Below are 53,361 nucleotides of genomic sequence, written 5' to 3'. Positions count from 1 at the left end.
GGCCTTGCTCAGCCCTTGCAAGGTTTGCAGCAGCACGACGCGCGTCTGGCCCAGCACCATGCCCTTCCACTCGTCGTTGTCGCAGTAGAACGCGTCGCGCAGGCGGCGGCGGATCTCGCGCTTCTGCGATTCGGGTGCCTCGGGGTGGCGGCGCAGCCAGGTGTCGGCGCGCAGGCGGTCGAGCACTTCCAGGTCGGGCAGCGTGCCGAACTCCAGGCCCATGGGCGCGACGCGCGCGTTCGGGCATTCGTCGTAGGCGGTCGAGATCACCGGGCCCGACACGTCGGCCGAGGCCGAGTCGCCCGCGAAGGGCGCGAACACGTCGGCGCCCCACCAGGCATGGGCCAGCGCGAGGTCTTCGGGCGTGTTGCGGCCCGGGTAGATCTTTTCACCGTGGCCGTAGGGGCCCAGGCCCGTGTGCACGTCGATCCAGCCCAGGTGCGTGGCCGAGGCCGCATAGCCGCGCAGGATCGCGCGGATGGTGCGGTTGCTCCACGACGGCGCGGTGCCGCCGTAGAACAGGCCGTCGGGCGAGGTGTACTGGCCGCGCGTGACGGCCGCGCGGAAGGCGGTCATGCCGTGCGTGGCGATGTAGGCGGCCACCGCCGCGTCGTCGGCGGGCGTCGGCGGCCAGCTGGCGGGCAGCACCAGCGGCTCCACGTCGGCGTACTCGGCGTTCACCGGCAGCGGCGCGCTGAAGTCGATGTGGTTGCGGTTCAGGTCGATGTTGTCTTCGTTGGTGCGGTGCAGGTGCGAGAAGCCGTGCGGGTTCACCGCATGCACCAGCAGCAGCGCGACGCCCGCGCGCTCCAGGCGCGCGAGCAGGTCGGCGTCGTTCAGCGTGGCCACCTGCGCGCCCGAGCCGCAGAAGCCCTCGGGGCCGTGCGTGCCCGAGGTGACGAGCAGCACCTTTCTGGCGTCGGCCGCGCCGATCAGCGCGACGTCGGTGGCGAGTTCTTCGCCGAGCGCGCCGCGGTGCGTGGGGTGCACGAACGACTCGAGGGTCGCGCCGCGCGCGGCGGCGGCCTCGAGGAACTTGGCGCGGGCTTCGACGTACGTGCCCGAGAAATGGCGGGTGGCGGCGGTGGCAGGCTGAGACATGGCGGGAAGATTCCTGTGCATGAAGGCGGGAAGGAGGAAGACGGTATCAGGCCGGCGCGTGGGCGTGGGCCGCATCGATGTCGCGGCCCGTGTGGTCGCGCAGCCAGAGCAGGCCCAGCAGCGACACCAGCGTCATCCCCACCAGGTACCAGGCCGGCGCCAGCTTGCTGCCGGTGGCGTTGACCAGCCAGGTACTGACGAAGGGCGCGAAGCCGCCGAAGAGCGCCACGCCGACGCTGTAGACCAGCGACATGCCGCTCGCGCGCACGCGCTTGGGAAACATCTCCGGCAGCATCGTGATGCCCGGCACCGTCTGCACCACCAGGCCGATGCTCAGCACGCCGAGCACGGTGAACAGCACCACGGGCGTGGGCGAGGCGTTGAGCCACAGAAAACCCGGGTAGATCAGGATCGCCATCACGATGCGGCTCCACAGGATGAGCGTCTTGCGGCCCACGATGTCCGACCACTTGCCCACGAAGGGCGCGAGCGCGAACGACAGCAGGCCCGTGAGCGCCGCGCCGAACAGCGCCACCGAGGGCGTGAGGCCGAGCTCGCGCACCGCGTAGGTCGGCATGTAGAAGGTGACCACGTAGGCCGCCGTGGTGCCGCCCACCAGCGCGAGGATGGCGGCCAGCACCGTCCTGCCGTGCTGCGTGCAGACGATCTTCAGGCTGCTCTCGCGCGGCGCCTTGGCGTCTTCCGGCGAGATGTGCAGCGATTCTTCGAGGTGGCGACGGATGTACATGCCCACCGGCGCGATCAGCATGCCGAGCACGAACGGCACGCGCCAGCCCCAGCTCTGCATGGCTTCGGCGGACAGCGAGACGGTCAGCACGCCGACCACCACGGCACCCATCAGCACGCCCAGGCCCTGACTCGCGAACTGCCAGCTCGCCATGTAGCCGCGGTTCGCGGGCGTGGCGTGCTCCACCAGCAGCGTGGTGGATGCGCCCACCTCGCCGCCGGCCGAGAAGCCCTGGATCAGGCGCGCCAGCACGATCACGATCGGCGCCGCGACGCCGATGCTCGCGTAGGTCGGCGTGAACGCGATCAGCGCGCAGCCCAGCGCCATCAAAAAGATCGTGAGCGTCATCGCCTTCTTGCGGCCCGCGCGGTCGGCGTACGCGCCGATCACGATGCCGCCCAGCGGCCGCATGATGAAACCGACGCCGAAGCTCGCCACCGTCAGCAGCAGCTGGCCGTAGGAACTGAAGGTGGGGAAGAACAGCTTGCCGATCACCAGCGCGAGAAAGCCGTAGACGGTGAAGTCGAAGAATTCCAGTCCGTTGCCGATGGTGGTGGCCACGATGGTCTGGCGCCGGCGGGCCGGCGACGAGGGCGAGGTGGACGAGGGCTGGGAAGCGGGGGTGTTCATGTGTCTCCTGTGTGTATCGGGGGCGCAGGCCGCGTGGGCCCGAACCGCGGCGGATGCTAGAGACTCGCCGCTGTCATGAAAAGACAATAATTGGGCGTTAACGATAACTTTTGGTTGTCACTCCAAAGATGAAACCCAATCAGTTGCATGCCTTCGTGGCCGTGGTCGAGCAGCTCAGCATCCGCGCTGCCGCGCGCGTGCTCGGCATTTCGCAGCCGGCCGTGACCAAGATCGTGCGCGAGCTGGAGCGCGAGGTCGGCGCGCCGTTGGTGGAGCGCAGTGTGAAAGGCGTGCGGCTCACCCAGTTCGGCCTGGCCTTCGCGCCGCGCGCGCGGCTGCTGCTGGCCGACATGGAACGCGCCCGCGACGAGATCGCGCAGATCCGCGACGGTGCCACCGGCTCCGTCTCGCTGGCCGTGAGCGCCTCGTTCGCGCTCACCGTGCTGCCCGCCGCCTTCAAGGACTTCCACACGCGCCTGCCGGCGGTCGATGTGCAGTTCAGCGAGGCCGTGCTGCCGTGGATGCTCGCGCGGCTGCGCGACGGGTATCTCGACTTCGCGGTGGCGCACATCGTGCCCGGCACACTCGATCCGCAGTTCGAGGCGCTGGAGCTGTTCCCGGTGCAGCTGGTGGTCGGCCTGCGCGAGCGCCATCCGCTGCGCAATGCGCGCTCGCTGAACGACCTTTATGCCGCCGAATGGGTCCTGCCGGGCGACGACCACGGCGGAACCAACGCCGTGGCGCCGCTGTTCACCCCGCTCGGGCTGTCGCCGCCCACGCGCGTGCTGCAGGGCCACTCGGTCACCGTAGCGCTGGCGCTGGTGGGGCACATGGATCTGATCGGCCTCTTCGTCGAGCCGCTCGCAGGGCTCAGCTTCAAGCGCCACGGCATCCGGCGCGTCGACGTGCACGAGACGCTGCCGGTGCTGAACGTGTGCGTGGTGCGCCGGCGCGGGCAACCGTCGACGCCGGCGGCGCAGCACTTCATCGAGTGCATTCAGCGGGCGTCGGTGGCGGCGATGAAGGGGTAGCGGAGGCGGGGCGGCTCAAAGCCCGAACAGCAGCACCACAAGGGCAACGGTCGCGCCGAGGACCACGTAGCCAATGCCGGTCAGCAGCAGCGCGAAGCCGACGAGATAGATCACGCGCCGTCCCCAGTTCGGCGCGCTCGGTACGCAGCGCCAGTAGACCAGCGCGGCTGCGAGGATCAGCATGCCCTCGATTGCATGGGCGATGACGCGCGTGGCCCCGGCAGAGTGAAAGACCGACCGGTCCAGCCACATGCCGATAACTCCCGCAAGCGGGATCAAGGCGGCCCAGGCGAGCACGCCGAGCGCGAGCCGCCCCGCCGCCTTCATCGGATGGCCTCGCCCTTGAAGAAGTGAAGAGGCATCGGGCTTTCCCAGCCGGGCGCCTGATAGCCGGACACCCCGAGATCGGGGACCGAGCCCATCACGCTGCGCAGCAGTGCGGCGAGGTACGAACTGCTGTTGTATTCGCCGGGGTTCATTCGGTCGCCTCGCAAGCGTGCGGGGAAGCTGTAGGGGGACACGTAGCTCGAAAAATCCGTGGCGCGCCTCATCAGCGTGCGCGCGAACGCCTCGGGGCTCATGCCACCGGGCGGCGCAAGCGGAATCTTGACGACGACATCGGTGGGCAGCGTGTTGGCATAGATGTTGGTTCGGATCCGCAACACGTTGTGCAATCCCGCTTCGCCCATCGTCGGTTGACCATCGATCACCGTGAGGCCCGAATAGGCGTCATCGATGACCAGCGAGATGTGCAGGCTGGGATAAGGGGTCCCCACAAGCCCGGCAGGACCGGCCGCCACCCGGCCGTACAGCGTGAACGTCGGTGTCGAGTGCTGCGCACGCCCCACCGAGTTTTCATTGGTGTTCATGAATTCCTCCCTGATTGGCGTTTCGAAATGGAACGCTCTGGAGGCGATGCTAGGGGCGCGAGCGCCAAAACACTGTTGTCAAATGAGGCGCCCGCTCATCCGGGATCTCTGCCGCTTCCGCGCACCGGAAGCGCCACCGGGCCAAGTCGCCATGGCCCCAACTCAACGCGAGAACAACACCAGCGCCACGAAAAGCAGTTTGACGCCGAAGGCCACGAGGGCGCTGGCGACCACCATCAGCACCACGAAGGCGACGAAGTAGGCCACGCGTCGGCCCCAGTGCGGCACGCTCGGCACGGCATACCAGTAGAGCAGCGCGGCCGCGCCGAGGTTGATGGCCTGGACCGCATACATGGTGACGCGCGAGGCTTCGGGCGAGTCAAGGACCGACGGGCCCAGCCACATGCACAGAAGTCCCAGCAGCGGGACCACGGTGACCCAGGCGAGCACGCCGAGCGCCAGGCGTCCGGCCGTCTTCATCGCAGGGCCTCCCGCCTGGTCGATGTTTCACTGGCAGTCATGAATTCCTCCTTGATGGCGTTTCGACATCGAACGCTCTGGCGTCCGATCCTATCGGCAGGGTCTGGCAACTGTTGTCAAATGAGAACTCCTCTCATTCATAATCCCTCCCGCTTCCGCACGCCGGAAGTGTCACCAGGCCGCCGGGAGGCGCGCCGCCAGAACATCCAAGGGATCTGAATGAAGAGAGTTTGTGTGAGCCTTGCGCTCGCCGCCGTGCAGGCAGCGCAGGCGCAATCCGTGCCTGCGTCCGCTGCTCCCGAATCGCGGGCAAGCGAGCTGAGCACCGTCAACGTCGAGGCCTCGCGCGCCAACGGCTTCCTGGCCGAGACGGTCGAGGCGGGCACGTTCCGGGGCGCGTCCGTGATGGACGTGCCGGCCACGGTCAACACCGTGACGCGCGAGGTGATCGAGCTGCAGGGCGCGGCGGGCGTGTACGACGTGCTGCGCAACACGGCCGGCGTGACGCGCCAGCAGAACGGTGGCGACACCTTCGACCAGCTTGTCATCCGCGGCATTGCCGTGGAGAACCGCACCAACTACCGGCTCAACGGCGCGCTCGCAATCCCCAACGTGTCGGAAATTCCGATGGAGAACAAGGAGCGCGTCGAGGTGCTCAAGGGCGCGTCGGCGCTGTACTACGGCTTCACCACGCCGGCGGGGGTGATCAACTTCGTCACCAAGCGTGCAGGCCGCACGCCCGTCACCTCGCTCGGGATGAGCGTCGACAACCAGGGCGGGCTGCAGGGCCAGGTCGACATCGGCCGCCAGTTCGGCGAGAACGACCAGTTCGGCGTGCGCCTGAACGCGGCGGGCGGCCAGTTGGGCTCGACCATCGATGGCGTGGACGGCAAGCGCAGCTTCGTCTCGGCCGCGCTCGACTGGCGCGTGAACCGGCGGCTCACGCTGAAGGCCGACATCGAGCACTACCGCAAGCGCATCACCGAGCAGGCCGGCATCGCGCGGCTTGCGGCCGTGAACGGCGTCATCGCGCTGCCGGCGCTGCCCGATCCGCACAAGTTGCTGGCGCCGCCCTGGGCCGTGTTCGAAGCCGAGGTCACCAACACGCAGCTGCGTGCCGACTACGCCTTGAGCGACCACTGGGCGCTCAGCGTGGAGGCCGGCCATTCCGAGGCCGAGCGCGACCGGCGCCTGGCGCAGTTCGGCACCTACAACGTGCGCACCGGCCTGGGCCGTCTCACGGGCAATGTGCAGCATCTCGAGCAGCGTTCGGACCTGCTGCGCGCCGAGCTGTTCGGCACCTTCGCCACCGGCGCGCTGCAGCACGAGCTGACCCTCGGCGCGGCGCGCAGCGACAAGACGCAGGCGCCCGTGTTCCAGCGCAACTACGGCGGTGCGACCACGCTGCAGAACCTGTACAACCCCGTGCCCATCGGCGCGCTGGCGCTGAGCGCGATGCCGTCGCGGCCCACCTCGGGCGCGCAGGACAGCGAGGAGCTGGGCCTGTACGCGCTCGACCGCATCACCTTCTCGCCGCAGTGGCAGCTGGTGGCCGGCCTGCGCCACACGCGCTACCAGAGCTGGCAGGGCGCGAGCGCCACGCTGCCGGCCCTGGACTACAGCGTGCGCAAGACCACGCCGCTGGCGGCGCTGAGCTACAAGTTCACGCCCGACCTCATGGCCTACGTGTCGTACTCGCAGGGCGTGGAAGAGGGCGAGGTGGCGCCGGCCGGCACCGCCAACCAGAACACCCGCATGCCGCCGGGCGTGAGCCGGCAGAGGGAAATCGGCCTGCGCTGGCTGACCGGCGGCGGCACGCTGCTGTCGGGCGCGCTGTTCGACATCGAACGGCCTGGCGCCTACACCGACAGCGCCAACACCTTCGTGGCCAGCGGGCGCCAGCGTTATCGCGGTCTCGAGGTGTCGGCGCAGGGGCGGCTCACGCCCGCGCTGGCGTGGCAGCTCTCGGGCCAGTGGCTCGATGCCGAATTCCGCCGCATCAACGCGCAGTACGACGGCAAGCGGCCCGAGAACACGGCGCGCACCACGGCGAGCGCCTTCCTGTCGTACGACATCGCGGCGGTGCCGGGGCTGTCGGTCAACGGCGGCGCGTACTTCACGGGGCGCCGTCCCGTCGACGACCTGAACCAGGGCTTCATCGGCGGCACCACCGTCTTCGGCCTGGGCGCGCGCTACGTGGCGCAGCTCATGGGCAGGCGCACCACCTTCCAGCTGAACGTCGACAACGTGGGCGACAAGCGCTACTGGTCGGCGGCCGGCACCCGGCTGGCGGTGGGCACGCCGCGTACGATCAAGGCCCTGGTCAAGATCGATCTTTGAACCCGCGCGCCCCGCCTTGGCGGGGCTTCCTGTTTCCCGTTTTCTTCTGTTTTTCATGGCTTTGCTGCGTCGCGTCTGGTTCCAGATCCATTGGTTCATCGGCATCACGGCGGGCAGCGTGCTGGTCGTCATCGGCCTGAGCGGGGCGACGCTGTCGTTCCGCGCCGAGATCACCGACCTGCTGAACCCGATCCCCGCGGCCTCGGCCGCGCCCGCACTGGCACCGCCTGCGCTCGTTGCGCGCGTGCAGGCCGAGATGCCCGGGCGGCGCATCGCGACCGTCGCCGTGTCGACCGAGCCCGGGCGCCCCGCGCGCATCGGGTTCGCACCGCCGCCCGGTGAGCGGCGCGGCGAGACGCGCTTCGCCGATCCCGCCACCGGCGCGCTGCTGCCCGATCCGGTGGGCGAGCACTTCTTCGAGTTCGTCGAGGAGCTGCACCGCTGGCTGCTGCTGCCGCGCGACGACGGCAAGCCCATCACCGGCTCGCTGTCCGGCCTGTTGCTGCTGCTGGCGCTGTCGGGCCTGTACCTGCGCTGGCCACGCCGGCCCTTCGCGTGGCGCCAGTGGCTGCGCATCGACTTCGCGCTGCGCGGCCGTGCCTTCCTGTGGAACCTGCATGCGGTGGTCGGCACCGTCGCGCTGCTGGCCTACGTGGTGTCGACCACCACCGGCATGTACTGGGCCTTCGACGGCTTGCGCAAGGCGGTCGACGGCGCGGTCGGCGAGGGCCGCGTGGTGCGCGCCGAACGCGCGCCGGCCGATGCCCCGGTGACGCTCGACCTGGCGCGCGTCTGGCAGGCCTTCGTCGACACCACGGGCGGCGACTGGACCCAGGTGACGCTGCGGCTGCCCGCGCGCAACGGCACACAGGTGGAGGCCGTCTACCTGCGCATGCATGCCGAGCACGAGCGCGCGCGCAACCGCCTGTACCTGCAGGCCGCGACCGGCGAGACGCTGCGCCACGAACGCTATGCCGACAAGCCGCCCCTGGGCCGCTTCGTGAACAGCATCTACCCGCTGCACATGGGCACCTACTGGGGCCTGCCGGGGCGCATCGTGATGATGCTCACGAGCCTGGGGCTCGCGCTGTTCGCGATCAGCGGCTGGATGATGTACCTCGGCCGCCGCCGCACCGCGAAGGCCGTGCGCGCCGAGCGCGCGCGGCTCGATGCGGCCGCCGTGCCCGCCACGGCGGGCGATGCGGGCCAGGTGCTGGTCGCCTTCGCGAGCCAGACCGGCCATGCCGAGCGCCTCGCGCTGCAGACGGCCGGCGCGCTGCAGGCCGCCGGTGTCGCGGCGGTGGTGCGGCCTGTGTCGTCACTGAGCGCCGATGCGCTGCTGCATTTCCGGCAGGTGCTGTGGGTGGCGAGCAGCTTCGGCGAGGGCGAGCCGCCCGACAGCGCGCGTGCCTTTGCCCGTGCATTCGCGCGGCAAGGCGGCCCGGGTCTGCGCCATCTGCGCTACGGCCTGCTCGCGCTGGGCGACCGCCACTACGCGACCTTCTGCGGCTTCGGCCGCAAGCTCGACCACGACCTGCACAACCAGGGCGCGCAGCCGCTATTCCCCATGATCGAGGTGGACGGCGAAGACCCGGCAGCGCTCGCGCGTTGGCACGATGCGCTGCGCGACACCTTCGGGGTGCGCGATGCCGCGTGGCCTGTGTCGACCGCGCCGGCTTTCGAAGCCTGGCGGCTCGACGGCCGGCACCTGCTCAATGCGGGCAGCCAGGGCGATCCGCTGTTCGAGATCGAGCTGCGGCGCGTCGATGGCGGCACGATGAACTGGACGCCCGGCGCACTGGTCGAGATCGTGCCGCGCCAGATGCACGACGACGGCGCCCCGGCGCCCGCGCCGCGCAGCTACTCGGTCGCGTCGATTCCGTCCGATGGCGCCATCCAGCTGCTGGTGCGGCAGGCGCGGCATGACAACGGGCTGGGCGTGGCCTCGGGCTGGCTCACGGTCGGCGCGCCGATGGGCGCGGAACTCGCGCTGCGCCTCGTCGCCAACCCGGGCTTCGCGCTGCCCGACGATGCGCGGCCTTGCATCTTCATCGGCAACGGCTCGGGCTTTGCGGGCCTGCGCGCGCTGCTGCGCGAGCGTGCGCGCCGCGGGCATGGCCGCAACTGGCTGGTGTTCGGCGAGCGGCAGGCGGCGCACGACGGCTTCGGCGCGGACGAGGTCGCGGCATGGCAGGCCGGCGGTCTCGTGGCGCGCGCCGACTTCGTCTACTCGCGCGATCAGGCGCAGCGCGTGTACGTACAGGACCGCCTGCGCGGTGCCGCCGAAGTGCTCAAGCAGTGGGTGGACGAAGAGGGCGCGATCGTCTTCGTCTGCGGCAGCCTCGAAGGCATGGCGCCGGGCGTGGATGCGGCGCTCACCGAGGTGCTGGGCGAGAGCGGCATGGACGCGCTCATCGCTGAGGGCCGCTACCGCCGCGACGTCTACTGATCAAACGGGCGGAAAGCTCACGCCCGGTTCGCCCGCCTGCCAGGGTACGTACTTGTGCATGACGCGCGTGAACAGATCTGACCCGGTCCAGCCTGCCAGCCAGGCCTGCAGGCGCGGCCAGGGCTGCGTGTCGAACCAGGCCATATCGACCATCGCGAACTGCCGAACGAAGGGCATGAGCGCCGCATCGGCCAGCGTGGCATGCGCGCCGGCCAGTTGCACTGACATCGCGAGCCGGTCTTCAAGCCCTTGCAGGAAACGCGCGCCCTCGTCGCGCGCCGAGCCTTCCGACGCGGGATAACGCGCCGGGTACTTGTAGCGATCGAGCAGCGGCTTGAAATCGTTATCGCAGGCGGCGATCAGTTCGAGCGTGCCGCGCTCCGGCGCCAGCCAGCGCAGCGGGTCGTGGCGGCGCAGCGCCCACAGCATCACGTCCAGGCTCTGCTCCAGCACCGTCGCGCCGCCGTCGAGCACCAGCACGGGCACCGTGCCCTTGGGCGAGGCCGCGAGCATCTCGGCGGGCTTGCGCTTGAGCTCGACCTCGCGCAGTTCGCAGTGCTGTTCGCTCGCCACCAGCGCGAGCCGGGCCCGCATCGCATAGGGGCAGCGGCGAAACGAATAGAGCACGGGGAGGGCGGAATCGGGCATGCGAACGACAGGTGGACAAGCGGAGCCGGCCGATTGTCGGCCCGTGCCCGCCGGGTCGCGCGGCGGCGGGTTTTTCCTCACAATCGACCGCCATGGGCGAACGTCTTTTCCTCCGGCTTCATGACGACCCGCTGCACGGGCCGGAGTCGGGCGTGCCCGACGGCACGCTGCAGGTGCTGCCGATCGCACCGGCGCTGCGGTCGCATGTCTCGCATCTGCTGGCGTACCGCGAGACCTTCGCGCCCGGCCACGAGGTGCGCGAGCGCGTGCTGCCCGACGGCGCGATCCGGCTGGTCTTCAACTTCGGTGACGCGCCCTCGGCCGACGACGCGCCGGGGCAGGCGGTCGAAGCCATCGGCGCCTTCGCCGCGCCCGCCGTGGTGCGGATGCGCGACACGGTGGAAGGCCTGTCGGTGGCGCTGCGTCCCGGTGCGGCGGCGGCGCTGCTGGGCGTGCCGGCCGGCGAGATCGCGGGCCGTGCGGTGCACCTGGACGAACTCTGGGGCGGCGAGGGCACGACGCTGCTCGCGCGCATGGCCGAAGCGCACGGCGATGTTGCACGCGCCGATCTGTTGCAGCAGGCCCTGATGAAGCGCCTGCAGAAAGCCGGCGACGGCACGCCGCCGGCCGCCGCGATGCACGCTGCACGGCTCATCGCCGCTGCCGACGGGCGCCAGGCGCTGCGCGAGGTGGCGCAGGCGGTCGGCGTGGGCGAGCGCCGGCTGCAGCAGCTCTTTCATGCGCACGTCGGGCTGTCGCCGCGCGCCTGGGGCCGGCTCGCGCGGCTGCATGCCTGCCTGCGCGCATTGCGCCTGCACAGCGCGCCGGCCTGGGCCGACATGGCGCTGGACCACGGGTTCTACGACCAGTCGCACCTTGTCAACGAGTTCCGCGCCCTGTGCGGCGTGACGCCCACCGAGTTCCTCGGGCGCCGGGTTTCGGTTTCTTCCAAGACGGCGCGCTGAGGCCGGCCTATCGTGGCGGCCTGTCCTGCCCAAGGACCCTCACCGAACGAAGGAGCAACGACACATGACAGCAGCCCCCTCCACCCCTGACGCCGCGCACCGTCCGCTGGCGGGCCGCGTGGCCGTGGTGACCGGCGCCAGCCGCGGCGCGGGCCGCGGCATCGCGCAGGAACTGGGCGCGGCCGGCGCCACCGTGTACGTGACCGGGCGCAGCACCCGCGCGCGGCCGGCCGACAGCTACGGCCAGCTGCTCGCCTTGTCCGAGCTGGCCGCCTTGCCCGGCACCATCGACGACACCGCCGACGAGGTCACGCAACTCGGCGGGCGCGGCATTGCCGTGGCCTGCGACCACACGAAGGAAGACGAGGTGGCGGCGCTGTTCGCGCGCGTCGAGCGCGAGCAGGGCCGGCTCGACCTGCTCGTGAACAACGCCTGGGGCGGCCACGAGAGCTTCACCGGTGTCTTCGAGGCGCCGTTCTGGGAACATCCGCTCGCCAACTGGGATTCGATGTTCGATCGCGGCGTGCGCAACCACCTCGTGGCCAGCCGCTGCGCCGCGCCGGGCATGGTGCGCCGCAAGCAGGGCCTGATCGTCACCACCACCTTCTGGGACCGTGGCCACTACCTGCGCGGCAACCTGTTCTACGACCTCGCCAAGGCCTCGATGACGCGGCTGGCCTTCGGCATCGCGCAGGAACTGCAGCCGCACGGCGTGGCCTCGGTGGCGGTGTCGCCGGGCTGGATGCGCACCGAGTTCGTGCTCGCGGGCCACAAGACCGACGAAGCGCACTGGCAGGAGCGCCCCGCGCTGGCGCGCACCGAATCGCCGCGTTACCTGGGTCGCGCCGTGGCCGCGCTGGCAGCCGATGCGCAGGTGCTCGACAAGACCGGCCAGGTGCTGCGCGTGGCCGACCTGGCGCGTGCCTACGGCTTCACCGACATCGACGGGCGGCAGGTCGAGGCGTTCGAGCTGTAGGGCGCGTCAGCGCAGGTCGCGCACGTCGATGCGAAAGCGCAGCTCGGGCGCGCCGCCGAGCCCGGGCTCGGTGATGAACTCCTCGACCAGCACGCCGCCGTTGGCGCGGATCACGCGCTGCGAGGCGAGGTTGTCGGGGCTGGTCGTGATCTCGACGTGGTCCAGGCCGATGCCGCGCGCATCGGGCAGCAGCGCGCGCAGCGCGGCGGTGGCATAGCCCCGGCCGCTTTTCCACGGCACCACGCCGTAGCCGATGTGGCCGAGGCAGTACGAAGGCAGGGCGTTGGTGCCCGGCTGCCAGCGCAGCTGGATGCTGCCGCAGAACTCGCCGTCCCACAGCCAGCGCCGGTAGCCCGGCAGCCGCGGCACGGTGCCGCCGGTGGGCAGCGCGATGGGCGGGCCCTTGGCCTCGCGGTCGACGAGGCTGGCAAGAAAGCCGTCGGGGTCGGTGCGGATCAGCGCCAGCTCTTCGCGGCCGGCTTCGGCCCGCAGGTTGTTGGGCGACCAGCCGCGCTCCAGGGCCGCGATGTAGCCGGGCAAATGTTCAGGCGACGGCCAGACGAGTTGCAGTGCGGAAAGGGACATGGGAAATGGTCCTTGTCTTTTGATCAGTACGAGCGCAGGGCGATGCCCCAGCGCCCCTCGGCCTGCACGACGATCCAGAGGTTGGCGTGCGTGCTGAGCACCGCGCCGGCCGCATCGCGCCGCGTGTAGTGCACGACGAAGTGCACCTTGTCCTGGCTCACGAGCACCGGCTCCTTCTTCTCGTACTGTGTGGAGGCCCAGCCGCCGGCCTTGAGCGTCTCGAAGAAATCCACCGGGTGCCGGCCGGGCGTGGGCCAATCGAGCCGCTGCGCGCCCGAGAGCATCGTGTGCGGAAAGTGCAGCTCGGCGTCCATGCCGCGCGTGTCCGAGGCGTTGAACGCGGCGGTGAAGCGGTCGAGGCAGGCCGATGCGGCGGCGACGACGGCCGCGTGCGGTGCGTCGGAGGGCGGCGGGGCGACGAAGGCAGAGAAATCGGTCATGCGCTGGATGGTAGGCGAGCGCGCGCCCGTCGGTCACGCTCACAAGAAATGCAACTGAGTTGCGTCAATCCATATAATGCAATTCTGTTGCAACTACGGAGCCTGCCCTCATGGCCGATCGCCTTCCCGTCACCGTGCTGTCCGGCTTCCTGGGCGCCGGCAAGACCACGCTGCTCAACCACATCCTGCACAACCGCGAGGGCCGCCGCGTGGCGGTAATCGTCAACGACATGAGCGAGGTCAACATCGACGCCGCACTGGTGCGCGAAGGCGGCGCCGCGCTGTCGCGCACCGACGAGAAGCTGGTCGAGATGAGCAACGGCTGCATCTGCTGCACGCTGCGCGAAGACCTGCTGATCGAGGTGAAGCGGCTCGCCAAGGAAGGGCGCTTCGACCAGCTCGTGATCGAGTCGACCGGCATCTCCGAGCCGCTGCCCGTGGCCGAGACCTTCACCTTCGCGGGCGAGGACGGCCAGAGCCTGGCCGACGTGGCGCGCCTGGACACCATGGTCACGGTGGTCGATGCCTTCAACTTCCTTCGCGACTACGGCTCGCCCGACAGCCTGGGCCAGCGCGGCCAGTCGCTGGGCGACGAAGACACGCGCACGGTGGTCGACCTGCTGATCGAGCAGATCGAGTTCTGCGACGTGCTCGTGGTCAACAAGACCGACCTCGTGACGGCGCAGGAGCGCGAGCGGCTGATGGCCATCTTGCGCAGCCTCAACCCGCGTGCGCGCATCGAGGAATCGGAATTCGGCCGCGTCGCGCTCGACCGCGTGCTCGACACGGGCCTGTTCGATTTCGAGCAGGCCGAGCAGGCCCCCGGCTGGCTGGCCGAGCTGCGCGGCGAGCACGTGCCCGAGAGCGAGGCCTACGGCATCCGCAGCTTCGTCTACCGCTCGCGCCTGCCGTTCCATCCGCAGCGCTTCTGGGACCTGGTGCAGAGCGAGTGGGAGGGCGTGGTGCGCTCCAAGGGCTTCTTCTGGCTCGCGAGCCGGCCGACCCGCGCGGGCGCGTGGTCACAGGCCGGCGGTGCCTGCCGCTACGGCGTGGCGGGCCTGTGGTGGGCGGCCGTGCCGCGCGAACACTGGCCGACCGACCCCGACGGGCTCGAACTCATCCGCAAGAACTGGGACGACGCCACCGGCGACGCGCGCCAGGAGCTGGTACTGATCGGCATCGGCATGGACGAAGCTGCGCTGCGCGCACGGCTCGATGCCTGCCTGCTGACGCCCAACGAGATGCGCTTCGGCCCCTCGTGGTGGCAGAACCTGCCCGATCCGTTTCCGTCGTGGAACGCGTAGGGCGCGGGAGATTCAGTCGCCGGCGCTGCCGGGCTGCATCGCCTGCTGTACCAGCCGCGCCATGGCCGACGCGTTCTCGCTGCCGACGGCGGCCAGGCCCTGCACGGTGCCTTGACGGTCCTGCAGGGCTTCGTCCTGGCTGGCCTTGAGCTTGCCTTCGAGGCGGTCGATGGGGATCTCGATGCCCACCACGGCGCGCGCGAGCTTGCGGATGAAGGCCTCGGGCGCGTCCGTGGTCTGCCAGGGCACGGGCTGGCCGGCCTCGTTCGCCGCGGTCAGCCGCGCGAGCAGGTCGAGCAGCCAGGCTTCGTCGTCGATGGCGCGCGCGATGCCGTGCGCATGAGCCACGGCGTAGTTCCAGGTCGGCACCACCTGGCCGTGCTCGGCCTTGCCGGGGTACCAGCCGGGCGTGATGTAGGCCTGCGGCCCCTGGAACATCACGACCGATGGGGCCGCGGCATCGAGCTGGCGCCACACGGGATTGGCGCGCGACACGTGGCCGAGCAGCGTGCCGAACGGGCCGCGCGTCCGGTCGAGCAGAAAGGGCAGGTGGTTGGCGACCAGCCCGTCGGCGCCCGGCACGACCCAGGCGCCCAGCGGATGCGCGTCGATCAGCGCGTGGCTCGCGCCGAGGTCGGGCTGGCGGTGGTGCCGGGAGACGTACACGCGCGGCCTGGTCGGCTCGGCGAGCTACCGCGCGCAGTCGCCGCACATGCCGTGCAGCGTGAGCGCCGTGTGCCGCGTGTCGATGCCCTGCTTGCGCAGCGCCTTGCCGAGCCGGCCCATCACCTTGGGCAGTTCGGGGTCGGAGGGCAGGGCCAGCACCTTGTGGCACTGGTCGCATTCGAAGGTGTTGCCCGAGGCGGTGTCGACGTGCCGCGCGAAACGATTGACCCGGTCGGCGCCCACGCGGCGGTCGCACAGGCCGGCCTCGACCAGCCGGTCGAGCACGCGGTAGAGCGTGACGCGATCGGGCGGCTCGCCCGTGGCGGCGGTGTAGGCGGCGGCCACTTCCTCGTGGGTCAGCGGCTGCGAGCCGTGTTCGAGCAGCTCGAGCACGGTCTGGGCGGCGCGCGTCACGCGCAGCCCGCTGCCGCGCAGCAGCGCCTCGCTGTCGAAGGCGGGGCCGGGCGACGAGGTCTTCGGGGACGGGTTCGGGGTGGTCTTCATGCGAAACGCCATTGTGTTGCATCCGGCGCTCCCTTGTGCCGTCAGGGGCGCCAGGGCGGCCCGAGGGCCCGGATGTTGCGAGGTGCAAGTCAGCCAACCGGCCGTTTCGCCGCGGCCCGGGTCGCCCGAATGCGCTAAGGTCCGGGCATTCGCATTCCTGAATACCTTCGTTGACCATGTCCCGTCCCCCCATCGAAATCGAAACCGCCCCGAACCCCACCGCCTCGGTGATCCTGATGCACGGCCTGGGTGCCGACGGCAACGACTTCGTGCCGATCGCCGGCGAACTCGACCTGTCGGCCGTGGGCCCGGTGCGCTTCGTGTTCCCCAATGCGCCCGTCATTCCCGTGACCATCAACGGCGGCTACGAGATGCCCGCCTGGTACGACATCGCGGTGGCCGATCTGGTGGCGCGCGAGGACGAGGCCGGCCTGCGCCGCTCGCAGGCCAGCATCGAGGCCCTCATCGCCAACGAAAAGGCACGCGGCATTCCCGCCCACCGCATCGTCGTGGCCGGCTTCTCGCAAGGCTGCGCGATGGCGCTGATGACGGGGCTGCGCCACGGCGAGCGGCTGGCGGGCATCGTCGGCCTTTCGGGCTACCTGCCGATCGCCGCGACCACGGCGGCCGAGCGCCACGGCGCCAACCACGACACGCCCGTGTTCCTCGCGCACGGCCGGCAGGACCCGGTGGTGCCGCTGGCGCGCGCCGAACAGTCGCGCGACGCGCTGGTGGCGCTGGGCCACCCCGTCGAATGGCATGAATACCAGATGGCGCACTCGGTCTGCATGGAAGAGATCGCCGACCTCAACCACTTCCTGCTGCGCGTGTTCGGCTGAAGGCCCGCCACGCCGGGCCGCGCGCGCATCCATCCTGATCCTGTCACCCCGCAAGAACGCACAGAAGGAGACCCCCATGATCCTGGTCATCGGACACGCGCTGGCAAAGGCCGACACCCTGCAGGCGATGCTGGCCATCAGCGTGGAACACGTGCTGCGCTCGCGCGCCGAGCCCGGCTGCATCTCGCATGACGTCACGACCGACGTGCAAGACCCGCTGCAGCTCACCTTCGTGGAGCGATGGAGCGACATGGCGGCGCTGCAGGCGCACTTTCGCGTCGATGCGTCGCGCGCTTTCGGCAAGGCGCTCGCGGCCATGGCCGACGGGGTGCCGTCGATCCATGTCTACCAGTCGGAAGAGATCGACCTGTCGGCGGGCCGCGCCAAGGCCTGAATTTCGAACCCCGCTGCGCGCCGAAAGGCCGGTGGTATTTGAGAGGGTAGCTATGAAAAAAGTAGCAAAAAACAGCATAGCCGGATGCGGGATTCCCTGCTTCAGCAGTGCCTGTCCGCCCGTGCTACCTTCCAGCCCCACAGAAGATTGATGGGTCATAAGAACATGAGCAACAGATTGCAGGAGAGGCTGGGTGCACTCCCGGCCGCGCGATTGAAGGGAATGCGTCGCGGCATCGAGAAGGAAAGCCTGCGCGCATTGCCCGACGGCAAGCTGGCCCTCACGCCGCATCCGCTGGCGCTGGGCTCGGCGCTCACGCATCCGCACATCACGACCGACTTCAGCGAATCGCAGCTCGAACTCATCACGGGCGTGCACGCGGGCGTGGAGTCGGCGCTCGAAGAGCTCACGCGGGTGCACCAGTTCACCTACCGCGTGCTCGACCAGCTCGGCGACGAGCGCCTGTGGGTGTCGAGCATGCCCTGCGGCCTGCCGACCGACGAGACCATTCCGATCGGCCGCTACGGCTCGTCGAACGTGGGCCGCGCCAAGAGCGTGTACCGCATGGGCCTGAGCCACCGCTATGGCCGCCGCATGCAGACCATCTCGGGCATCCACTACAACTGGTCGCTGCCGGAGGTGTCGAGCGAAGAGTACTTCGCGCTCATCCGCAACTTCCGCCGCCAGGCCTTTTTGCTGCTGTACCTGTTCGGCGCCTCGCCGGCCCTGTGTTCGAGCTTTGTCGCGGGCCGCCCGCACGAGCTGCAGCCGCTGGGCGACGGCAGCATGTACATGCCGCACGGCACCTCGCTGCGCATGGGCCGCCTGGGCTACCAGAGCGAGGCGCAGGCCTCGCTGGCCGTGAGCTACAACAGCCTGGAGGGCTACGGCGCCTCGCTGCAGGACGCGCTCACGCGCCCGTGGCCGGCCTACGAGGCCATCGGCATCCGCAACCTGGGCGGCGACTACAACCAGCTGGGCACCAGCCTGCTGCAGATCGAGAACGAGTTCTACGGCACCATCCGCCCCAAGCGTGTCATCCACTCCGGCGAGCGCCCGCTGCATGCGCTGCGCGAGCGCGGCGTGGAGTACGTCGAGGTGCGCCTGATGGACCTCGACCCCTTCGAGACCGTCGGCATCAACGCGCAGACCATGCGCTTCATCGACGTGTTCCTGCTGCACTGCCTGCTGAACGACAGCCCCGACGACACGCCGCAAGAAATCGCCGACCTGGCGCAGAACCAGCACCTCACGGCCGCGCGCGGCCGCGAGCCGGGGCTGAAGCTGCGCCGTGACGGGCGCGAGGTCGCGCTCACCGACTGGGGCCTGGAGCTGGTCGAGCAGTGCCTGCCGATTGCCGCCGCGCTCGATGCGGCGCAGGGCGGCACGCAGCACGTCGACGCCGTGCGCGCCGCCAAGGCCGGCCTCGAGAACCCCGACAGCCTGCCCTCGGCCCGCGTGCTCGCGGCCATCGAGCAGCAGCACGGCAACTCCTTCGTCGGCTTCGTGCGCGCCCAGTCGGAGCAGACCCGCGCCGCGCTGCTGGCGCTGCCGTTCTCGGCCGCGCAGCAGGCCGGGTTCGAGCAGATGACGGCCGAGTCGATCCAGGCGCAAAAGCGCATCGAGGCGGCCGACACCATGCCCTTCGAGATCTACCGCGAGCAGTACGTCTCGCCGGCGCGCCTGGGCATGGCCCCCGGCCGCCTGCCGGTCGCAGCCTGAGAAGGTCACCCCGGCGGCGCCGGCCGGCGCATGCCGACAGCGCCGCTGGCCGATGGCCTACAGCCATTGACCTGTCCGGCTCACCGTGGCGCGGCGGCCAGCCCCGAAGATGGCGTCATGCGCTGCCCAGTTCCGGACCCGAGACACCCACCATGACGCTCCATGCCTACCTGGTCGAGGACAGTCCGGTGATCCGCGAGAACCTGGTCGACTTTCTCGAGGACGTGATCGATGCGCACGTGATCGCCTCGGCCAGCACCGCCGACGAAGCGCTCGACTGGCTGCGCGACCACAAGAGCGACTGGGACCTGGCCATCGTCGACCTGTTCCTGCAGCGCGGCAACGGCCTGGCCGTGCTGAACGCCTGCCGCCAGCGCTCGCCGCACCAGAAGGTGGTGGTGCTCAGCAACTACGCCACCGCCGACATGCGCCTGCGCTCGCAGCAGCTGGGTGCCGACGCCTTCTTCGACAAATCGGCCGAACTCGACCAGCTGGTGGCGTACTGCGCCACGGTCCGGCCGTCGCATGGGTGACTCCCGCCGGGGGCGCCCGGCGGCGAACGGGGCGGGGAACTGAGGTAAAACGTTGGGTTGTTGTCAATTGGCAACCCTCACCAACACCGACCCACACCGTTCAGACAGCGAGCAGAGACCTCATGAGCAACAGCACCTCCATCGACTTCCAGGGCCGCGTGGCCATCGTGACCGGCGCCGGCGGCGGCCTGGGCCGCCAGCATGCGCTGGCCTTGGCGGCGCGCGGCGCCAAGGTGGTGGTCAACGACCTGGGCGGCGCGCGCGACGGCTCGGGCGGCTCGGTCAGCGCCGCGCAGGCGGTGGTCGACGAGATCAAGGCGGCCGGCGGCGAAGCCATTGCCAACGGGGCCTCGGTGACCGACTTCGAGGCCGTGCAGGCCATGGTCAAGCAGGCGGTCGACGCCTGGGGCCGCGTCGACATCCTGGTCAACAACGCCGGCATCCTGCGCGACAAGAGCTTCGCCAAGATGGAACTGGACGACTTCAAGCTCGTGGTCGACGTGCACCTGATGGGCGCCGTGAATTGCACCAAGGCCGTCTGGGCGCTCATGAACGAGCAGAAGTACGGCCGCATCGTGATGACCACCTCGTCGTCGGGCCTGTACGGCAACTTCGGCCAGAGCAACTACGGCGCCGCCAAGCTGGCGCTCGTGGGCCTCATGCAGACGCTGAGCATCGAAGGCGCCAAGAACGACATCCGCGTGAACTGCCTGGCGCCCACCGCCGCCACGCGCATGACGGAAGACCTGTTCCCCAAGGACATGCTCGAGGCCTTCCGCCCCGAGGCCGTGGTGCCCGCGATGCTGGTGCTGGCCGCGCAGGACGCGCCCAACCGCACGATCCTCTGCGCCGGCGCCGGCACCTTCGAGGCCGCCCACATCACGCTGACGCAGGGCGCCTGGCTGGGCATTGCCGCCGACACGCCCGAGCAACTGGCCGCGCGCCTGTCGGAAGTGACCGCGCGCGAGGGCGAGGCCGTGCCGCAAAGCGGCACCGCCCAGGGCGCGAACGAAGTCGCCAAGGGCCAGGCGAACGCCGGCCGACGCTGAGCCTTCGTCACTCGGTGCAGGGCGCTTGACTTCGAGCGCACTCGAGCATTTCCAATGAATTCACCGGATGTCCGGTGTCTTCATTCATCCAAGGAAATCACGCCATGCACACGATCGACAACAAGGCCCTGGTCCAGCGCATCCATGCAGAACTGGACAAGGGCAACGGCCAGGCCTTCATCGACAGCCTGGCCGACGACGCCAGCTGGACGCTGGAAGGCAGCACGCCCTGGTCGCGCACCTACCAGGGCAAGCAGGCGATCCGCGAAGAGCTGATCAAGCCGCTGTTCGGACAGTTCGCCGGGCCCTATGTGAGCAAGACCGAATGCATCATTGCGGAAGGCGACCGCGTGGTGGTGCTGTTCAGCGGCGACGTGCCCACCAAGGCCGGCAAGCGCTACAACAACCGCTATTGCTACGTCTACCGACTCGAAGGAGGCCAGGTGAAGGCATTGACCGAGTACTTCGACACCGCGCTGGTCGAGCGGGCGCTCGATGCGCCGACCGCCCATGCCGGTTGACGCCAGCACTGCCACGCCGTCGTTCCACATCGGCGAACTGGCCGCGCGCACGGGCCGCACAGTGCATGCCATCCGCTGGTACGAATCGCAGGGCCTCGTGCCCGGCGTGGCGCGCGATGCGGGTGGGCGGCGCGTGTACGGCGAGCTGCATGTGGGCTGGCTCGACCTGATGGACCGGCTGCGCCGCACCGGCATGTCGATCGCCGAGATGCGCGACTACACGGCGCTCGCATTGCAGGGCAAGGCCACGCTGCGCCAGCGGCGCGACCTGCTCGAGGCGCACCGCGCGCGCGTGCACCAGACCATTGCCGACTGGCAGCAGGCGCTGTCGCTGGTCGATCGCAAGATCGATTTCTACGACGCCTGGATGGCCGACGGGCGGCGCCCGCCGCTCATTCCGGTGGAAATGCCGCAGTGCCTGCCAGCGCCGAAGCGCAAGCCGGCGCGCTGAGCTTCGACTCGACTACTCGGCGACGAAGCCCTCGCCGTCGCGGCGGATCGAGTCGCGGGCGCGGTGGTTGTTGAGGCGGCCCAGCGTGTTGTCGAGCAGGCGCTTGAGCTTGTCGGCCGCGCCGCGGAAGGCCTCGTCGAGGCTGGTGGCATGCTGTGTCACCGCGAGCGGCTGGTGGTGCGCCAGGCGCGCTTCCATCACGCAGCACTTGTCGCCGCCGCCGGCCTTGTCGTGGTTCTCGTCGCTCAGGTGCACCTCGACGCGCGTCACGTCTTCGACGAAACGGCTCAGGTGCTGCTTGATCTCGGTGTCTGCCCAGCGCTCCAGCGTGTCCTTGTTGGTGATGCCATTGCTCGTGTTGACCTGGATCTGCATTGCGTATGTCCCTGCTGGATGGTGAACGAGCCTTCACTGTGCACCCGAAAGAGTGCCCCTGTGCGTAGGTGTGTTGCCCCTCTTTTCCGGGGGCATGGCAGCGTGCTCAGCTCTGGATGTAACTGGTCAGCTGCGTGATGGTCTGCTCGTGCTCGGAAATGATGTCGTCCATCAGATCTTGAATCGAGATCATGCCCACCACCTTGTCGCCGTCGACCACGGGCAGGTGGCGGAACTTGCGCTGGCTCATGAGCGCCATGCAGGCGCGGGTGCGGGTCTGCGGGGTGACGGTCATCACGTCGGGCGTCATGATCTCGGAGACTTTCATCTCTTTCGAATTCTTGCCCTGCAGCGCCACCTTGCGGGTGTAGTCGCGCTCGGACAAAAAGCCCACGAGCTTCTCGCCGTCCATCACCATGAGCGCGCCCACTTCGAAATGCGCCAGCGTGGCCAGCGCGTCGAACACGCTGGTGTCGGGCGAGGTGCGCCAGGCGGCGGAATCGTGGCGCTTGAGCAGTTCGGAGACGGGTTTCATCGCAGGCACTCCATTCAGGGGTTTCGATCCGGCCGACGCACGTGGCGGCGCCGTGCTTCGGACAAATCATAGGGGCGGAATCGCCCTTCGCGATGCAAAACCCTCCCGGGTGTTGCGCGTGTCATGCCGCGCACACGAACCCGGGGATGATCAAGGGTGCTCAGGGCGCGGCGGCGAGCACGCGGCTCAGCGCCACGGCATTGCCCGCGACGTCCTTCACGAGGCCTTGCGCATCGAAGTTCACCTGGAATTCCGACCAGCTGTCGCGCCAGTAGCGCCACACCGGCGCGTCCAGGCTCGGGTTCTCGCTGGCCACCGGGTAGCCCAGCGCCATCAGCACCTGTTCGCGCGTCATGCCGGGCATCACCTTGCCCGCGAGGATGGCGGCGCCCACCGCGGGCGGGAAGCTTGCGATCTTGCGCTTGGGGTCTTCGGTGACCACGTAGCGCTTGGCGAAGTCGATCAGCGTGATGTTGCGGCTGTAGTCGTTCTTGATGCGCTGGGGCTTGCCCGCGAGGTCGAGGTTGAAGAAGCGGAAGTCGTAGGCCGTGATGCGCGCCGGCGTGCCCACAGGGACGACGCTCGTGCCCTGTTCGTCGTAGTTGATGTCGCTGATCGAGTCGCCGTAGGTGCGCATGTTGCAGCACAGGAAACCGTCGGTCAGCGGACCGGGCGGGGGCGACGGGCGCTGGGCGTGCACCGCGGTGGCGGACAGGATGGTGGTGGCCGCGAGCAGGGCGGCGGCGGCAAGGCGCTGGACCATGAAAAGGATCTCCCTCGGTGTGACTTTTTGAAACGGCTGCAGGCGCAGCGCGCGGATTCTAGGGGTGATCTGGCGGCCAACAAGCCAGTGAATACGCCAGTTGGTGCTATCAAAAGCGCAGCATCGAGGAATCGGTCCGTTTCCCGGTTCACAATGCGCACCCGGCCTGCGAGGCCGGCCCCCTTCCAGACAGCGCGAAAGAAAGAGCATCCATCGATGGCGATCCAGTGGTTCCCCGGTCACATGTATTCGACCCAGAAGGCCATCACCGAACGGGTGAAGGACATCGACGTGGTGATCGAACTGCTCGACGCGCGTCTGCCCGGCTCCAGCGCCAACCCGATGCTGGCCGAGCTCACGGCCGGGCGGCCCACGCTCAAGGTGCTCAACAAGCAGGACCTGGCCGACCCCGTGCGCACCGAGGCCTGGCTGGCGCACTACAACGCGCTGCCCGACACCCGCGCCATCGCGCTCGATGCCAGCCTGACCATGCCCGCGCAGCGCATCGTGCGCGCCTGCCACGAGCTGTCGCCCAACCGCGGCGGCATGGCCAAGCCGATGCGCGTGCTGATCTGCGGCATTCCCAACGTGGGCAAGTCGACCCTCATCAACACGCTCACCGGCGGGCGCAAGGCCAAGACCGGCGACGAGGCCGGCATCACCAAGCTGGAGCAGCGCATCACGCTGGCCGACGACTTCTACCTGTGGGACACGCCCGGCATGCTGTGGCCGCGCATCATCGTGCCCAAGAGCGGCTACAACCTCGCCGCCAGCGGCGCGGTCGGGCGCAATGCTTTCGATGAAGAAGAAGTGGCGCTGGAGCTGCTCGACTACCTCAAGGCGAACTACGCCGAGGGCATCGTCGCGCGCTTCAAGCTCGTCGAGCTCGACGCCGCCACCCTGGCCGGCATGAAGGACGAAGACGTCCTCGACACCATCGGCCGCAAGCGCGGCGCGCTGCTGGGCAAGGGCAAGGTCAACCTGCAGAAGGCCGCCGAGATCGTGATGCACGAGTTCCGCGCCGGCAACCTGGGGCGCATCACGCTCGAGACGCCCGAGGAGTTCGCGCAGTGGCTGGCCGCCGGCCAGCGTGCCGACGCCGAGCGCGCCGCGAAGAAGGCGGCGCGCGGCAAGAAGGGCAAGGCCAAGCCCGAGGCGCCCGAGGCAGACAGCGGCCCAACGGCCGACGCGTGAAGGTCTTGCGCGCGGCTTGCTGAAGGCCGCGCGGGCCGCCCCTATCATCGAGACATGCAACGTCTCACGCGCCAGCGCAACGCCGTTTTCTCCGCCTTCAGCGACGCCGGCCGCGTGCTGACCGCCCCCGAAATCCTCGAACACGCACGGGCCATCGTGCCCGAGATCAGCCTGTCGACGGTGTACCGCCAGGTCTCGCTGCTGCTGGCCGACGGCGAGATCGCCAAGGTCGAGCTGCCGGGCGAACCGGCGCGCTACGAAGTGGCCTGCAAGGCCGACCCGCACGACCACCATTCGCACGGCGCCAGCGAAGGTGGCGATGCAGGGCACCACCACCATCACTACTTCCATTGCTCGCAGTGCGGCCAGGTGTTCCTGCTGCACGCCTGCCCGGGGCCGATGCACGACCTGGCCCCCAAGGGCTTCCAGGTGACGCACCACGAGGTCACGCTGCATGGCCTGTGCGCGGCCTGCGTCGACGCCGGCGCGAAAGCACCGAAGGCGCATCCGCCGCATTGACGAGGGCGGGGCTCCGGATGCCGGGGAAAGGCCAACAAAGTTATTGAGAATGAATTCGCAATAACGTATATTCGCGTGTCCGAACGAACTCCCCGGCCACGCACATGCAAGTCCTGTCCTCGCTCAAGGAAGCCAAGAAGCGTCACCGCGATTGCCAGGTGGTGACGCGGCGCGGCCGCACCTACGTCATCTGCAAGTCCAACCCGCGCTTCAAGGCGCGGCAGGGCGGCGCGAAAAACAAGAACAAGCGCTGACGCGCGGCGGCACCGCTGCCGCCTTCATTCCCCCTCGATGACCGCATCGGCGTGCCCACGCCGGGGCGTGCCTGCGCGCGTCTTTCCTTTCCTTCTTCCTTCCATCGGAATCCCTCCGCCATGCTCCGAGCTACCGGCCTCACCAAACGCTACGGCGCGCACACCGCGCTCGACCGCCTCGACCTCGACATCCGCGGCGGCGACATCTACTGCCTGCTGGGTGCCAACGGCGCGGGCAAGACGACGACCATCAACCTGTTCCTGAACTTCATCGCGCCGACCGACGGCACGGTGCAGATCAACGGCACCGACGTCACGCGCCACCCGGTCGCGACCAAGCAGGACGTGGCGTACATCCCCGAGCAGGTCACGCTGTACGGCACGCTCTCGGGCCTGGAAAACCTGCGCTTTTTCGCCGGCCTGGCGCTGGGCCACGAGCTGCCGCGCGAACGCCTGCTCGCGCTGATGACCGAGGTGGGGCTCGACCACGCGGCCGCCGACAAGCGCGTCAGCATGTATTCGAAGGGCATGCGCCAGAAGGTGTGGATCGCGGTGGCGCTGGCCAAAGAGGCCAAGGCGCTGCTGCTTGACGAGCCCACCTCGGGGCTCGACCCGCATGCCGCGGCCGAGTTCTCCGACCTGCTGCGCCGCGCGGCCGATCGCGGCGTGGCCGTGCTCACCACCACGCACGACCTGTTCCATGCGCAGCAGACCGCCACGCGCGTCGGGATCATGAAGCGCGGGCGGCTGGTCGAGAGTCTCGACGGCGCGCAGATCGGCCAGACCGACCTGCAGTCCCTCTACCTGCAACACATGAGGGGCTGACCCGATGACGATGCGCTGGATCGCCCGACGCGAATTCACCGAACGCCTGCGCGACGGCCGCCTGTACTGGGCCGGCGGGCTCGTGGCCGTGCTGCTCTTCACCGCGCTGGCTGTCGGCTGGGCGCACCAGCGCGGCGCGCATGCCGAGCAGGTCGCCGCGCAGGCCATGGACTACCGCGACTGGCTGCACCAGGACAAGCGCCACCCGCACGACGCCGCGCACCAGGGCATGCACGCCTTCAAGCCCGAGCCGCCGCTGTCGATGGTCGATGCGGGCATCAACCCCTACATCGGCAGCACCGTGTGGCTGCAGGCGCACCGCCAGAGCGAGGTCAAGTTCAACGCCGCGCAGGACGCCACCGGCCTGCAGCGCTTCGGCAACCTGTCGGTGGGCTGGATCCTGCAGGTGCTCGGCCCGCTGCTGGTGATCGTGCTGGGCTTCAACGCCTTCGCGGGCGAGCGCGAGCAGGGCATCCTGCGCCAGACGCTGAGCCTGGGCGTGGCGCCGCTGCGGCTGCTGGCCGGCAAGGCGCTCGCGCTGTCGGCGCTGCTCGCCGTGCTGCTGGTGCCGGCGGCACTGGTTGCGGCCGTGGCCGTGGCGGTGGGCGCGGAGCCGGGCGGGCGCATCGATGCGCTGCTGCGGCTGGGCGCGTGGTCGCTGGGCTACGCGGTCTACCTCGGCATCTTCGTGTGCCTGGTGCTGGGCGTGTCGGCGCTGTCGTCCACCTCGCGCATGGCGATCACCGTGCTGCTCGCGCTGTGGATCGGGCAGGCCGTGATGGCGCCGCGCGTGCTGTCCGAACTCTCGCGCACGTGGTTCCCGAGCCCGACGCGGCTCGAGTTCAACCAGGCGCTGGGCGCGGAACTCAAGGCCGTGTCGAACCAGGTCTGGCAGCAGAACTTCGGCACCACCGAGCGCTGGGGGCGCGACGTGCCGCTGAGCAAGTGGGGCATTGCGCTGCGCCTGGACGACCAGGCCTCGTACCCCGTGTACGACCGCCACTACGGCCGCCTGTGGGACACCTGGGAACAGCAGCAGAAAGTGCAGGAGTGGAGCGGCCTGCTGCTGCCGCTGCTCGCGGTGCGCAGCTTCTCGATGGGCATGGCGGGCACCGACTTCTCGCACCACCGCCGCTTCACCACGGCGGCCGAGCTGCACCGCCGCCACATCCAGGACCTGATGAGCAAGGACCTCGTGGCGCATGCCGATCCGCTCGGCGACCGCCACTTCTCCTACCAGGCCACGCCCGAGCTCTGGGCCACCGTGCCGCCCTTCGACTACCACCCGCCCGGGGCGGGGTGGGCGCTGCGGCACCAGGCACGCAGCTTCGCCGTGCTGTGCGTCGGCCTGCTGCTCGCGGCGGCGTTCGCGGCCTTCGCCACCTTGCGCCAGCGCGCGCTCTGAGAGGGGATGCCACCCATGTCGTCCCTCCATCCTCCCCAAGGCCGCCGCCTGCTGGCCGTGATGCGCCAGGAAGTCCGTTTGATGCTTGCCGAGCGCGGCCTGTGGGTCGTCGGCGCGCTGTTCCTTTTGCTCGTGGCCTATGCATTGGGCAACGGCCTGCTGCAGACCGCCAAGCGCGACCGCGCGCAGGCGGCCGTGGCGCAGGCCGACCGCGACACCCGCACCGCGCAGCGCACCTTGCTCGAAGGCATCTTCGCCGGCACCGCGCAGCCCACGCCCTTCGAGAACCCGGCCGATCCCTCGCGCATGGCCAGCGGCTACGGCGGCCAGCACGTGCTGCTGCCGACCGCGCCGCTGGGCCCGGTCGCGCTGGGGCAGAGCGACCTGTTCCCGAGCCAGTACCAGGTCACGAACCAGAGCCGCGTGGTGTTCATGAACCCCAGCGACATCGAGAACCCGTGGCACCTGCTGAGCGGGCATTTCGACCTGGCCTTCGTCATCGTCTACCTGCTGCCGCTGCTCATCTTCGCGCTCAGCTACAACCTGCTGTCGGCCGAGCGCGAGAACGGCACCTTGCGCCTGCTGCTGTCGCAACCGCTGCGCTTGCGCACGCTGCTCGCGGGCAAGCTCACGGTGCGCGCCGCAGTGCTGCTGGGGCCGGCCGTGCTGCTGCCGGTGGCGGTGCTGTGGATCGCGCGCCATGCGGGGCTCACGGCGGGCGGCGCGGGCAGCGCCACGCTGTGGTGGGCGCTGCTGGTCGGCGCCTACGCGCTGTTCTGGTTCGCGCTGGTGGTGGCGGTGAATGCCTTCGGCGCCTCGTCGGCGACGAACGCGATGGTGCTCGTCATCGCCTGGGTGCTGCTGGTGCTCGTGGCGCCGGTGCTGCTCAACCTGGCCGTCACGCAGGCCGCGCCCGCGCCGTCGCGCACCGAACTGGCCACGCGCCAGCGCGTGGTCACGGCCGAGGCGATGAAGCGCTACCAGGACCTGCTGGGCACCGAGTACCAGCACGTGGGGCAGGGCGCCATCCTCGTGCCGCGCGACGGCAAGATCGAGATCGCGGGCCGCTCGCTGGCCAACTACCGCATCCAGCGCGAGGTCGACGAAGCGATCCGCCCCGCGCTCGCGCGCTTCGACGCGCAGCAGTCGGCACAGCAGGCGCTGGTGGGCCGCTTCGGCGCCGTGTCGCCGGCGGCCGTGGCCTACGAAGGCATGACCGCGCTGGCCGGCAACGGCGCACGCCGCCATGCGCGCTTCGACGCGCAGACCGTGGCGCACCACGAAGCCTGGAAGGCCTTCTTCTTCCCGCGCATCGATGCGCGCGATGCGCTCGCCCCGGCCGACTTCGACCGCATGCCCACCTTCGCCTGGCACGAGGAGCCCGCCGACCTCGTGCGCGGGCAGGCCGCGCTGGCCGTGCTGCAACTGCTGGTGCCGAGCCTGCTGCTGTTCGGCCTCGCGGCTTGGCGGCTGCGGCGCTTCTCGGTGGCCTGACGCTTTCTTCATTTCTTCCACGCACCGCTCCATGACCCCGTTCACCCGCACCACCGTCGCGCTGGCCGCCTTCACCGCCTTGCAAGTCGCCTCTGCACAAGACAGCAGCAGCAACAACGCCGAACTCGGCACCGTCACCATCGAAGGCAGCCGAGACGCGAACAGCCTGCACCTCGACGAGTCGAGCGGCTCGGCTTCGCGCCTGGGCCTGTCGGTGCGCGAGACGCCGGCCTCGGTCGAGATCCTGTCGCAGGACGCGATCCAGCAGCGCGGCGCGCGCACCTTCAGCGAGGCACTGCGCGGCATGGCGGGCCTCTCGGGCGGCGGCCCGCCGTCGTCGCCGACCACGCTGTCGCTGCGCGGCTTCAACAGCCTCATGTACCTCTACGACGGCGTGCGCAGTTCGGGCGCGGGCGTCACCAACCGCGTGCAGGACACCTGGAACTATGAGCGCATCGAAGTGCTCAAGGGACCGGCCTCGGTGCTCGACGGCGAGGGCGCCATCGGCGGCATCGTCAACTTCGTGACCAAGCGGCCCGACCGCAGCAACCCGCACAAGGAGGCGCTGCTCTCGTACGGCAGCTACGGCTCCACGCGCGCGGCCTTCGGCTTCGGCGGCGCGCTGGGCGAGGCCAGCGCCTACCGGCTCGACTACAGCCGCAACGACACCAAGGTGGGCACCATCGACCGCAACGGCGAGCGCATCGATCACTTCACGAGCGGCCTGCTGGTGGACCTGGGCGGCTCGGTGAAGTTCGACCTGTCGTTCGACTACCTGCGCGACGACAACGACGCCTACTGGGGCACGCCGCTCGTGCCGCGCAGCTTCGCCACGCAGCCGACCAACGTCGTCAGCACGCCCGACGGCCGCGTGATCGACCGGCGCATGGCGCGCACCAACTACAACGTGCGCGACGACGAGAACTCTTCAGAAACCTACTGGCTGCGCGCGCGCCTTACGGGACAACTCGACGGCGGCTGGTCGTGGCGCAACGAGTTCTCGGCCAACCAGTCCAAGCGCATGTTCCGCAACTCAGAGAGCGCCACCTTCGTGCCGCCCGCCAGCATCGCGCGCGACCAGACGCTCATCACGCACGACCAGGACTTCTGGCTCGACCGCTTCGACGCCACGCACAAGGGAAAGATCGCCGGGCTGGACAACCGCTTCGTCGTCGGCGGCGAATACAGCGAGACACGCTTCGGCAGCCAGCGTCGCTTCTCGAACAGCAGCCCCGCCACCGCGGCGCAACTGCGCGTGCCCGTGTTCGATCCGTACACCGGCTACTTCGACGACAACCCCGCGCTGACCACCGGCGCGGGCAACCGCGCCGACACCTTCTCGCGCGTGAAGGTGGCCTCGGTCTTCTTGGAAGACGCGCTCAAACCGATGCGCGACCTCACGCTGGTCGGCGGCCTGCGCCACGACCGCACCGAGGTCGACCGCCGCATCTGGGACCTGAACGCAGGCAGCGTCACGCGCTTCGGCGCGAGCTACCGCGCCACCTCGGGGCGCCTCGGCGCGGTGTACGACCTGTCGCCGCAGTCGAGCCTGTACGCGCAGTACACCAACGCCACGCTCCCGGTCGGGTCGCTCTTCCTGCTGTCGGCCTCGAACGCCGCGTTCCCGATGTCGCGCGGCAAGCAGGCCGAGGTGGGCTTCAAGCAGAGCCTGCCCGCGGCCAACCTGGAGTGGACCGCTGCGCTGTACAAAATCGAACTCGACAACGTGCTCTCGCGCGACCCGAACAACGCCGCCACCACCGTGAACAACGGCCGCCAGTCGTCGCGCGGCCTCGAGCTGTCGGCCGTGTGGAAGCCCACGCGCGAATGGACGCTGGCGGGCAACCTCGCGGCGCTCGATGCGCGCTTCGACACGCTGGTCGAAGCCGGCAACGTCTCGCGCGTGGGCAAGACCCCGCCGAACGTGCCCGAGCGCATGGCCAACATCTTCGCCACCTACCGGCCCGACGGCTCGAAGTTCGAATACTTCGCGTCGCTGAACCACACGGGGCCGATGTACACCGACAACGCCAACCAGATCCGCATCAACGGCTTCACCACGGTCGATGCGGCCGTGAGCTACCGCCTGAAGAACGCACTGCTGAGTTTCCGCGTGCGCAACCTGACGGACCGGCTCTACGCGACCTGGACCGGCCGCGCCGCGAGCCAGGTGCTGCTGGCGCCGCGGCGGACGTTCGAGGTGTCGGCGAAGTTTGATTTCTGAAGTGCCGAGTGTTCAGGGCGGCGCTCCCGCCGACGGGGAGCCTTGCTCCGCGAATGTCCCCCGGGGCTTCGCCCCTCCTCCTTGATTTCGCTGCGCAAGGCACCCCATCGACGTGAGCGCGGTCAGAGCACTTGTTGATCAGCCGCACACCACCGCCGCGTCCCGTGCGCAGGACACTGGGTGCTTCCCGCAGCGAAATCAAGGAGGAGGCCGCAGGCCGGGGGACATTCGCGGAGGGAAGTACCCGGTGGCCTGTGCACACGCCCTGAACACGCCCGATCAGCGCATCTGCAACCGCGCATCCTTCGGATACCCGATCGTGTAGTCCGCCGACACGCGCGCCGTCTGCCCCGCGTCCAGGTCGAAGCGCCACATCGCCAGCCCCGGCTGCTTGTTCCACGCCTGATCAGCGGGTTGCGGCGCAAAGCGCGTGGTCACGCGCACCTGCTCGTCGACCGACACCGGCGCGGCCTCCAGCACCTGTACCGCGATCGGCGTGCGATGGCGGTTTTCGACCACGTAGGCGCGTTGCACCTGGCGCTCGGCGCGCGAGCCCACGAAGCCGCCCGAGCCCTGGTTGTCGCGCTCGGGCTCGACCTGCACGCGCACCAGTTCGTCGCGGCCGAACGAGAGCGTGAGCTTCGCGTCGCTCGGCGCGTTCCAGCGGCCCTGGCCGACGAAGTTGCCGTCGCGGTACAGCTGCATCGGGCCGGCCGGCCACACGCCTGAGGGCTGCGCCATCTCGGCGACCAGGAAGGCGCTCGGGTCCACGCGCGGGCTGGTGCGTGCGGCGAGCTGCGCCGTGTCCTCATGCTGGCCCAGTGCCAGGGTCACGCGCTGGCCGTTGGAGGGCACGTCGATGCTTTGCGGCACGGCGAATTCGGTGGCGAAGCTGTTGTCGAACACGCTCACGTCGAACAGCGGCTCGCGCACGCGCTCCATGGCCATCTTGCGGTCGGCGGCGACGGCGGCCGGAGCGGCGGCGGGCATCGGCGCGGCCATGTACGCCATGTCGGCGTTCGCGCGCGGCGGCGGCTCGATGCCGATGCGCCACGCGCTCGGCGTGCGCCCCGTGGTCTCGCGGCGCGGCTGGCCGGTGGACAGCACCAGCTTCACGCCGCGCCAGTCCTCGCCCGTGGCCTGCGCCACCAGCGCCTGGCGCTCGATGCGCACCTTGCGCGTCGTGGTGTCGAGCAGCGCGCGGTAGCTGGGCGTCCAGCCGGGGCCGTTGACCTGGTAGCTGAGCTTCACGTCCGCATCGGCACTGGCGGCCAGCGTGACGGTCACGGCCGTCACCTGCGCGCCCTGGCCCTGCGTGCGGCCGCGCTCGGCCAGCAGCGGCTTGAGCTGGCGGTCGAGGTCGGTCTGCTGGCGCTGGATCTGGTGCTGCTTGAGCAGCGCGTCCTGGCCCGAACGGCGCATCGCCTCGGTCACGGCTGTGAGGTTGCGCGCGTCCATCGGCGCGCGTGCGCCGGGGCCCGACTCGCCGCCCGACAGCCCCTTGAGATAACCCGTGACCATGCCCAACGCATCGGTCTCGGCCTGCAGCGCGGCCTTGCGGTCTTCGAGTTCGCGGATGCGGCCGTCGAGCGCGCTGGTGGCGCAGTTGGCCGAGAGCTCGCGCGCCTCGCTGAGCACCGAGGTCTCGCCCACGCGCACCGCCGCGCCGGCCGACACCTGCAGGCTCTGCACGTCGAGCCCGGCCGGCAGGCAGGCGAAGGTGACCGAGCGGCTGCCCGCCGCGACGCGCGCCACGCGCTCCACCGTGGCGCTGCCGGGGTAGACCTTCACCTGCGTGATGCGCGAGGCATCGGCCTGCAGCTGCGCATGGGCGCTCGCGCCCGCGGCCAGCCAGAGGGCAGCGACGGCGGTGGCACGCAGGAGGGGACGGACGGAGAACGGTGTGTGCATGGAAAGCCTTCCGGAAGAAAGTCGGTGACGAATCTCCGCTTCTACGGACGGGGCGGGCGAACGGGGTTAAGGCGTTGCGAAGTTTTTTCATGACGTGGGTGTGACGCGGGCGCGCTGCTGTCGCGCAGGCATCTGCCGGCGGCGAACCGGTCACCCAAGAGACGGTGCGCGGCGGCGCGGCTTCCTAGAGTGGGTCTCGCCTTCCCTCCATTGATTCACTCTGAAAGGACACCCCCATGCTCGACACGATCCAGGCCATCAACCGTTCGGCCGCCTTCAACCGCTGGGCCGGCTTCGACGTCACCCAGGCCGCCGACGGGCAGGCCGAACTGCGCATGAAATGGCGCGAAGAAGACATGGGCCAGTACACCGGCTTTCTGCACGCAGGGATGATCGCCGCGCTGCTCGACACCGTGAGCGGCTTCGCGGCCGCCACCGTGGCGGGCCGTGTGCTGGCCTCGCATTTCTCCATCAACTGCATTTCGCCCGCCATCGGCGAGGCCTTCGTGGCGCGCGGGCGCGTGGTGAAGGCGGGGCGCAAGCAGGTATTCGTCGGGGCCGAGCTGTTCGCGCAGCCTGAAGGCCAGGGCGAAGACAAGCTCAAGCTCGTGGCGACGGCGAACGCCATCCTGGTGCCGGTGGACGAGGCGTCGACGACGCCGAAGCCGAAGCAGGCGGCGTAAGCACCACCGCAGGCTCGGCCCCGGGCTTGCGCTTCAGCCCGAACAGCGGGCGCAGCCAGCCGATGCGGCGGATCAGCCCGTCGGTCAGCAGCCAGCAGCCGGCAATGGTCACGGCGACCAGCGCCACGGGCTCCCACACCGGGCCCAGCGCCAGCGGCATCAGCAGCGCCACCCCCGCGACGATCAGCGTCTGGTGCAGCATGTACCAGGGGTAGACCGACTCGTTGGCCCAGCGCAGCCACGGCCAGGGGCGGTTCAGGTGGCGGTGGCCATGGCCCAGGATCGTGGCGACCGCGAGCCACAGGTAGGCCGTGCGCAGCACGTCCATCAGCAGCCCTTTGGGCGGAACAAAGGCCCCGACGCGCAGCGCGATGAACGCGCCGATCGCCATCACCGCCAGCAACAGCGACACGCGGCGCAGCCGTTCGAGCTCGCGCCAGATGCCGGTGTCCACGCCCATCCAGTAGCCGTAGAGGAAGACGGTGAAGTAGATGCTGTGCAGGTGGAAGTCCCACACCAGGTTGTGCGTGGCCGGAAAGTGCCGCGCCAGCAGTACCGTCCAGGCCAGCAGCGGCAGCGCCGGCAGCACCAGCAGCTGCCAGCCGCGCAGCCCGTTGAAGCGCCGCCGCACCCACTGGCCGGCTGCCGAGCGCCACAACGGCAGCGTCAGCGCGACCAGCGCCGTGTAGAGGAACAGGTAGGGCAGGTACCAGAGGTGGTTCCAGGTGATGCCGAACTCCGCCCCCGCGAACGCGCCCTTGGGCCACGGCGCGCCCATCGACAGGTAGCGCAACAGGAAGGTGCCGAAGCCCGGCGCCACCAGCCCGCGCGCCACGCCCTCGGCATAGGCCTGGTAGGGCACGACCACTGCCATGCCGAAGGCCAGCGGCAGCATCAACCGCAGGCCCCGGCTGCGCAGCAGGCCCCAGGTGCCCTGGCCTCGGCTCAGGAAACCGAGCGACACGCCCGAGATCAGGAAGACCAGGTCCATGCGCCACAGGTTCAGCACCCGCATCGGCCACGGCAGCCACTCGGCCGCGTGCGGGCTCTTGAGGTGCCAGGGCCAGTCGGCCACGTAGTACATGCCGACGTGGTAGAGGATCACGAGCAGGAAGGCGAGGGCGCGCAGGGCGTCGATGTCGTGGCGGCGCTGTGGCGTGGGAACGGAATCGGAGGGCATGGCGAGCTCCTGGAACGAGGAAACGGCGGTCATCGTGGCCCCCGCGCCCGTCCCCGGGGCCATCGCCGGGACGGATCGGCCCGGATTTGTGACGAACGGTGGCCCTCAGGGACGAAATCCGGCCCCCGGTTCGCGAGAATCCCCGCATGAGCGAGCCGCGCAAGAACCTGTACGAGCGCTACGAACCGATCCGACGGTACGTCGAGGTCGGCTTCTGGATCGTGCTGATGACGGTGCATGCCGCGATCAGCACCGTGGTCGCGCTCATCGACGCCCGCAGCCGCGCCGTGCCGCGCGCGAACTGGGAGGTCATTACCTGGGAGGTGTCGAGCCACATCGCGCTGCTGGCCCTGGTGCCGGTGCTGGTGGCCGTGGAGCGCCGGCTGTCGCCGCTGGCGCGCGACCACTGGGTGCGCTTTCTTGCGGGGCACCTGGTGGCCAGCGTGCTCCTGAGCCTGGCGCACGTCGCGGCGATGTTCGGGCTGCGCGCCGCGGTGTACGCGGCGGCCGGCGAGCCCTACGACTTCGGCGGCGCCATGGGGCGATGGGGCTACGAGTACCTGAAGGACGTGCGCGTCTACGCCACGATGGTCTTCGGCGTGTGGGCCTACCGGCTCTTCATGCTGCGGCTGCAGGGCGAGGCGCGCGTGCTCGATCCGCCGGAAGAGGGCGTGGCGCCGGTGCTCGAGGCTTTGGAGGAGAGGGAGGGAGTCGAGCCCTCGGTACAGGAACTGCCAATGCCGGCAGCGCCGCCGCCGGCCCGCCCCGAACGCTTCCTCGTGCGCAAGCTGCGCCGCGAATTCCTCATCGCCGCCACCGACATCGACTGGCTGCAGGCTGAGGGCAACTACGTCGGCCTGCACGTCAACGGCCACGACTACCTGCTGCGCGCCACGCTCACCGACTTCCTGACCCAGCTCGACCCGGCCACCTTCGTGCGCGTGCACCGCAGCCACGCGGTGAACCTGGGCCGCATCAAGGAGATCGAGCCGCTGGACGGCGGCGACGCCCGGCTGCACATGCACGACGGCACGACCGTGCCCTGCAGCCGGCGCTACCGCGACGCGCTGCGCGGCGGCGCGGGCTGATCGCTGCGGCGTCGCGTTCCGATCCGGTGCGCGCCCTGCGAATTCGGCCCATTCCTGGGTCGTTTCGCACCATTCAAGAGCTTTCAGGCACCATTTTTGCTTTCTTGCGCCGGCGCCCCGAGCCGTTCGGGTGCGACGCACCAAATCAAACCAAAAACCTGCAAGAAGCTCTCATGGACGCACTCAAACAGGGCGCTGACGCGCTGTTCATCCTTCTCGGCGCCATCATGGTCCTGGCCATGCATGCCGGCTTTGCCTTCCTGGAACTGGGCACCGTGCGCAAGAAGAACCAGGTCAATGCGCTGGTCAAGATCCTGGTCGACTTCTCGGTGTCGACCATCGTGTACTTCCTGGTGGGCTACGGTGTGGCCTACGGCACGCATTTCTTCGTCAGCGCCACCGAACTGTCGGCAAGAAGCGGCTACGAGCTGGTGAAGTTCTTCTTCCTGCTGACCTTCGCGGCGGCCATCCCGGCCATCATCTCGGGCGGCATCGCCGAGCGCGCCAAGTTCTGGCCGCAACTGATCGCCACCGCGGTGATCGTCGGTTTCGTCTATCCGCTGTACGAGGGCATCGCCTGGAACAAGGCCTTCGGCATCCAGGGCTGGATCGCCTCGGTCACGGGCCACGAGTTCCATGACTTCGCCGGCTCGGTCGTCGTGCACGCCGTGGGCGGCTGGCTCGCGCTGCCGGCCGTGCTGCTGCTGGGCGCGCGCCGCAACCGCTACCGCGGCGACGGCTCGCTCAGCGCCCACCCGCCGTCGAACATCCCGTTCCTGGCGCTGGGCGCGTGGGTGCTGTGCGTGGGCTGGTTCGGCTTCAACGTGATGAGCGCGCAGAGCATCGACAAGATCTCGGGCCTCGTCGCCGTCAACTCGCTGATGGCCATGGTCGGCGGCACGCTGGTGGCGTTGGCCATGGGCAAGAACGACCCCGGCTTCGTCTACAACGGCCCGCTCGCCGGCCTCGTGGCCGTGTGCGCCGGCTCCGACCTCATGCACCCGCTGGGCGCGCTCGTGGCGGGCGGCGTGGCCGGCGCCATCTTCGTGTTCATGTTCACGCGCACCCAGAACAAATGGAAGATCGACGACGTGCTCGGCGTGTGGCCGCTGCACGGCCTGTGCGGCACCTGGGGCGGCATCGCGGCGGGCATCTTCGGCACCCAGGCGCTGGGCGGCATCGGCGGCGTGAACCTGTGGGCGCAGCTCATCGGGACCTTGCTCGGCGTGGTCTGGGCGCTGATCGGCGGCGCGGTGGTGTACGGCGTGCTCAAGGCGACGATGGGGCTGCGGCTGTCTCAGGAGGAGGAGTACGACGGGGCGGACCTGTCGATTCACCACATTTCGGCGACGCCGGAGCGCGAAGTGAATTGGTGAGGGCGATGCGGCTCAGGACATGAGCCGCATCCGGGGATTTGCGGCTCACGGCACGAATTTGCCAGCTGTAGCAAACTTGCCGGCGGCCTCCGATCCCACCTGTTCACCACCCCATGACCCAATCTCCCCCCGCCCTCGAAGTCCTCCCCCGCGATCTCTCCGCCTACCGCGAGGGCAACGTCGGCATCGACTACGTGCACCGCTTCGAGTCCGGCAAGCCCGGCCCGCACGTGCTGATCAACGCGCTGACGCACGGCAACGAGATCTGCGGCATGACCGCCGCCACGCACCTGCTCGACACCGGCGTGCGCCCGAAGATCGGCACGCTCACCGTCAGCTTTGCCAACGTGGCGGCCTACGAGTCCTTCAACGAGGCGCTGCCGTTCGACAGCCGCCAGCTGGTGCACAACCTCAACCGCGTGTGGTCGCCCGAGTGGCTCGACGGCAGCGAGGACAGCCCCGAGCTGCGCCGTGCCCGCGAGCTGCGCCCGGTGGTGAGCGCGGCCGACCACATCCTCGACATCCATTCCACGAGCCAGCCCGTGATTCCGTTCTGGGTGTACCCGGCCTTCGACCGCAACGCCGAGGCCGCCATGGCCATCGGCCGCCCGTCGGTGCACCTGGTGATGCCCGACGGCCTGGGCTCGGGCACGCCGCTGATCCAGCACGGCCAGCATGGCCGGGCCGACGGCAAGGGCGTGGCGCTGGTGGCCGAGTGCGGCCAGCATTTCCTGCGCTCGGCCTCCGAGCTGGCCACCGCCATCTCGCTCGACTTCCTGGCGCACTTCGGCCTCATCGACAAGGACCCGGCCGTGCCCGCGCCTGGCGAGCAGCGTCGTTTCGAGCTGCTCCAGACGCATGTGATCAAGTCGGAAGACTTCGCCTTCGTGCGCCCGCTGATCGGCTTCGAGACCTTCGCCAAGGGCGAGCTGATCGCCACCAACGGCCCGGACGAAATCCGCGCGCCGTGCGACGACTGCACGATCTTCATGCCCGCGCAGCGCACGATCGTCGGGCGCGAGGCGGTGTACCTGACCAGGCCGCTCTGAGGCCGGCGTTTTTCTTCAGCAGATCAGCAGGTGCCGCGGTTTGTCCGCGGTGCTGTAGTCGGCATGCCAGTAGTGCGGGTCGTCGCAGAGGCTGAAAGCGGCGTCTGCGCTGGCGTGGCGGTCGCCGAAATGTTTGCCCATCGTCACGTGCACCGAGCCCAGGTCGGGCCAGTCGATGCCGACGCCATTGACGCGGTTGCCCGAGGCGACTTCGGCGGCGACGATTTTCTGCAGGACGGGGTGCAGGCGGGTGTTGAGCAAGGCGAGGGCTTCGCGGCGTTCGCTGGTGCGCGCGAACGAGGTGTCGAGGCAGGCTTCGGTGAACATCGGTGGATGGGCCATGGCTCGCTTCCCGGCTAGACCGTCGCAGATGTCTTCGACTTCGGGATCGTCCGGCCCTTGCACTTCGGGTAGTTGGCGCAGCCCCAGAAGCTGCCGTCGTTCTTGGACGAGCTTCTTTCGACCATCTTGGTGCCGCAACTCGCGCAGGTGGGCCGCCAGTATTCGCCTTCGTAGGCCACGGCCAGCAGTGCCGCCTGTTGTTCCGGCGTGCGCTGGCCGATGAGCCGGAGCAGGGCTGCGCCGTCTTGGGCGTGGATGCCGTTCGCCTTCGCAAACGCCGCCGCTTCCGCCGAGAAGGTCGAGCTCGTCACGTAGGTGCCGCTCTTCAATTGGTGCGAAGCCATCACGCCGAAGAACTCGCGCATTTCCTTGACGCCCACGGCTTTGCTCTGCCAATGCTTGCACTGGACGATGCGCGGCATGTCACTGTGCCTGGACTGGAGCCAGATATCGACGCCGCCGTCCGCGCCATGCGATTGGCTGCGCGTGGTGAAGCCGGCTTGTGCGTAGAGCGCTTCGCACAAGGCCTCGAAGCGACGCCATTCGATGGCGTGGAGCACGGCGGGGCTCCACTGCGATTCCTGGCCCGCATGGGGTGTTGTCGATGGCGCGGGCGACAGCGTGGGCTCGCGACGCTCGGCTGTGGAGGTGGGCGCGGGGCGTGCGGGAGCGCGAGCTGCCGCGGACTCGATCTCCACGGGGGCAGCCTGACGGCGGACGACGTAGTGCAGGCCCAGCAGCACGGCCCCGATCGCCAGCGCGACCCAACCGGCAGGCCGGAGCGCAGGCCCCAGCGTGCCCACGATCGGCCCTTTCAGGAAGGCGGGGGCGACCACCAGCAGCAGGATGCCGACGAAGATCGCCATCCAGGCCTTGCCGGCCAGTTCCTGCCGCGCCCGCTCGCGTCGGCGCTCGGCTCGTGTCTGTTTTGCCATCGGTCGCTTGCCTCGCTCCTCGAAAGATCTCTTTATAAGCCGGGGCGGGCGCCCGGGTCTTCACCGTGCGACTGCGGTGTTCTGCGCGTCGCGAAGCGCGTTGTCTGCGGCTTGCCGCGCTTGCGAACTGCTGGACTCGTGGGCACGGGACTCTGCCGGTGTTTCGGGTGGCTTGTTGATCTCCTTGACCAGGTCGGCCAGGTGCGTGTCGTCGTCTCCCCCGCACTGCTCGGATGGCCATCTCAGACGGGCGCCGTCGAAGTGCCAGCCGGCCGTGCCGCCCGTGGCGGCTTTTGTGCGCAGCCAGAGCTGTTCCCAGCGCGGAAATGCCGCGGGGTCGTCGCGCCGGTGCAAGTCCCGCAGCATGTCGTAAAGGGCCACCTGCGTTTCGCGCTGAGCAGGCTGCGTCGAAACGAGGATCTCGGCCACCTCGAAAAGTCGCGGCGTCGAGATGAAGTAGCGATTTCCCTGGCGGGTGCGCTGCGTGTCCGGGCCCTCGGGCATGAGATAGCCTGAGCCGCCGGTCCCGCTCTCGGAACCAAGGATGCAGAGCGCTTCGGCCGGCGTGAAGCGCCGGAGATCGTCGAGGGCCGCTGCTGTGGCCTTTCGATCCCCGCGTGCCACGACTTGGCTGAACTGCCGGAATTCGTTGTACGAAGCGTTCCAATCCGCTCGATCAGCGGTTTTGACGATGTCGTAGGCGACGAACACCAGCACGACGCCGGCAGCGAAGCCCCCAAAGCTCGCGCCGAGAGTCTTGGTCGCACCGCCTGCGGCCACGATCGCCATGAGGATCATCAGCAAGGCCACCCCGATCGCATAGGGCAAGAGGTACACGAACCACAACGGCAACAGGTTCAGGCCAATGACACACAGGGCCGAGAGCACAGGGACGACGGAAAGCCAGATGAGGAAGGATTTCGTCCGGACGGACATGCGCCGCGATCCCCGAGGCTCGTGAGGGCTCGTTCCCACGCGCGCAACTCAACTGGCAACGAACAACGCCGGGTCCACCATCGTCCGGTTCAGCATCACCCCCCAATGCAAGTGCGGCCCGGTCACCCGTCCCGTTGCGCCCACCGCGGCCAACGGGTCACCGACCTTGAGCACGTCGCCCACCTTCACGTCCCAGCGGCTCAGGTGGCAGTACATCGTCAGCAGGCCGCCGCCGTGGTCGACCCAGACGGTGCCGCCGTTGAAGAAGTAGTCGCCGGTGTCGATCACCTTGCCGGCCAGCGGCGCGCGCACGGGCGTGCCGGTGCCGGCCGCGATGTCCATGCCGCTGTGCGGATTGCGCGACTGGCCGTTGAACACGCGGCGCAGGCCGAACGAGCTGGAGCGGCGGCCCGGCACGGGCACGCGCATCTGCAGCGCGGCGTCGGGGCGCAGGTCGGAGAGCGTGGCCATCACGCCGGTCAGGTGATCGCGTTCCTTGGTGTAGCGCGCTTCGTCTTCGGGCGACAGGTCGACCGTGCGCGGCGCTACCGTCAGGCGTTGTTCGCGGTACTGCTTCGGGGCGATGGTGTAGGCGATCTGGCGTTCGGGCTTGCCTTCAGCGCGCACGCTGATGCTGGCTTCGCCGGGTGGGGTGGCGAGTGGGATGCCGACCAGCGCGGTCCATTCGATCGGATCGCCGAGCACCAGCACCGGCACATCACCGGCGAAGGCCTTGGGGCGCGTGGCCGCGGGGCCGAGCGACAGGCGGGCGACACCGCCCGGCACCAGCAAGGCGCGCGGCCAGACATCGGGCGCCTGCGGCTTGTTGTTTTTCTTGGCCGGGGCAGCGGCGCTGGCGGGCAGGGCCAGCAAGCCGAGGGCGCCGAGCACTGCGCTGCGGCGGTTCAGCGCGGAAGAAGAGGGGAGGTCGGAGAAAGGAAGGTTTGTGTGCATGGACAGGATTCGAATGAAGAGTTGGTGGTGCGGCGGCTCAGCCGCCGCTCTGTTCCCGCCAGGTTCCGGGCGCGAGCCCGTCGAGCGTGTAGGGCCCGATAGCGGCGCGGATGAGGCGCAGCGTCGGCAGGCCGACGGCCGCCGTCATGCGCCGCACCTGGCGGTTGCGGCCTTCGCTGATCGCCAGCTCCAGCCACGCGGTGGGAATGAGCTTGCGCTCGCGGATGGGGGGCTCGCGGTGCCACACGTCGGGCGGTGGATCGAGCCGGCGCGCCCGTGCGGGGCGCGTGGGGCCGTCGTTGAGCTGCACGCCGTTGCGCAGCGCCGCCAGCGCTTCGTCGGTCGGCACGCCCTCGACCTGCACCCAGTAGGTCTTCTCCATCTTGAAGCGCGGATCGGCGATGCGCGCCTGGAGCTTGCCGTCGTCGGTGAGCAGCAGCAGGCCTTCGCTGTCGGCATCGAGGCGGCCGGCGACGTAGACGCCGGGCAGGTCGATGAAGTCCTTCAGGCCGCGCCAACGGCCCTCGGGCGTGAACTGGCTGAGGACGCCGTAGGGTTTGTTGAAGCGGATGAGGCGGGACGAAGAAAGGCTCGGGGCGTTCATGAACCGACAGGATAGCCGGGGTCTGTCGACGCTCGGCGCAAGAAAAAAGCCGGAGCCATGACGGCCCCGGCTTTGCGGGAGAGCACGGCAGCGGGCTTACTTGGCCCAGCTGTCCCGCATCCCCGCCGCGCGGTTGAACACCACCTGTCCGCCGGCGGCGGCGCCCTTCGTGTCGCGCACGAAGTAGCCATGCCGCTCGAACTGGATGCCGACACCGGGCTCGGCCTTCGCCAGCGACGGCTCGACGAAGGCCGTGCACACCTCCAGGCTGTGCTTGTTCAGCTCGTCCAGCAGCTCGCCGCTGCCCGGGTTGGCTTCGGCGAAGAGGCGCTCGTACAGCCGCACCTCGGCCTGCACGGCATCCGCAGCAGCCACCCAGGTGATGTTGCCCTTGACCTTGATCGCGTCCGCGCCGGGCGTGCCGCTCTTGGTGTCGGGCACCAGCGTGGCCTGCACTTCGAGGAGCTTGCCGTCGGCGTCGCGCGTGGCGCCGGTGCATTCGATGACGTGGCCGTACTTCAGGCGCACCTTGTTGCCGGGGAACAGGCGGAAGAAGCCCTTGGGCTGCACGTCTTCGTAGTCGGTGCGCTCGATCCAGACTTCGCGGCCGAGCTTGAATTCGCGCTTGCCCATCTCGGGGTGGTGCGGGTGCACGGGGGCGGAGCAGTCGTCGAGCGTGTCGTCGCTGCCCATCAGCTCGCCCCAGTTGGTGATGACGAGCTTCACCGGGTCGAGCACGGCCATGGCGCGCGGCGCGATGGGGTCGAGGGTGTCGCGCAGCGCGGCCTCGAGGCTGGCGTATTCGATCCAGCCGCCCGACTTGGTGGTGCCGCTGCGTTCGCAGAACAGCTGCAGCGCGGCGGGCGTGTAGCCGCGGCGGCGCAGGCCGGCGATGGTGGGCATGCGCGGGTCGTCCCAGCCGTCGACGTGTTTCTCTTCGACCAGCTGGCGCAGCTTGCGCTTGCTGGTCATCACGTGGGTCACGTTCAGGCGGGCGAACTCGTACTGGCGCGGGTGCGGGCTGGCGACCAAGCCGCCTTCGGCCAGGCGGTCGAGCAGCCAGTCGTAGAAGGGGCGCTGGTCTTCGAATTCGAGCGTGCAGATGGAGTGGGTGATCTGCTCCAGCGCGTCTTCGATCGGGTGCGCGTAGGTGTACATCGGGTAGATGCACCACTTGTCGCCCGTGTTGTGGTGGGTGGCCCGGCGGATGCGGTACAGCGCGGGGTCGCGCATGTTGATGTTGGGGCTCGCCATGTCGATCTTGGCGCGCAGGATGGCGGCGCCGTCGGCGAGCTTGCCGTCGCGCATCTCGCGAAAGCGCGCCAGGTTTTCGTCGGGCGTGCGGCTGCGAAAGCGGCTGTCGGTGCCGGGCGTGTTGAAGTCGCCGCGGTTGGCGCGCATCTCGTCGGGCGTCTGCTCGTCGACATAGGCCAGGCCGGCGCCGATCAGGTACTCGGCGGCTTCGTACATGAAGTCGAAGTAGTTGCTGGCGAAGTACTCGTGTTCCTGAATCGTGCCAGGCGCGCTGGGGCGGTCGGCCAGGTAGGTTTCGTAGCCGAGCCACTTCACGGCGTCGCGGATGGAATCGACGTACTCCTGCTCTTCCTTCTCGGGGTTGGTGTCGTCGAAGCGCAGGTGGCACACGCCGCCGTATTCCTTGGCCAGCTCGAAATTCAGCCAGATGCTCTTGGCGTGGCCGATGTGCAGGTAGCCGTTGGGCTCGGGCGGAAAGCGCATGCGCACCTTGGCGGGGTCGGGCATGCCCTGGGCGTGGTGGGCGGCGTCGCCCGGGGAACCGCCCCAGGTGCGGCCTGCGTAGGCACCCTGTGCGAGGTCGTTCTCGATCACATGGCGCAGGAAATTGCTCGGTGCAGCGGTCGTTTTGGTGCCGCTTTTGTCGGTCGGGGAGGTCATCGCGTCATTCTAGAGGGGGGGCTGTCGGGGTTACTTTTGGCAACGCTCTTCACAATGCAGCGTCCACCCGCTTTGCAATTGCAGCGTTCAATACGGACATGGGGCGCACAACGCCCCCCCAACAAGGAGTCCCACATCATGAGCGTCACACGTTCTACCCTCTTCAAATGGGCCGCCGCCGGTGCGGTGGCCTTCGGTGCGCTGTTTGCCGCCACCTCGGCCAGCGCCCGCGGCGACGTGAGCTGGTCGATCGGCGTCGGCGTGCCCGGCGTGGCGGTCGGCGTGGGCGGTCCCGCCTACTACCCGGCCCCGGTCTATGCGCCGCCGGCCCCGGTGTATTACGCACCGCCGCCCCCGGTCTACTACCGTCCGCCGCCGCCGGTGTACTACCGCCCGGCACCGGTGTACTACGCACCGCCGCCGGCCTATTACGGCCCGCGCTACTACGGTCGTGGTTATCACCGCGGTCATGGCCACGGACACGGCCACTGGCGCTGATTTACAACGCCATTCGTGACTGAATGAAAAAAGCCGGCCCCGAAAAGGCCGGCTTTTTGCTGCGCGTCCGCGGCGTAGATTTCACATGGCGCGAAACAGGTGGGCGTAGAGCCGGCTGACCGGGATCTTCTCGGCCCGCCCGCGCAGCGCGAGGTGCAGCTTGCCAGCCTCGTCGCGGTGCACCGCCTCGATGGCCGCGCTGCGCACCACCACCGCCCGGTGCACCTGCCAGAAGGTGTCGGCATCGAGCTGGGGCAGCAGTTGCTTGAGGGGCGTGCGGATCAGGTACTCCTGCGTGGCGGTGAGCACGCGCAGGTACTTGTCGGCGGCCTCGAAATACAGCACCTCGTCGATCGGCACCATGCGCACGGTGGCGCCGCCGGCATCGCTGGCGGCAATCATGCGCAGCGGCGCTGACGGCGACGCCGATGCCGACGGCGCACCGCCGGCGGCGCCCAGCACCTGGCGCCACTGGGCGAGCGTGCGCTCCAGCACCTCGTCGGCCGGGATGGGCGGCGTCATCGACGGCGCGGCCGCCGCCAGCGCCTGCCGCAGCCGCGCCACGGTCTTGCGCAGGCGCTCGGGCTGCACGGGCTTGAGCACGTAGTCGATGGCTTCGGCCTCGAAGGCGCGCGCGGCGTATTCGTCGTAGGCGGTCACGAACACCAGCTGCGGCATCGGCGCTTCGTCGGTGGGCCAGCTGTCGGCCAGCTCGGCGGCGGCGCCCAGGCCGTCCAGGCCGGGCATGCGGATGTCGAAGAACAGCACCTGCGGCAGCAGCCGCAGCGCCTCGCGCACGGCGCTGCGGCCGTCGCGGGCGGTGGCGACCACGCGCAGCTCGGGCCAGGCGGCGGCCAGTTCGGCCTGCAGGGCCTGGGCCAGCAGGGGTTCGTCTTCGGCGATGAGGGCGGTGAGGGGCATCGTCTTCTTGTTGTTGTCGTGGGGCCTGTTCAGGCGGGCAGGGGGAGGTTCAGGGTGACGCGCGTTCCGCCGCCCGCGGGCGCGGGGCGCAGGCTCAGGCGACCTTGCTCACCGTACACGGTGGCCAGCCGCTCGCGCACCTGTTCGAGCCCGAAGCCGCCACCTTCCGACGGCTGCGGTGCCGCATCGAGCCCGACACCGGTGTCGCTCACCTCGATCACCAGTTCGCCCGCCTCGCGGCGCGCGCGCACGGCGATCTCGCCGCCTTCGACCTGGGGCTCGAGGCCGTGGCGGATGCTGTTCTCGACCAGCGGCTGCAGCAGCAGCGGCGGCACGGGCGTGTCGCGCAGGTCATCGGGCAGGTCGAGCGTGTAGCGCAGGCGCTCGCCCATGCGCACCGACATCAGTTCGAGATAGTCGCCCAGCCGGTCGAACTCGGCCGACAGCGGATGCGACAGCGCGCGCGAGCCGCTGAGCGTCATGCGCAGATAACTGTTCAGGCGGTCGAGCATGGCTACGGCGCGCGGCGGATCGACGGTGATCAGCACGCGCAGGTTGGCCAGCGTGTTGAACAGCATGTGCGGTTCGAGCTGGGTTTCGAGCAGCTTGAGGCGGGCGTCCGTGGCGTCTCGTTGCGCCAGGTCGAGCTGGCGCTGCATGTGCTTGCTGCGCCCGAGGCTGTAGAAGAAGTAGCACATGCCGATGGTGGCTGCCAGCGTGATGACGATGGTGGAGACCATCCGGTGCCGGGCGAAGCCGGTGAAGTCGAACAGCGGCCGGCCGACCCAGGCGTCCCCGATGGCACCGCCGCCGAGGAAGCCCAGCGTGACGCCGAAGGCCACCAGCACGAAGCCCCAGGGGCCGTGCGGCCAGAGCACGTTCTGGTGGCCGCTGATGAACAGGCGCCCGGTGTCGATGACCAGCCAGCTGATCGTGCCGATCGACAGCGAATACACCATCTGCGAACTCCAGCTGCCCATGCCCGAGACTGTCAGCGCCGCGGCGATGACGCAGCAGAAGGCGGCCGTGATCAGACCGTGCCGCAGGATGTCCCGCAGGTTCTCGGCGCGAAAGCGCGACGGGCGTGGCGTGTCGTCCGCCGTGGCCGTCACCGGCGGTCCCCGCCACCTAGCGCGCGGCGCTCACGTTCCAGCAGCTGGTCGTACAGGCCGCCGCCGGGCGCGATGAGCCAGACCACGGCGCCATGGATCAGCAGGCCCAGCCCCCAGCCCATGAGCGGGTACACGGCCCAGTTGTGGCCGCGCGAGGCCGCGAGCGCAACCAGCCCGACGTTGACGACCACGTAGACGAAGGCATGGATGAACCAGCCCATCTTGGCGCCGGCGCGGCGGCGGGCGCGCCGCTCGATGTCGGCGGACGAAGAAGAGGAGGAGGAAGAAGAGGAAGGGGACATCGGGGTCATGACAGCTCCTTGAGAGAGGCAGGTGAAAGGGGAACGAAGTCGCTGGCGGCCGCTGCCGGCATCGACGGTGAAGGTGGCAGTGCCGCGCGCTGGCGCAGCTCCTCGGTGGTCTCGCCCGGCCCGTCCGCCCGCCAGCCCGGCGGCTTCACGAGGTAGCCGACGAAGGCGCGCAGCGAACGCGCCGAGCGCAGGTCGCGCCACAGGTCGCGCCATTGGCTGAACTCGATCTCGAACAGGTTGTACGAGGTGATCGGCTTCACCAGTCCGTAGCGGCAGGGCAGGTCGGCGCGCTCGGGGATGTAGGTGCCGAACAGGCGATCGAACACGATCAGCACGCCGCCGTAGTTGCCGTCCAGGTACTCCAGGTTCGAGGCGTGGTGCACGCGGTGGGCCGAGGGCGTGTTGAGCACCCATTCGAGCGGGCCGAGCTTCGGAATCCAGGTCGCGTGAATCCAGAACTGGTAGAGCAGGTTCAGCGTGAGCATCAGCAAGATGATCCGCGGCGGCATGCCCAGGAGCGGTGCCAGAAGGAAGAAGGCCAGCGTGCCGGTGAGCCGGCCGGTCCAGCCGAAGCGGTAGGCGGCCGACAGGTTCAGCTGGTTCGGCGAGTGGTGCACGGCGTGGGTGCACCAGAACCAGCGCACGCGGTGCGCGGCGCGGTGGTACCAGTAGTAGCAGAACTCCTGGCCGATGAAGCAGGCGAGCCAGCCGGTCCAGTGGTCCATCGGCAGCGTGAAGAGCCGGTGGGCGTAGAGCCAGTCCATGGCGCCGACCCAGAAGGCCAGCGGCAGCAGCCAGCGCAGCGGGTATTCGCGCACCAGGAAGTCGAACACCGAGATACCCGCCGCCTTCCAGTCGTAGCTGCGCCAGCCGTTGCGCCACGACAGCACCAGCGCTTCGGCCAGCGAGGCGAGCAGCACCACCGAGATGGAAATCTTGAGGATCAACACGAGCACGGTCATGGCGGTTCCTGGCGGCGAAGGGCGGGCGGGGCGTCGGAATCTTAGGCCGCGCGGGCGCCGCTGACCATCGCGCCCGACGCGGCGGCCAGGCGCCACAGGCGCGCGGCGCGGGCCGCGAAGATGCCGCTGAAGGCGCCGTACAGCGCCGGCACGCCCAGGGCGAAGGCGGCCTGGTGGCGCAGCTCCGGATGCAGGGCCAGCGACACGCCCACCACGTACTTGGTGAGGAAGATGCCCATCATGAGCATCAGCGGCACGGCGGTGCCGGCCACCTCGAACTGGCGCGCCGTGGCGTCGTAGCGCGTGGTCGCCGGCAGCGGGCGGCGCAGCACCAGCACCATGAGCAGCAGCGCGGCCACGGCCCAGCCGAGCAGGGCGCCGGCCGACTCGCCGGACACCGACACCACGCCCCAGAACGACAGGCCGGCCATGGCGACCGGCATCACCAGCACGCGGTTCAGGCCGATGCGGTTGGCCACGAGCTGCCGGCCGCCGAGCCAGGCCAGCAGGACGAACACGGCGAACACCCACTTCGGGGTGTGAAGAAGGATTTGCATCAGCATGAGAGGCTCCGTTCGGTTGGAAGAGGACAAAGGGGGCAGGGAATCGATGGAGCGGACTGTGCCGATGCCGCCCGGCCCCCGCCACGGCCATGCGACGAAATGCGGGTGGGCGGCGTGAAGTGCGGGTCGCCGGCGCGAATGGCGAGCGCGGGATGGCGGGGTCGCCGCGCAAACGGAAGCTTTACCGTCGCTTTACGGCACGGAAAACTTGGGGAGTGATATTTCGCGCTGTACTCTAGGCCGCCTCCCTTCAGGCCGCCTTTTCGCACCCCTTCGCACGCACCGCCCATGGATTCCCAAACGCCCCCCGAACCCCTGCCACCCGTCGTGTCGCCGACCCATCCGCCGGCGCGTCGACGCCGCTGGTTCGGGAGCCTGATGGCCCTGCTGCTGCTCGTGGCGCTCGGGGGCGGTGCCTGGTACCTGGTGCAGCGTTCCAAGTCGCCGGCACCGGGCGCGGGCGGACCGGGTGCAGGTTCAGGCCGTCCCGGCGGCGGTGGCCCGGGCGGTCGGGCAGGCGGGGGAGGCCCGGCCTCCAGCACCGTCGGCACCGCCGTCGCGCGGCAGGCCGACATCCCGGTGCAGCTCGAAGCGCTGGGCACGGTCACGCCGCTGGCCAACGTGACGGTGCAGCCGCAGGTGTCGGGCGTGCTCACGGCCGTGCTGTTCAAGGAAGGCCAGATGGTCAAGAAGGGCGACGTGCTCGCCACCATCGACCCGCAGCCCTTCGAGAACGCGCTGGCGCAGGCCGCCGGTGCCCGCCAGCGCGACGAGGCGCAGCTGGCCGCGGCGCGCGTCACGCTGCAGCGCTACCAGACGCTGCTCGGGCAGGACTCCATCGCCCGCCAGGACGTCGACACCCAGGCCGCGCTGGTCAAGCAGCTCGAAGGCACCGTGGCCATCGACCGCGCCAACGAGAACACCGCCAAGCTCAACCTGGCCTGGAGCCGCATCACGGCGCCGGTGAGCGGACGCATCGGCCTGCGGCCGGTGGACGCGGGCAACTACATCTCGACCGGCAGCACGGGCGGCGTGGCCACCATCACGCAGATCGCGCCCATCGACGTCGAGTTCGCCATTCCGCAGGACCGCGTGCCCGAGGTGCAGGAGCGGCTGGGCCAGGGCGCCACGCTTGCCACCACCGCCTTCGATCGCACGCGCACGCGCCGGCTGGCCGACGGCAGCTTTTCCACGCTCGACAACATGGTCGACACGCAGACCGGCACCGTGAAGGCCAAGGCGCGCTTCACCAACGCCGACGGCGCGCTGTTCCCGAACCAGTTCGTCAACCTGCGGCTGCTGCTGCGCACCGTGAGCAGCGCGGTGGTGGTGCCGGTCACGGCGCTGCGCCACGGCCCGAACGGCGACTACGTGTACGTGGTGACGGCCGAGAACACGGCCTCGCAGCGGCCAGTGACGCGCGGCGAATCGAGCGTCGATTTCGCCTCCATCACCAAGGGTCTGCAGCCCGGCGAAACCGTGGTCACCGAAGGCGGCGACCGCCTGAAGGACGGCGCGCGCGTGCAGACCACGGTCGACCGGCCGGCCGGTGCGGCCTCGGGCGCAGCAGCGCCGGGCGGACGACGTGGAGGACGTCGGCAGGAAGGTGGCGGTGGTGCGCAGGGCGGCGGTGCTCGTCCCGCCGAAGCGGCGGCACCGGCTTCACCATCGCAGGCACCGGCTGCACCTGCCGCCGGAACGGCTGCGCCGGCTGCAGCGCCAGCGGCAGCAACGCCTGCACCTGCAGCCACACCCGCCAAGCTCCCTACTGCCGAGCAGCGCCAGCGCATGCTCGACGCGGCCAAGGACGATCCCGAACAGCTCGAACGTCGCAAGCGTTTCCTCGAAGCCCTCGACCGCGGCGAGCCGGCCGCGCTGGAGCGCTGGCAGCGCATGGCCGAGCGCGGCGGCGCCGGTGGCGGCGGCGAACGCAGTGGTGAGGGACGGCGCAGCCCATGAGCCCCTCGCGCCCGTTCATCCTGCGGCCGGTCGCCACCTCGCTGCTGATGCTGGCCATCGTGCTGGCCGGCCTGGTGGCGTTCCGCTTCCTGCCGCTGGCGGCGCTGCCGCAGGTCGACTACCCGACCATCCAGGTCCAGACGCTCTACCCCGGGGCCAGCCCCGAGGTCATGAGCAACACCGTCACCGCGCCGCTGGAGCGCCAGTTCGGCCAGATGTCGGGCCTGGACCGCATGAGCTCGACCAGCGCGGCGGGCGTGTCGATCATCACGCTGCAGTTCTCGCTGGGCCAGACGCTGGACGTCGCCGAGCAGGAAGTGCAGGCCGCCATCAACGCCGGCGGCTCGCTGCTGCCGGCCGACCTGCCGGCGCCGCCGGTGTACGCCAAGGTCAACCCGGCCGACGCGCCGGTGCTCACGCTGGCCATCACCTCCGACACGCTGCCGCTCACCGAGGTGCAGAACCTCGTGAACACCCGGCTCGCGCAGAAGATCAGCCAGGTCTCGGGCGTGGGCCTCGTGTCGCTCAGCGGCGGGCAGCGCCCGGCCGTGCGCATCCAGGCCAACACGCAGGCACTGGCGGCCAACGGCATCGGGCTGGATTCGCTGCGCACCGCCATCAGCGCGGCCAACTCCAACGGCGCCAAGGGCAGCTTCGACGGCCCCAAGCGCGCCTACACCATCAACTCGAACGACCAGCTGCTCACGGTCGACGACTACAAGAACCTCATCGTCAGCTACAAGAACGGCGCGCCGATCCGCATGGTCGACGTGGCGCGCGTGGTCAACAGCGCCGAGAACACACAGCTCGGCGCCTGGGCCGGGCGCAAGGTCGACGGGCAGGTGCAGCTCACGCCGGCCATCATCCTGAACGTGCAGCGCCAGCCCGGCGCCAACGTGATCGCCACCGTCAACGCCATCAAGAAGCAGCTGCCCGAGCTGCAGGCCGGCATGCCCGCGGGCCTGCAGGTCGAGGTGCTGAGCGACCGCACCGCCGGCATCCGCTCGTCGGTGCAGCACGTCGAGATGGAGCTGGTGCTGGCCGTGGTGCTCGTGGTGCTGGTGATCTTCGCCTTCCTGGGCAGCCTGCGCGCCACCGTCATCGCCAGCATCGCCGTGCCGATCTCGCTGATCGGCAGCTTTGGCCTGATGTACCTGCTGGGCTACAGCCTGAACAACCTGAGCCTGATGGCGCTGACCATCGCCACCGGCTTCGTGGTGGACGACGCGATCGTCATGATCGAGAACATCGCGCGCTACATCGAGGAGGGCGAGAAGCCATTGCAGGCCGCGTTCAAGGGCGCCGCGCAGATCGGCTTCACCATCATCTCGCTGACCGTGTCGCTCATCGCGGTGCTCATTCCGCTGCTGTTCATGGGCGACGTGGTGGGCCGCCTGTTCCGCGAGTTCGCCGTGACGCTGGCGATCACCATCCTGATCTCGGGCGTGGTCTCGCTCACTCTGGTGCCGATGATGTCGGCGCGCTGGCTCAAGCACGAGCCGAAGAAAGACGCATCGGGCACCGGCTTCGGCGCGCGCGCCCAGCGTTTCTTCGACGGCGTGATGGTGCGCTACGACCGCTCGCTGCACTGGGTGATCGCGCACCAGCCGCTCACGCTGCTGGTGGCGCTGCTCACGCTGGTGCTGACCGTGCTGCTGTACCTCACGATCCCGAAGGGCCTGTTCCCCACGCAGGACACCGGCCAGCTGCAAGCCCGCGTGCAGGCCGCGCAAGACGTGTCTTTCGAGCGCATGGCGCAGCTGCAGCAGCAGGCCGCGCGCGCCATTCTTGAAGACCATGACGTCGAGAACCTCAGCTCCTTCGTCGGCGTGGATGCGGCCAACAACACGATGCTGCACACCGGCAGCATGCTCATCAACCTGACCCGCAGCCACGACAACCAGCAGGAGGTGATGGAGCGCCTGCGCGAGCGCGTGCGGCAGGTGGCCGGCCTCACGCTGTACCTGCAACCTACGCAGGACCTGACCATCGACGCCGAGACCGGGCCGACCGAGTACCGCGTGTCGCTCGAAGGCGTGAACAGTGCGCTGGTCACCGAGTGGATGCAGAAGCTGGTGGCGAAGCTGCAGGAATCGGACAAGGTGCGCAACGTGAGCAGCGATGCCGGGGCGCAAGGGTTGGCGGCGTATGTGAACGTGAACCGCGACACGGCGTCGCGGCTGTCGATCACTGCGAGTTCGGTGGACGACGCGCTGTACAGCGCCTTCGGGCAGCGGATCGTGTCGACGATCTTCACCGAGACGAATCAGTACCGCGTGATCCTGGAAGCGCAGCCTGGCATGGTGAACACGCCGCAGACGCTGGGGCAGTTGAACCTCATTGCGGGGTCGGGCACGGCGACGCCGCTGTCGGCCTTTGCGGAGATCAGTGAGCGGCAGGCGCCGTTGCAGATCACGCACGTGGCGCAGTATCCGGCGAGTACGTTGAACTTCGATACGGCACCCGGGGTGTCACTCGGTGGGTCGGTGGCGGCGATTCGCGCGGCTGCGAAAGAGATCGGGTTGCCTAGCAGTGTGACGATGACTTTTCTGGGGGCTTCAGGGGCCTATGAGAAGTCGTTGTCTAACCAGCTGTGGTTGATTTTGGCGGCGGTGGTTTGTGTGTACATCGTTCTTGGGGTGCTGTACGAGAGCTATGTGCACCCGCTGACGATTTTGTCTACGTTGCCTTCTGCGGGGGTCGGGGCCTTGCTTGCCTTGATGCTGACTGGCAATGACCTGGGGGTGATCGGGATCATCGGGATCATCCTGCTGATCGGCATCGTGAAGAAGAACGCGATCATGATGATCGATTTTGCTATTGATGCTGAGCGGACGCAGGGGAAGTCAGCTCGTGAGGCGATTCATCAGGCTGCGTTGTTGCGGTTTCGGCCGATCTTGATGACTACGTTGGCTGCGCTGTTTGCTGCTGTTCCCTTGATGTTCAGTTTTGGGGACGGGGCGGAGTTGCGGCGTCCTCTGGGGTTGGCGATCTTTGGGGGGTTGATCGTTAGTCAGCTGCTGACTTTGTTTACTACGCCGGTTATTTATCTGGCGTTTGATCGGTTGGGTGGGGGGAGTGCGCGTCGGGTTTCTTCTGAGCTTGAGGAGGAGGCGGCTTGATCTGGTTGACCTCCTGTCGCTGGTTTGCTTTCCGAGGCCGGGAGTTCCGCCCGGCGGCGGACTTACTTTCTTTTGCTTCGCCAAAAGAAAGTAAGCAAAGAAAAGGCG

53 protein-coding genes (1 of these 53 only partly in view) are annotated in these 53,361 nt (G+C 69.2%); 27 read left to right on the top strand and 26 right to left on the bottom strand.

The window, feature by feature from the left end; translation table 11 throughout:
- Together AC1RAA_RS24390 and AC1RAA_RS24385 are read right to left on the bottom strand one after the other, a co-directional pair.
- Window positions 1-1,101, bottom strand: the 5' portion of a protein-coding gene (locus AC1RAA_RS24390) for a M14 family metallopeptidase (protein ID WP_492727882.1). It extends 3 nt beyond the left edge of the window; only the first 1,101 of its 1,104 coding nucleotides appear in the window; it begins with the start codon at window positions 1,099-1,101; its stop codon lies off the left edge, out of view.
- Window positions 1,102-1,147: 46 nt separating this feature from the next.
- On the bottom strand, window positions 1,148-2,479 hold the full coding sequence (locus tag AC1RAA_RS24385; protein ID WP_492727880.1) for an MFS transporter: 1,332 nt from the start codon (window positions 2,477-2,479) through the stop codon (window positions 1,148-1,150).
- A gap of 128 nt (window positions 2,480-2,607) precedes the next feature.
- Between AC1RAA_RS24385 and AC1RAA_RS24380 the strand changes: the two genes are divergently transcribed.
- Window positions 2,608-3,510, top strand: coding sequence for a LysR family transcriptional regulator (locus AC1RAA_RS24380; RefSeq protein ID WP_492727878.1), 903 nt, complete (start codon window positions 2,608-2,610; stop codon window positions 3,508-3,510).
- Window positions 3,511-3,525: 15 nt separating this feature from the next.
- Here AC1RAA_RS24380 and AC1RAA_RS24375 read toward each other — a convergent pair whose 3' ends face one another.
- From AC1RAA_RS24375 to AC1RAA_RS24365, 3 genes are all read right to left on the bottom strand, one after another.
- The gene (locus AC1RAA_RS24375; RefSeq protein WP_354343670.1) at window positions 3,526-3,837 is read right to left on the bottom strand and encodes a hypothetical protein; all 312 of its coding nucleotides are present in this window, start codon (window positions 3,835-3,837) and stop codon (window positions 3,526-3,528) included.
- Window positions 3,834-4,379 (bottom strand): hypothetical protein, encoded by a 546-nt coding sequence (locus AC1RAA_RS24370; protein WP_492696514.1) that lies wholly within the window; start codon window positions 4,377-4,379, stop codon window positions 3,834-3,836. The genes AC1RAA_RS24375 and AC1RAA_RS24370 overlap by 4 nt, the downstream gene beginning before the upstream one ends.
- Before the next feature lie 162 nt (window positions 4,380-4,541).
- Window positions 4,542-4,859, bottom strand: coding sequence for a hypothetical protein (locus AC1RAA_RS24365; RefSeq protein WP_492727876.1), 318 nt, complete (start codon window positions 4,857-4,859; stop codon window positions 4,542-4,544).
- Between the two features lie 219 nt (window positions 4,860-5,078).
- Between AC1RAA_RS24365 and AC1RAA_RS24360 the strand changes: the two genes are divergently transcribed.
- Together AC1RAA_RS24360 and AC1RAA_RS24355 are read left to right on the top strand one after the other, a co-directional pair.
- Window positions 5,079-7,199, top strand: coding sequence for a TonB-dependent siderophore receptor (locus AC1RAA_RS24360; RefSeq protein WP_492727874.1), 2,121 nt, complete (start codon window positions 5,079-5,081; stop codon window positions 7,197-7,199).
- 55 nt (window positions 7,200-7,254) lie between these two features.
- Complete coding sequence (locus tag AC1RAA_RS24355) at window positions 7,255-9,648, top strand: PepSY domain-containing protein (RefSeq protein ID WP_492727872.1); 2,394 nt, start codon at window positions 7,255-7,257, stop codon at window positions 9,646-9,648.
- Here the strand turns inward: AC1RAA_RS24355 and AC1RAA_RS24350 are convergent, their stop codons facing one another.
- A complete protein-coding gene (locus AC1RAA_RS24350; RefSeq protein ID WP_492727870.1) occupies window positions 9,649-10,296 on the bottom strand; it encodes a glutathione S-transferase in 648 nt (215 codons plus the stop codon).
- A 92-nt stretch (window positions 10,297-10,388) separates the two neighbouring features.
- On the opposite strand from AC1RAA_RS24350, the gene AC1RAA_RS24345 reads away from it, so the two are divergent.
- Together AC1RAA_RS24345 and AC1RAA_RS24340 are read left to right on the top strand one after the other, a co-directional pair.
- Window positions 10,389-11,261, top strand: a complete 873-nt coding sequence (locus AC1RAA_RS24345; protein ID WP_492727868.1) for a helix-turn-helix transcriptional regulator — start codon at window positions 10,389-10,391, stop codon at window positions 11,259-11,261.
- Between the two features lie 64 nt (window positions 11,262-11,325).
- Window positions 11,326-12,237, top strand: a complete 912-nt coding sequence (locus AC1RAA_RS24340; RefSeq protein WP_492727866.1) for an SDR family NAD(P)-dependent oxidoreductase — start codon at window positions 11,326-11,328, stop codon at window positions 12,235-12,237.
- 6 nt (window positions 12,238-12,243) lie between these two features.
- Here AC1RAA_RS24340 and AC1RAA_RS24335 read toward each other — a convergent pair whose 3' ends face one another.
- Entirely contained in the window at window positions 12,244-12,822 is a 579-nt protein-coding gene (locus AC1RAA_RS24335; protein ID WP_492727864.1) for a GNAT family N-acetyltransferase, read from the bottom strand.
- Window positions 12,823-12,845: 23 nt separating this feature from the next.
- On the bottom strand, window positions 12,846-13,262 hold the full coding sequence (locus tag AC1RAA_RS24330) for a hypothetical protein (protein WP_492727861.1): 417 nt from the start codon (window positions 13,260-13,262) through the stop codon (window positions 12,846-12,848).
- Window positions 13,263-13,372: 110 nt separating this feature from the next.
- On the opposite strand from AC1RAA_RS24330, the gene zigA reads away from it, so the two are divergent.
- Window positions 13,373-14,566, top strand: coding sequence for a zinc metallochaperone GTPase ZigA (zigA, locus tag AC1RAA_RS24325; protein WP_492727859.1), 1,194 nt, complete (start codon window positions 13,373-13,375; stop codon window positions 14,564-14,566).
- A gap of 12 nt (window positions 14,567-14,578) precedes the next feature.
- On the opposite strand, the gene AC1RAA_RS24320 is transcribed toward zigA, so the two are convergent.
- Both AC1RAA_RS24320 and AC1RAA_RS24315 read right to left on the bottom strand, forming a co-directional pair.
- Window positions 14,579-15,232, bottom strand: a complete 654-nt coding sequence (locus AC1RAA_RS24320; RefSeq protein WP_492727856.1) for an FMN-binding negative transcriptional regulator — start codon at window positions 15,230-15,232, stop codon at window positions 14,579-14,581.
- Between the two features lie 24 nt (window positions 15,233-15,256).
- Window positions 15,257-15,736, bottom strand: a complete 480-nt coding sequence (locus AC1RAA_RS24315; RefSeq protein WP_062477006.1) for a Fur family transcriptional regulator — start codon at window positions 15,734-15,736, stop codon at window positions 15,257-15,259.
- Window positions 15,737-15,912: 176 nt separating this feature from the next.
- Between AC1RAA_RS24315 and AC1RAA_RS24310 the strand changes: the two genes are divergently transcribed.
- The 7 genes from AC1RAA_RS24310 to AC1RAA_RS24280 all read left to right on the top strand — a co-directional run bounded on the left by AC1RAA_RS24310 (window position 15,913) and on the right by AC1RAA_RS24280 (window position 21,245).
- Complete coding sequence (locus AC1RAA_RS24310; RefSeq protein WP_070062612.1) at window positions 15,913-16,575, top strand: alpha/beta hydrolase; 663 nt, start codon at window positions 15,913-15,915, stop codon at window positions 16,573-16,575.
- Window positions 16,576-16,651: 76 nt separating this feature from the next.
- The gene (locus AC1RAA_RS24305; protein WP_159270917.1) at window positions 16,652-16,969 is read left to right on the top strand and encodes a putative quinol monooxygenase; all 318 of its coding nucleotides are present in this window, start codon (window positions 16,652-16,654) and stop codon (window positions 16,967-16,969) included.
- A gap of 165 nt (window positions 16,970-17,134) precedes the next feature.
- A complete protein-coding gene (gshA, locus tag AC1RAA_RS24300; protein WP_095746179.1) occupies window positions 17,135-18,691 on the top strand; it encodes a glutamate--cysteine ligase in 1,557 nt (518 codons plus the stop codon).
- Between the two features lie 152 nt (window positions 18,692-18,843).
- A complete protein-coding gene (locus tag AC1RAA_RS24295; protein ID WP_492727851.1) occupies window positions 18,844-19,224 on the top strand; it encodes a response regulator transcription factor in 381 nt (126 codons plus the stop codon).
- A 122-nt stretch (window positions 19,225-19,346) separates the two neighbouring features.
- On the top strand, window positions 19,347-20,273 hold the full coding sequence (locus tag AC1RAA_RS24290) for an SDR family NAD(P)-dependent oxidoreductase (protein WP_492727849.1): 927 nt from the start codon (window positions 19,347-19,349) through the stop codon (window positions 20,271-20,273).
- Window positions 20,274-20,377: 104 nt separating this feature from the next.
- Window positions 20,378-20,794, top strand: a complete 417-nt coding sequence (locus tag AC1RAA_RS24285) for a nuclear transport factor 2 family protein (protein WP_070062565.1) — start codon at window positions 20,378-20,380, stop codon at window positions 20,792-20,794.
- A complete protein-coding gene (locus AC1RAA_RS24280; RefSeq protein WP_492727846.1) occupies window positions 20,784-21,245 on the top strand; it encodes a MerR family transcriptional regulator in 462 nt (153 codons plus the stop codon). The genes AC1RAA_RS24285 and AC1RAA_RS24280 overlap by 11 nt, the downstream gene beginning before the upstream one ends.
- A 12-nt stretch (window positions 21,246-21,257) precedes the next feature.
- On the opposite strand, the gene AC1RAA_RS24275 is transcribed toward AC1RAA_RS24280, so the two are convergent.
- The 3 genes from AC1RAA_RS24275 to bamE all read right to left on the bottom strand — a co-directional run bounded on the left by AC1RAA_RS24275 (window position 21,258) and on the right by bamE (window position 22,918).
- Window positions 21,258-21,620: an HPF/RaiA family ribosome-associated protein gene (locus tag AC1RAA_RS24275; protein ID WP_062476985.1), complete on the bottom strand. Its 363-nt coding sequence runs from the start codon at window positions 21,618-21,620 to the stop codon at window positions 21,258-21,260.
- 106 nt (window positions 21,621-21,726) lie between these two features.
- Window positions 21,727-22,155 (bottom strand): CBS domain-containing protein, encoded by a 429-nt coding sequence (locus tag AC1RAA_RS24270; RefSeq protein ID WP_492727844.1) that lies wholly within the window; start codon window positions 22,153-22,155, stop codon window positions 21,727-21,729.
- Between the two features lie 160 nt (window positions 22,156-22,315).
- On the bottom strand, window positions 22,316-22,918 hold the full coding sequence (gene bamE / locus AC1RAA_RS24265) for an outer membrane protein assembly factor BamE domain-containing protein (protein ID WP_139706528.1): 603 nt from the start codon (window positions 22,916-22,918) through the stop codon (window positions 22,316-22,318).
- Window positions 22,919-23,134: 216 nt separating this feature from the next.
- On the opposite strand from bamE, the gene ylqF reads away from it, so the two are divergent.
- From ylqF to AC1RAA_RS24230, 7 genes are all read left to right on the top strand, one after another.
- Window positions 23,135-24,112, top strand: a complete 978-nt coding sequence (gene ylqF, locus AC1RAA_RS24260; protein ID WP_492727841.1) for a ribosome biogenesis GTPase YlqF — start codon at window positions 23,135-23,137, stop codon at window positions 24,110-24,112.
- Between the two features lie 54 nt (window positions 24,113-24,166).
- Window positions 24,167-24,631: a Fur family transcriptional regulator gene (locus tag AC1RAA_RS24255; RefSeq protein ID WP_139706524.1), complete on the top strand. Its 465-nt coding sequence runs from the start codon at window positions 24,167-24,169 to the stop codon at window positions 24,629-24,631.
- Between the two features lie 104 nt (window positions 24,632-24,735).
- Window positions 24,736-24,885 carry a type B 50S ribosomal protein L36 gene (gene ykgO / locus AC1RAA_RS24250; protein WP_013542562.1) on the top strand — a complete coding sequence of 50 codons (150 nt, stop codon included), beginning with the start codon at window positions 24,736-24,738 and terminating at the stop codon, window positions 24,883-24,885.
- A gap of 120 nt (window positions 24,886-25,005) precedes the next feature.
- Complete coding sequence (locus tag AC1RAA_RS24245) at window positions 25,006-25,710, top strand: ABC transporter ATP-binding protein (RefSeq protein ID WP_369629583.1); 705 nt, start codon at window positions 25,006-25,008, stop codon at window positions 25,708-25,710.
- A 4-nt stretch (window positions 25,711-25,714) separates the two neighbouring features.
- Window positions 25,715-27,115, top strand: a complete 1,401-nt coding sequence (locus AC1RAA_RS24240) for an ABC transporter permease subunit (RefSeq protein WP_492727838.1) — start codon at window positions 25,715-25,717, stop codon at window positions 27,113-27,115.
- A 15-nt stretch (window positions 27,116-27,130) separates the two neighbouring features.
- A complete protein-coding gene (locus AC1RAA_RS24235; RefSeq protein ID WP_492727835.1) occupies window positions 27,131-28,609 on the top strand; it encodes an ABC transporter permease subunit in 1,479 nt (492 codons plus the stop codon).
- Window positions 28,610-28,640: 31 nt separating this feature from the next.
- Window positions 28,641-30,833 carry a TonB-dependent receptor gene (locus AC1RAA_RS24230; RefSeq protein WP_492727833.1) on the top strand — a complete coding sequence of 731 codons (2,193 nt, stop codon included), beginning with the start codon at window positions 28,641-28,643 and terminating at the stop codon, window positions 30,831-30,833.
- Between the two features lie 279 nt (window positions 30,834-31,112).
- Here the strand turns inward: AC1RAA_RS24230 and AC1RAA_RS24225 are convergent, their stop codons facing one another.
- Window positions 31,113-32,744: a DUF4139 domain-containing protein gene (locus tag AC1RAA_RS24225; protein WP_492727831.1), complete on the bottom strand. Its 1,632-nt coding sequence runs from the start codon at window positions 32,742-32,744 to the stop codon at window positions 31,113-31,115.
- A 236-nt stretch (window positions 32,745-32,980) separates the two neighbouring features.
- Here AC1RAA_RS24225 and AC1RAA_RS24220 point away from each other — a divergent pair, with 236 nt between their 5' ends.
- Entirely contained in the window at window positions 32,981-33,427 is a 447-nt protein-coding gene (locus tag AC1RAA_RS24220) for a PaaI family thioesterase (RefSeq protein ID WP_062476955.1), read from the top strand.
- On the opposite strand, the gene AC1RAA_RS24215 is transcribed toward AC1RAA_RS24220, so the two are convergent.
- The gene (locus AC1RAA_RS24215) at window positions 33,345-34,607 is read right to left on the bottom strand and encodes an acyltransferase family protein (RefSeq protein WP_492727829.1); all 1,263 of its coding nucleotides are present in this window, start codon (window positions 34,605-34,607) and stop codon (window positions 33,345-33,347) included. The two genes, AC1RAA_RS24220 and AC1RAA_RS24215, sit on opposite strands and share 83 nt — an antisense overlap.
- Before the next feature lie 146 nt (window positions 34,608-34,753).
- Here AC1RAA_RS24215 and AC1RAA_RS24210 point away from each other — a divergent pair, with 146 nt between their 5' ends.
- From AC1RAA_RS24210 to AC1RAA_RS24200, 3 genes are all read left to right on the top strand, one after another.
- Window positions 34,754-35,695, top strand: coding sequence for a LytTR family DNA-binding domain-containing protein (locus AC1RAA_RS24210; RefSeq protein WP_492727827.1), 942 nt, complete (start codon window positions 34,754-34,756; stop codon window positions 35,693-35,695).
- 173 nt (window positions 35,696-35,868) lie between these two features.
- Window positions 35,869-37,071: an ammonium transporter gene (locus AC1RAA_RS24205; protein ID WP_062476947.1), complete on the top strand. Its 1,203-nt coding sequence runs from the start codon at window positions 35,869-35,871 to the stop codon at window positions 37,069-37,071.
- Between the two features lie 113 nt (window positions 37,072-37,184).
- Window positions 37,185-38,120, top strand: coding sequence for a M14 family metallopeptidase (locus AC1RAA_RS24200; RefSeq protein ID WP_095948925.1), 936 nt, complete (start codon window positions 37,185-37,187; stop codon window positions 38,118-38,120).
- A gap of 15 nt (window positions 38,121-38,135) precedes the next feature.
- On the opposite strand, the gene AC1RAA_RS24195 is transcribed toward AC1RAA_RS24200, so the two are convergent.
- The 6 genes from AC1RAA_RS24195 to AC1RAA_RS24170 all read right to left on the bottom strand — a co-directional run bounded on the left by AC1RAA_RS24195 (window position 38,136) and on the right by AC1RAA_RS24170 (window position 43,805).
- Window positions 38,136-38,462, bottom strand: a complete 327-nt coding sequence (locus tag AC1RAA_RS24195) for a hypothetical protein (protein WP_307587577.1) — start codon at window positions 38,460-38,462, stop codon at window positions 38,136-38,138.
- 14 nt (window positions 38,463-38,476) lie between these two features.
- The gene (locus AC1RAA_RS24190; protein WP_492727824.1) at window positions 38,477-39,397 is read right to left on the bottom strand and encodes a restriction endonuclease; all 921 of its coding nucleotides are present in this window, start codon (window positions 39,395-39,397) and stop codon (window positions 38,477-38,479) included.
- 60 nt (window positions 39,398-39,457) lie between these two features.
- Window positions 39,458-40,333 (bottom strand): hypothetical protein, encoded by an 876-nt coding sequence (locus AC1RAA_RS24185; RefSeq protein ID WP_492727822.1) that lies wholly within the window; start codon window positions 40,331-40,333, stop codon window positions 39,458-39,460.
- Window positions 40,334-40,381: 48 nt separating this feature from the next.
- Window positions 40,382-41,287 (bottom strand): peptidoglycan DD-metalloendopeptidase family protein, encoded by a 906-nt coding sequence (locus AC1RAA_RS24180; RefSeq protein ID WP_492727820.1) that lies wholly within the window; start codon window positions 41,285-41,287, stop codon window positions 40,382-40,384.
- 37 nt (window positions 41,288-41,324) lie between these two features.
- The gene (locus AC1RAA_RS24175) at window positions 41,325-41,891 is read right to left on the bottom strand and encodes a pseudouridine synthase (RefSeq protein WP_487848301.1); all 567 of its coding nucleotides are present in this window, start codon (window positions 41,889-41,891) and stop codon (window positions 41,325-41,327) included.
- Between the two features lie 96 nt (window positions 41,892-41,987).
- Complete coding sequence (locus AC1RAA_RS24170) at window positions 41,988-43,805, bottom strand: glutamine--tRNA ligase/YqeY domain fusion protein (protein ID WP_492727817.1); 1,818 nt, start codon at window positions 43,803-43,805, stop codon at window positions 41,988-41,990.
- A gap of 138 nt (window positions 43,806-43,943) precedes the next feature.
- Between AC1RAA_RS24170 and AC1RAA_RS24165 the strand changes: the two genes are divergently transcribed.
- The gene (locus AC1RAA_RS24165) at window positions 43,944-44,303 is read left to right on the top strand and encodes a hypothetical protein (RefSeq protein ID WP_070062581.1); all 360 of its coding nucleotides are present in this window, start codon (window positions 43,944-43,946) and stop codon (window positions 44,301-44,303) included.
- 81 nt (window positions 44,304-44,384) lie between these two features.
- Here AC1RAA_RS24165 and AC1RAA_RS24160 read toward each other — a convergent pair whose 3' ends face one another.
- Genes AC1RAA_RS24160 through AC1RAA_RS24140 form a run of 5 tightly spaced genes read right to left on the bottom strand, consistent with a single transcriptional unit; the run spans window position 44,385 to window position 48,172 of the window.
- Complete coding sequence (locus AC1RAA_RS24160) at window positions 44,385-45,224, bottom strand: LytR/AlgR family response regulator transcription factor (RefSeq protein ID WP_492727815.1); 840 nt, start codon at window positions 45,222-45,224, stop codon at window positions 44,385-44,387.
- Window positions 45,225-45,253: 29 nt separating this feature from the next.
- Window positions 45,254-46,336 carry a sensor histidine kinase gene (locus tag AC1RAA_RS24155; RefSeq protein ID WP_492727812.1) on the bottom strand — a complete coding sequence of 361 codons (1,083 nt, stop codon included), beginning with the start codon at window positions 46,334-46,336 and terminating at the stop codon, window positions 45,254-45,256.
- Window positions 46,333-46,647, bottom strand: a complete 315-nt coding sequence (locus tag AC1RAA_RS24150; RefSeq protein WP_370870079.1) for a 2TM domain-containing protein — start codon at window positions 46,645-46,647, stop codon at window positions 46,333-46,335. The genes AC1RAA_RS24155 and AC1RAA_RS24150 overlap by 4 nt, the downstream gene beginning before the upstream one ends.
- Window positions 46,644-47,609, bottom strand: coding sequence for a sterol desaturase family protein (locus tag AC1RAA_RS24145; protein ID WP_492727808.1), 966 nt, complete (start codon window positions 47,607-47,609; stop codon window positions 46,644-46,646). Before AC1RAA_RS24145 ends, AC1RAA_RS24150 begins: the two co-directional genes overlap by 4 nt.
- 41 nt (window positions 47,610-47,650) lie before the next feature.
- The gene (locus tag AC1RAA_RS24140; protein ID WP_492727807.1) at window positions 47,651-48,172 is read right to left on the bottom strand and encodes a DUF6622 family protein; all 522 of its coding nucleotides are present in this window, start codon (window positions 48,170-48,172) and stop codon (window positions 47,651-47,653) included.
- Between the two features lie 288 nt (window positions 48,173-48,460).
- Here AC1RAA_RS24140 and AC1RAA_RS24135 point away from each other — a divergent pair, with 288 nt between their 5' ends.
- Both AC1RAA_RS24135 and AC1RAA_RS24130 read left to right on the top strand, forming a co-directional pair.
- Window positions 48,461-50,131, top strand: a complete 1,671-nt coding sequence (locus AC1RAA_RS24135; RefSeq protein WP_492727806.1) for an efflux RND transporter periplasmic adaptor subunit — start codon at window positions 48,461-48,463, stop codon at window positions 50,129-50,131.
- Window positions 50,128-53,253, top strand: a complete 3,126-nt coding sequence (locus AC1RAA_RS24130; RefSeq protein WP_492727805.1) for an efflux RND transporter permease subunit — start codon at window positions 50,128-50,130, stop codon at window positions 53,251-53,253. The genes AC1RAA_RS24135 and AC1RAA_RS24130 overlap by 4 nt, the downstream gene beginning before the upstream one ends.
- Window positions 53,254-53,361: the final 108 nt, after the last annotated feature.

It is taken from the genome of Variovorax sp. GW823-FHT04F07 (assembly GCF_058795995.1).
The sequence above is the reverse complement of the archived record's forward strand: the minus strand, read 5'-3'. Positions and strand labels throughout refer to the sequence as shown.

What these genes read in the sequence shown, in the direction of transcription:
- AC1RAA_RS24385 (WP_492727880.1), bottom strand. Translation starts at nt 2,479, where the DNA reads ATGAACACCCCCGCTTCCCAGCCCTCGTCCACCTCGCCCTCGTCGCCG.
- AC1RAA_RS24380 (WP_492727878.1), top strand. Translation starts at nt 2,608, where the DNA reads ATGAAACCCAATCAGTTGCATGCCTTCGTGGCCGTGGTCGAGCAGCTC.
- AC1RAA_RS24375 (WP_354343670.1), bottom strand. Translation starts at nt 3,837, where the DNA reads ATGAAGGCGGCGGGGCGGCTCGCGCTCGGCGTGCTCGCCTGGGCCGCC.
- AC1RAA_RS24370 (WP_492696514.1), bottom strand. Translation starts at nt 4,379, where the DNA reads ATGAACACCAATGAAAACTCGGTGGGGCGTGCGCAGCACTCGACACCG.
- AC1RAA_RS24365 (WP_492727876.1), bottom strand. Translation starts at nt 4,859, where the DNA reads ATGAAGACGGCCGGACGCCTGGCGCTCGGCGTGCTCGCCTGGGTCACC.
- AC1RAA_RS24360 (WP_492727874.1), top strand. Translation starts at nt 5,079, where the DNA reads ATGAAGAGAGTTTGTGTGAGCCTTGCGCTCGCCGCCGTGCAGGCAGCG.
- AC1RAA_RS24355 (WP_492727872.1), top strand. Translation starts at nt 7,255, where the DNA reads ATGGCTTTGCTGCGTCGCGTCTGGTTCCAGATCCATTGGTTCATCGGC.
- AC1RAA_RS24350 (WP_492727870.1), bottom strand. Translation starts at nt 10,296, where the DNA reads ATGCCCGATTCCGCCCTCCCCGTGCTCTATTCGTTTCGCCGCTGCCCC.
- AC1RAA_RS24345 (WP_492727868.1), top strand. Translation starts at nt 10,389, where the DNA reads ATGGGCGAACGTCTTTTCCTCCGGCTTCATGACGACCCGCTGCACGGG.
- AC1RAA_RS24340 (WP_492727866.1), top strand. Translation starts at nt 11,326, where the DNA reads ATGACAGCAGCCCCCTCCACCCCTGACGCCGCGCACCGTCCGCTGGCG.
- AC1RAA_RS24335 (WP_492727864.1), bottom strand. Translation starts at nt 12,822, where the DNA reads ATGTCCCTTTCCGCACTGCAACTCGTCTGGCCGTCGCCTGAACATTTG.
- AC1RAA_RS24330 (WP_492727861.1), bottom strand. Translation starts at nt 13,262, where the DNA reads ATGACCGATTTCTCTGCCTTCGTCGCCCCGCCGCCCTCCGACGCACCG.
- zigA (WP_492727859.1), top strand. Translation starts at nt 13,373, where the DNA reads ATGGCCGATCGCCTTCCCGTCACCGTGCTGTCCGGCTTCCTGGGCGCC.
- AC1RAA_RS24315 (WP_062477006.1), bottom strand. Translation starts at nt 15,736, where the DNA reads ATGAAGACCACCCCGAACCCGTCCCCGAAGACCTCGTCGCCCGGCCCC.
- AC1RAA_RS24310 (WP_070062612.1), top strand. Translation starts at nt 15,913, where the DNA reads ATGTCCCGTCCCCCCATCGAAATCGAAACCGCCCCGAACCCCACCGCC.
- AC1RAA_RS24305 (WP_159270917.1), top strand. Translation starts at nt 16,652, where the DNA reads ATGATCCTGGTCATCGGACACGCGCTGGCAAAGGCCGACACCCTGCAG.
- gshA (WP_095746179.1), top strand. Translation starts at nt 17,135, where the DNA reads ATGAGCAACAGATTGCAGGAGAGGCTGGGTGCACTCCCGGCCGCGCGA.
- AC1RAA_RS24295 (WP_492727851.1), top strand. Translation starts at nt 18,844, where the DNA reads ATGACGCTCCATGCCTACCTGGTCGAGGACAGTCCGGTGATCCGCGAG.
- AC1RAA_RS24290 (WP_492727849.1), top strand. Translation starts at nt 19,347, where the DNA reads ATGAGCAACAGCACCTCCATCGACTTCCAGGGCCGCGTGGCCATCGTG.
- AC1RAA_RS24285 (WP_070062565.1), top strand. Translation starts at nt 20,378, where the DNA reads ATGCACACGATCGACAACAAGGCCCTGGTCCAGCGCATCCATGCAGAA.
- AC1RAA_RS24280 (WP_492727846.1), top strand. Translation starts at nt 20,784, where the DNA reads ATGCCGGTTGACGCCAGCACTGCCACGCCGTCGTTCCACATCGGCGAA.
- AC1RAA_RS24275 (WP_062476985.1), bottom strand. Translation starts at nt 21,620, where the DNA reads ATGCAGATCCAGGTCAACACGAGCAATGGCATCACCAACAAGGACACG.
- AC1RAA_RS24270 (WP_492727844.1), bottom strand. Translation starts at nt 22,155, where the DNA reads ATGAAACCCGTCTCCGAACTGCTCAAGCGCCACGATTCCGCCGCCTGG.
- bamE (WP_139706528.1), bottom strand. Translation starts at nt 22,918, where the DNA reads ATGGTCCAGCGCCTTGCCGCCGCCGCCCTGCTCGCGGCCACCACCATC.
- ylqF (WP_492727841.1), top strand. Translation starts at nt 23,135, where the DNA reads ATGGCGATCCAGTGGTTCCCCGGTCACATGTATTCGACCCAGAAGGCC.
- AC1RAA_RS24255 (WP_139706524.1), top strand. Translation starts at nt 24,167, where the DNA reads ATGCAACGTCTCACGCGCCAGCGCAACGCCGTTTTCTCCGCCTTCAGC.
- ykgO (WP_013542562.1), top strand. Translation starts at nt 24,736, where the DNA reads ATGCAAGTCCTGTCCTCGCTCAAGGAAGCCAAGAAGCGTCACCGCGAT.
- AC1RAA_RS24245 (WP_369629583.1), top strand. Translation starts at nt 25,006, where the DNA reads ATGCTCCGAGCTACCGGCCTCACCAAACGCTACGGCGCGCACACCGCG.
- AC1RAA_RS24240 (WP_492727838.1), top strand. Translation starts at nt 25,715, where the DNA reads ATGACGATGCGCTGGATCGCCCGACGCGAATTCACCGAACGCCTGCGC.
- AC1RAA_RS24235 (WP_492727835.1), top strand. Translation starts at nt 27,131, where the DNA reads ATGTCGTCCCTCCATCCTCCCCAAGGCCGCCGCCTGCTGGCCGTGATG.
- AC1RAA_RS24230 (WP_492727833.1), top strand. Translation starts at nt 28,641, where the DNA reads ATGACCCCGTTCACCCGCACCACCGTCGCGCTGGCCGCCTTCACCGCC.
- AC1RAA_RS24225 (WP_492727831.1), bottom strand. Translation starts at nt 32,744, where the DNA reads ATGCACACACCGTTCTCCGTCCGTCCCCTCCTGCGTGCCACCGCCGTC.
- AC1RAA_RS24220 (WP_062476955.1), top strand. Translation starts at nt 32,981, where the DNA reads ATGCTCGACACGATCCAGGCCATCAACCGTTCGGCCGCCTTCAACCGC.
- AC1RAA_RS24215 (WP_492727829.1), bottom strand. Translation starts at nt 34,607, where the DNA reads ATGCCCTCCGATTCCGTTCCCACGCCACAGCGCCGCCACGACATCGAC.
- AC1RAA_RS24210 (WP_492727827.1), top strand. Translation starts at nt 34,754, where the DNA reads ATGAGCGAGCCGCGCAAGAACCTGTACGAGCGCTACGAACCGATCCGA.
- AC1RAA_RS24205 (WP_062476947.1), top strand. Translation starts at nt 35,869, where the DNA reads ATGGACGCACTCAAACAGGGCGCTGACGCGCTGTTCATCCTTCTCGGC.
- AC1RAA_RS24200 (WP_095948925.1), top strand. Translation starts at nt 37,185, where the DNA reads ATGACCCAATCTCCCCCCGCCCTCGAAGTCCTCCCCCGCGATCTCTCC.
- AC1RAA_RS24195 (WP_307587577.1), bottom strand. Translation starts at nt 38,462, where the DNA reads ATGGCCCATCCACCGATGTTCACCGAAGCCTGCCTCGACACCTCGTTC.
- AC1RAA_RS24190 (WP_492727824.1), bottom strand. Translation starts at nt 39,397, where the DNA reads ATGGCAAAACAGACACGAGCCGAGCGCCGACGCGAGCGGGCGCGGCAG.
- AC1RAA_RS24185 (WP_492727822.1), bottom strand. Translation starts at nt 40,333, where the DNA reads ATGTCCGTCCGGACGAAATCCTTCCTCATCTGGCTTTCCGTCGTCCCT.
- AC1RAA_RS24180 (WP_492727820.1), bottom strand. Translation starts at nt 41,287, where the DNA reads ATGCACACAAACCTTCCTTTCTCCGACCTCCCCTCTTCTTCCGCGCTG.
- AC1RAA_RS24175 (WP_487848301.1), bottom strand. Translation starts at nt 41,891, where the DNA reads ATGAACGCCCCGAGCCTTTCTTCGTCCCGCCTCATCCGCTTCAACAAA.
- AC1RAA_RS24170 (WP_492727817.1), bottom strand. Translation starts at nt 43,805, where the DNA reads ATGACCTCCCCGACCGACAAAAGCGGCACCAAAACGACCGCTGCACCG.
- AC1RAA_RS24165 (WP_070062581.1), top strand. Translation starts at nt 43,944, where the DNA reads ATGAGCGTCACACGTTCTACCCTCTTCAAATGGGCCGCCGCCGGTGCG.
- AC1RAA_RS24160 (WP_492727815.1), bottom strand. Translation starts at nt 45,224, where the DNA reads ATGCCCCTCACCGCCCTCATCGCCGAAGACGAACCCCTGCTGGCCCAG.
- AC1RAA_RS24150 (WP_370870079.1), bottom strand. Translation starts at nt 46,647, where the DNA reads ATGACCCCGATGTCCCCTTCCTCTTCTTCCTCCTCCTCTTCTTCGTCC.
- AC1RAA_RS24145 (WP_492727808.1), bottom strand. Translation starts at nt 47,609, where the DNA reads ATGACCGTGCTCGTGTTGATCCTCAAGATTTCCATCTCGGTGGTGCTG.
- AC1RAA_RS24140 (WP_492727807.1), bottom strand. Translation starts at nt 48,172, where the DNA reads ATGCTGATGCAAATCCTTCTTCACACCCCGAAGTGGGTGTTCGCCGTG.
- AC1RAA_RS24135 (WP_492727806.1), top strand. Translation starts at nt 48,461, where the DNA reads ATGGATTCCCAAACGCCCCCCGAACCCCTGCCACCCGTCGTGTCGCCG.
- AC1RAA_RS24130 (WP_492727805.1), top strand. Translation starts at nt 50,128, where the DNA reads ATGAGCCCCTCGCGCCCGTTCATCCTGCGGCCGGTCGCCACCTCGCTG.